This is a genomic window from Cupriavidus sp. 21MJTG02-4 (assembly GCF_057798975.1).
The window spans coordinates 282,661-329,298 of record NZ_JBYOJP010000007.1; the positions used below are offsets into that span (position 1 = coordinate 282,661).

Annotated in this window: 41 protein-coding genes and 1 pseudogene (1 of these 42 only partly in view); 19 read left to right on the forward strand and 23 right to left on the reverse strand. The window is 68.2% G+C overall.

The window, feature by feature from the left end:
• The 5 genes in view from AC3FKH_RS16885 to AC3FKH_RS16905 are tightly spaced (at most 23 nt apart) and all read left to right on the forward strand, a layout consistent with a single transcriptional unit that may run on beyond the window.
• A protein-coding gene (locus AC3FKH_RS16885; protein ID WP_488677005.1) for a cbb3-type cytochrome c oxidase subunit I crosses the window boundary here: on the forward strand, positions 1-1,496 show its 3' portion. Its footprint begins 97 nt before the window's first position; the window shows 1,496 of its 1,593 coding nt (coding positions 98-1,593); the start codon falls outside the window, past its left edge; its stop codon occupies positions 1,494-1,496.
• Between the two features lie 23 nt (positions 1,497-1,519).
• Positions 1,520-2,197, forward strand: a complete 678-nt coding sequence (locus AC3FKH_RS16890) for a cbb3-type cytochrome c oxidase subunit II (RefSeq protein WP_488677006.1) — start codon at positions 1,520-1,522, stop codon at positions 2,195-2,197.
• On the forward strand, positions 2,169-2,762 hold the full coding sequence (locus tag AC3FKH_RS16895; RefSeq protein WP_488677007.1) for a c-type cytochrome: 594 nt from the start codon (positions 2,169-2,171) through the stop codon (positions 2,760-2,762). Before AC3FKH_RS16890 ends, AC3FKH_RS16895 begins: the two co-directional genes overlap by 29 nt.
• Complete coding sequence (locus AC3FKH_RS16900) at positions 2,762-3,388, forward strand: SCO family protein (protein ID WP_488677008.1); 627 nt, start codon at positions 2,762-2,764, stop codon at positions 3,386-3,388. Before AC3FKH_RS16895 ends, AC3FKH_RS16900 begins: the two co-directional genes overlap by 1 nt.
• On the forward strand, positions 3,375-3,950 hold the full coding sequence (locus tag AC3FKH_RS16905; RefSeq protein ID WP_488677009.1) for a hypothetical protein: 576 nt from the start codon (positions 3,375-3,377) through the stop codon (positions 3,948-3,950). Before AC3FKH_RS16900 ends, AC3FKH_RS16905 begins: the two co-directional genes overlap by 14 nt.
• Positions 3,951-3,960: 10 nt before the next feature.
• Here AC3FKH_RS16905 and AC3FKH_RS16910 read toward each other — a convergent pair whose 3' ends face one another.
• The 6 genes from AC3FKH_RS16910 to AC3FKH_RS16935 form a co-directional block, all read right to left on the reverse strand.
• Positions 3,961-5,667 (reverse strand): nitrite/sulfite reductase, encoded by a 1,707-nt coding sequence (locus AC3FKH_RS16910; protein ID WP_488677010.1) that lies wholly within the window; start codon positions 5,665-5,667, stop codon positions 3,961-3,963.
• Between the two features lie 128 nt (positions 5,668-5,795).
• On the reverse strand, positions 5,796-6,359 hold the full coding sequence (locus AC3FKH_RS16915) for a YcbK family protein (protein ID WP_488677011.1): 564 nt from the start codon (positions 6,357-6,359) through the stop codon (positions 5,796-5,798).
• Entirely contained in the window at positions 6,356-8,008 is a 1,653-nt protein-coding gene (locus tag AC3FKH_RS16920) for a L,D-transpeptidase family protein (protein ID WP_488677012.1), read from the reverse strand. The genes AC3FKH_RS16915 and AC3FKH_RS16920 overlap by 4 nt, the downstream gene beginning before the upstream one ends.
• A 206-nt stretch (positions 8,009-8,214) precedes the next feature.
• Positions 8,215-8,391 (reverse strand): glycine zipper 2TM domain-containing protein, encoded by a 177-nt coding sequence (locus AC3FKH_RS16925; RefSeq protein ID WP_211946512.1) that lies wholly within the window; start codon positions 8,389-8,391, stop codon positions 8,215-8,217.
• A 145-nt stretch (positions 8,392-8,536) separates the two neighbouring features.
• Entirely contained in the window at positions 8,537-9,412 is an 876-nt protein-coding gene (locus tag AC3FKH_RS16930) for an NAD(P)-dependent oxidoreductase (RefSeq protein ID WP_488677013.1), read from the reverse strand.
• 209 nt (positions 9,413-9,621) lie between these two features.
• On the reverse strand, positions 9,622-10,641 hold the full coding sequence (locus AC3FKH_RS16935; RefSeq protein ID WP_488677014.1) for a tripartite tricarboxylate transporter substrate binding protein: 1,020 nt from the start codon (positions 10,639-10,641) through the stop codon (positions 9,622-9,624).
• 258 nt (positions 10,642-10,899) lie between these two features.
• On the opposite strand from AC3FKH_RS16935, the gene AC3FKH_RS16940 reads away from it, so the two are divergent.
• Both AC3FKH_RS16940 and AC3FKH_RS16945 read left to right on the forward strand, forming a co-directional pair.
• The gene (locus AC3FKH_RS16940) at positions 10,900-12,663 is read left to right on the forward strand and encodes an IlvD/Edd family dehydratase (RefSeq protein WP_488677015.1); all 1,764 of its coding nucleotides are present in this window, start codon (positions 10,900-10,902) and stop codon (positions 12,661-12,663) included.
• A 3-nt stretch (positions 12,664-12,666) separates the two neighbouring features.
• On the forward strand, positions 12,667-13,347 hold the full coding sequence (locus tag AC3FKH_RS16945) for a GntR family transcriptional regulator (RefSeq protein ID WP_488677016.1): 681 nt from the start codon (positions 12,667-12,669) through the stop codon (positions 13,345-13,347).
• A gap of 12 nt (positions 13,348-13,359) precedes the next feature.
• Here the strand turns inward: AC3FKH_RS16945 and AC3FKH_RS16950 are convergent, their stop codons facing one another.
• On the reverse strand, positions 13,360-14,325 hold the full coding sequence (locus AC3FKH_RS16950) for a GlxA family transcriptional regulator (RefSeq protein WP_488677017.1): 966 nt from the start codon (positions 14,323-14,325) through the stop codon (positions 13,360-13,362).
• 278 nt (positions 14,326-14,603) lie between these two features.
• On the opposite strand from AC3FKH_RS16950, the gene AC3FKH_RS16955 reads away from it, so the two are divergent.
• Positions 14,604-15,830: an MFS transporter gene (locus tag AC3FKH_RS16955; protein WP_488677018.1), complete on the forward strand. Its 1,227-nt coding sequence runs from the start codon at positions 14,604-14,606 to the stop codon at positions 15,828-15,830.
• 22 nt (positions 15,831-15,852) lie between these two features.
• Complete coding sequence (locus AC3FKH_RS16960; protein ID WP_488677019.1) at positions 15,853-16,056, forward strand: hypothetical protein; 204 nt, start codon at positions 15,853-15,855, stop codon at positions 16,054-16,056.
• Between the two features lie 60 nt (positions 16,057-16,116).
• Here AC3FKH_RS16960 and AC3FKH_RS16965 read toward each other — a convergent pair whose 3' ends face one another.
• The 4 genes from AC3FKH_RS16965 to AC3FKH_RS16980 form a co-directional block, all read right to left on the reverse strand.
• Complete coding sequence (locus AC3FKH_RS16965; RefSeq protein ID WP_488677020.1) at positions 16,117-17,292, reverse strand: L-rhamnonate dehydratase; 1,176 nt, start codon at positions 17,290-17,292, stop codon at positions 16,117-16,119.
• 192 nt (positions 17,293-17,484) lie between these two features.
• Complete coding sequence (locus AC3FKH_RS16970; protein WP_488677021.1) at positions 17,485-18,507, reverse strand: 4-hydroxythreonine-4-phosphate dehydrogenase PdxA; 1,023 nt, start codon at positions 18,505-18,507, stop codon at positions 17,485-17,487.
• A 29-nt stretch (positions 18,508-18,536) separates the two neighbouring features.
• A complete protein-coding gene (locus tag AC3FKH_RS16975) occupies positions 18,537-19,502 on the reverse strand; it encodes a Bug family tripartite tricarboxylate transporter substrate binding protein (protein ID WP_488677022.1) in 966 nt (321 codons plus the stop codon).
• Between the two features lie 93 nt (positions 19,503-19,595).
• Positions 19,596-20,546, reverse strand: a complete 951-nt coding sequence (locus AC3FKH_RS16980; RefSeq protein WP_488677023.1) for a LysR family transcriptional regulator — start codon at positions 20,544-20,546, stop codon at positions 19,596-19,598.
• Positions 20,547-20,706: 160 nt separating this feature from the next.
• Between AC3FKH_RS16980 and AC3FKH_RS16985 the strand changes: the two genes are divergently transcribed.
• Positions 20,707-21,639 (forward strand): dihydrodipicolinate synthase family protein, encoded by a 933-nt coding sequence (locus AC3FKH_RS16985; RefSeq protein ID WP_488677024.1) that lies wholly within the window; start codon positions 20,707-20,709, stop codon positions 21,637-21,639.
• A 14-nt stretch (positions 21,640-21,653) separates the two neighbouring features.
• On the opposite strand, the gene AC3FKH_RS16990 is transcribed toward AC3FKH_RS16985, so the two are convergent.
• From AC3FKH_RS16990 to AC3FKH_RS17000, 3 genes and pseudogenes are all read right to left on the reverse strand, one after another.
• Complete coding sequence (locus tag AC3FKH_RS16990) at positions 21,654-22,583, reverse strand: LysR family transcriptional regulator (RefSeq protein WP_488677025.1); 930 nt, start codon at positions 22,581-22,583, stop codon at positions 21,654-21,656.
• A 126-nt stretch (positions 22,584-22,709) separates the two neighbouring features.
• Positions 22,710-24,897, reverse strand: a pseudogene (locus AC3FKH_RS16995) (cation:proton antiporter).
• Positions 24,894-25,835 (reverse strand): LysR family transcriptional regulator, encoded by a 942-nt coding sequence (locus AC3FKH_RS17000; protein ID WP_488677026.1) that lies wholly within the window; start codon positions 25,833-25,835, stop codon positions 24,894-24,896. The pseudogene AC3FKH_RS16995 and the gene AC3FKH_RS17000 overlap by 4 nt, the downstream one beginning before the upstream one ends.
• Before the next feature lie 133 nt (positions 25,836-25,968).
• Here AC3FKH_RS17000 and AC3FKH_RS17005 point away from each other — a divergent pair, with 133 nt between their 5' ends.
• Together AC3FKH_RS17005 and AC3FKH_RS17010 are read left to right on the forward strand one after the other, a co-directional pair.
• Complete coding sequence (locus tag AC3FKH_RS17005; protein WP_488677027.1) at positions 25,969-26,952, forward strand: 3-hydroxyacyl-CoA dehydrogenase family protein; 984 nt, start codon at positions 25,969-25,971, stop codon at positions 26,950-26,952.
• Complete coding sequence (locus tag AC3FKH_RS17010) at positions 26,949-27,818, forward strand: beta-keto acid cleavage family enzyme (protein WP_488677028.1); 870 nt, start codon at positions 26,949-26,951, stop codon at positions 27,816-27,818. The genes AC3FKH_RS17005 and AC3FKH_RS17010 overlap by 4 nt, the downstream gene beginning before the upstream one ends.
• 11 nt (positions 27,819-27,829) lie before the next feature.
• Here the strand turns inward: AC3FKH_RS17010 and AC3FKH_RS17015 are convergent, their stop codons facing one another.
• Complete coding sequence (locus AC3FKH_RS17015; RefSeq protein WP_488677029.1) at positions 27,830-28,072, reverse strand: hypothetical protein; 243 nt, start codon at positions 28,070-28,072, stop codon at positions 27,830-27,832.
• A gap of 252 nt (positions 28,073-28,324) precedes the next feature.
• Here AC3FKH_RS17015 and AC3FKH_RS17020 point away from each other — a divergent pair, with 252 nt between their 5' ends.
• Complete coding sequence (locus AC3FKH_RS17020; protein ID WP_488677030.1) at positions 28,325-28,654, forward strand: H-NS family nucleoid-associated regulatory protein; 330 nt, start codon at positions 28,325-28,327, stop codon at positions 28,652-28,654.
• Positions 28,655-28,688: 34 nt separating this feature from the next.
• Here the strand turns inward: AC3FKH_RS17020 and AC3FKH_RS17025 are convergent, their stop codons facing one another.
• Complete coding sequence (locus AC3FKH_RS17025) at positions 28,689-29,189, reverse strand: hypothetical protein (RefSeq protein ID WP_488677031.1); 501 nt, start codon at positions 29,187-29,189, stop codon at positions 28,689-28,691.
• Positions 29,190-29,314: 125 nt separating this feature from the next.
• Between AC3FKH_RS17025 and AC3FKH_RS17030 the strand changes: the two genes are divergently transcribed.
• Together AC3FKH_RS17030 and AC3FKH_RS17035 are read left to right on the forward strand one after the other, a co-directional pair.
• Positions 29,315-30,004, forward strand: coding sequence for a heavy metal response regulator transcription factor (locus AC3FKH_RS17030; protein ID WP_488677032.1), 690 nt, complete (start codon positions 29,315-29,317; stop codon positions 30,002-30,004).
• The gene (locus AC3FKH_RS17035) at positions 30,001-31,437 is read left to right on the forward strand and encodes a heavy metal sensor histidine kinase (protein WP_488677033.1); all 1,437 of its coding nucleotides are present in this window, start codon (positions 30,001-30,003) and stop codon (positions 31,435-31,437) included. The genes AC3FKH_RS17030 and AC3FKH_RS17035 overlap by 4 nt, the downstream gene beginning before the upstream one ends.
• Positions 31,438-31,459: 22 nt before the next feature.
• Here the strand turns inward: AC3FKH_RS17035 and AC3FKH_RS17040 are convergent, their stop codons facing one another.
• Entirely contained in the window at positions 31,460-32,407 is a 948-nt protein-coding gene (locus AC3FKH_RS17040; RefSeq protein ID WP_488677034.1) for a LysR substrate-binding domain-containing protein, read from the reverse strand.
• 121 nt (positions 32,408-32,528) lie between these two features.
• Between AC3FKH_RS17040 and AC3FKH_RS17045 the strand changes: the two genes are divergently transcribed.
• The 3 genes from AC3FKH_RS17045 to AC3FKH_RS17055 all read left to right on the forward strand — a co-directional run bounded on the left by AC3FKH_RS17045 (position 32,529) and on the right by AC3FKH_RS17055 (position 35,913).
• On the forward strand, positions 32,529-34,358 hold the full coding sequence (locus AC3FKH_RS17045) for a gamma-glutamyltransferase family protein (RefSeq protein ID WP_488677035.1): 1,830 nt from the start codon (positions 32,529-32,531) through the stop codon (positions 34,356-34,358).
• A gap of 75 nt (positions 34,359-34,433) precedes the next feature.
• On the forward strand, positions 34,434-35,405 hold the full coding sequence (locus AC3FKH_RS17050) for a Bug family tripartite tricarboxylate transporter substrate binding protein (RefSeq protein ID WP_488677036.1): 972 nt from the start codon (positions 34,434-34,436) through the stop codon (positions 35,403-35,405).
• The gene (locus AC3FKH_RS17055; protein WP_488677037.1) at positions 35,395-35,913 is read left to right on the forward strand and encodes a GAF domain-containing protein; all 519 of its coding nucleotides are present in this window, start codon (positions 35,395-35,397) and stop codon (positions 35,911-35,913) included. Before AC3FKH_RS17050 ends, AC3FKH_RS17055 begins: the two co-directional genes overlap by 11 nt.
• Before the next feature lie 20 nt (positions 35,914-35,933).
• On the opposite strand, the gene AC3FKH_RS17060 is transcribed toward AC3FKH_RS17055, so the two are convergent.
• The 4 genes from AC3FKH_RS17060 to czcI all read right to left on the reverse strand — a co-directional run bounded on the left by AC3FKH_RS17060 (position 35,934) and on the right by czcI (position 42,233).
• On the reverse strand, positions 35,934-39,158 hold the full coding sequence (locus AC3FKH_RS17060) for a CusA/CzcA family heavy metal efflux RND transporter (protein ID WP_488677038.1): 3,225 nt from the start codon (positions 39,156-39,158) through the stop codon (positions 35,934-35,936).
• Positions 39,159-39,170: 12 nt separating this feature from the next.
• Positions 39,171-40,394 (reverse strand): efflux RND transporter periplasmic adaptor subunit, encoded by a 1,224-nt coding sequence (locus AC3FKH_RS17065; protein ID WP_488677039.1) that lies wholly within the window; start codon positions 40,392-40,394, stop codon positions 39,171-39,173.
• 20 nt (positions 40,395-40,414) lie between these two features.
• Entirely contained in the window at positions 40,415-41,692 is a 1,278-nt protein-coding gene (locus AC3FKH_RS17070; protein WP_488677040.1) for a TolC family protein, read from the reverse strand.
• Positions 41,693-41,864: 172 nt separating this feature from the next.
• A complete protein-coding gene (czcI, locus tag AC3FKH_RS17075; protein ID WP_488677041.1) occupies positions 41,865-42,233 on the reverse strand; it encodes a cation efflux protein, CzcI family in 369 nt (122 codons plus the stop codon).
• A 149-nt stretch (positions 42,234-42,382) separates the two neighbouring features.
• Between czcI and AC3FKH_RS17080 the strand changes: the two genes are divergently transcribed.
• Positions 42,383-44,755: a heavy metal translocating P-type ATPase gene (locus tag AC3FKH_RS17080; protein ID WP_488677042.1), complete on the forward strand. Its 2,373-nt coding sequence runs from the start codon at positions 42,383-42,385 to the stop codon at positions 44,753-44,755.
• Between the two features lie 490 nt (positions 44,756-45,245).
• On the opposite strand, the gene AC3FKH_RS17085 is transcribed toward AC3FKH_RS17080, so the two are convergent.
• The gene (locus tag AC3FKH_RS17085; RefSeq protein ID WP_488677043.1) at positions 45,246-46,145 is read right to left on the reverse strand and encodes a polysaccharide deacetylase family protein; all 900 of its coding nucleotides are present in this window, start codon (positions 46,143-46,145) and stop codon (positions 45,246-45,248) included.
• A gap of 10 nt (positions 46,146-46,155) precedes the next feature.
• Positions 46,156-46,638: NAD-dependent epimerase/dehydratase family protein (locus tag AC3FKH_RS17090; RefSeq protein ID WP_488677044.1), on the reverse strand; the 483-nt coding region annotated here is incomplete at its 5' end.

Consider the following 46,638-nt stretch of genomic DNA (forward strand, 5'->3'; position numbering starts at 1 on the left):
AGTCGAGCGGCGCCCGGACCATCTTTGCCAGCGGCGAGGTCGGCCGGCCCGAAGACCCATCAGGGTCTGGCGCAACCCTGGCGCCCGACGCCGACCTTGCCGAAGAACTCGCGGCGCGCGCACGCGCCGACCGTTCCAGCGCCTTGCCAGCCCTGATGCTCCTGAGTTGCGCCGTGGTCTGGCTGGTGGTCGCGTCCTTTGCGGGGCTGGTCAGCTCGCTCAAGCTGCACCTGCCGGACTTCCTGGTCACGCAGGCTTGGCAGTCGTTCGGCCGCATGCGCGTGCTGCACCTGAACGCGGTCGCCTATGGCTGGGCGCCGATGGGCCTGCTGGGGCTGGCGATCTGGATGATGCCGCGCCTGCTGCGCACGCCGCTGAGCGGCGGCCGCTTTGCGCTGGTCGGGACGTTGATCTGGAATGCGGGGCTGGTGGCCGGTCTGGGCGCGATTGCCAGCGGCATCAACGCAGGCATGGAATGGCTCGAGATCCCGTGGCAGATCGGCCTGCTGTTCGCGGTGGGCGGCATGCTGATCGGCGTACCGCTGGTGCTGATGCTGCAGCGCCGGCAGGTGCATCACCTGTACGTGTCGGTCTGGTACATGGGCGCGGCGCTGTTCTGGTTCCCGGTGCTTTACATCGTGGCCAAGGTGCCGGGCGTGCATTTCGGCGTGGAGCAGGCGACCATGAACTGGTGGTTCGGCCACAACGTGCTCGGGCTGTTCTACACGCCGCTGTCGATCGCCGCGGTGTACTACTTCCTGCCCAAGGTCATCGGCAAGCCGGTGCAGTCGTACAACCTGTCGCTGCTGGGCTTCTGGACGCTGGCGTTCTTCTACGGCCAGGTCGGCGCGCACCACCTGATCGGCGGACCCATCCCCGGCTGGCTGATCACGCTTTCGATCGTGCAGAGCGTGATGATGATCATCCCCGTGGTGGCGTTCTCGGTGAACCAGCACCTGACGCTCAAGGGCCATTTCGGCGCGCTGAAGCACTCGCCGACGCTGCGCTTCATCGTGCTCGGCGCGATCATGTACACGCTGGCCTCGGTGCAGGGCTCGTTCGAGGCGCTGCGCTCGCTCAACGCCATCACGCACTTCACGCATTTCACCGTGGCGCACGCGCACCTGGGCATGTATGGCTTCGTGTCGATGGTGATCTTCGGCGGCATCTACTTCGCCATGCCGCGCATCGTCGATGCACCGTGGCCAAAGCCGGCGCTGATTTCTGCGCATTTCTGGCTGGTGGCTGGCGGGTTTGCGATCTATCTCGTGACGCTGTCGATCGGCGGCGTGCTGCAAGGGCTGGCGCTGCTGAACCCGGCGCGGCCGTTCATGGAGTCGGTCGCGGTGACCCTGCCATGGTTGCAGGGCCGCTCGATCGGCGGTGCGCTGATGACACTGGGCCACCTGGTGTTTGCCTGCCACTTCGCGCTGATGGCGTTCCGTCCGGCCACGCTGCGGCAGGGCGATCGCGTGGTTTCCGAATCCCTGGCCTGAACGACCGACGACGATCGACGACGATGGAAAACGAACTGAAGCTCGTAGGCGGCGCCATGGTGACGCTGTCGCTGGCCACCTGCGCCATGATCGTGGTGCCCTTCCTGCAACTGAAGGACGTGCCCGCGCCGAAGGAACTCGCGCCCTACACCAGCGCGCAATTGCGCGGCCGGCAGGTCTACATGGCCAACGGCTGCATCGCCTGCCATACCCAGCAGCCCAGCTCCACGGGCGCGGGCATTGCCGACGCGCAGCGCGGCTGGGGCCGGCCCTCGGTCGCGGCGGACTATCACTATGACGACCCGCCGCTGCTCGGCACCATGCGCACCGGCCCCGACCTGTTCAATATCGGCGTGCGCCAGCCCAGTGCCGACTGGCACCTCGGGCACCTGTACCAGCCGCGCGCGTATGTGCCGGGCAGCATCATGCCGGCCTATCCGTTCCTGTTCGAGACCAAGGACAGCGATGCCGTCGGCAAGGACGATCGCGTCGTTTCGCTGCCGCCCGGCGCCGCCCCGGCCGGGAAGGCCGTGGTCGCCACGCCGCAGGCACTGGACCTGGTGGCCTACCTCACCGGGCTGCGCCACACCTATCCCGTCCTGACCCCGACCGAAGCGAGCCTGGCCAAGGGCCTCGTACTCGCCGCCAGCACCACGAAGAACCATGCCGCAGATGAAGCCCCCAAGCAGCCACAAGACTGAACACGCCGACCCGCACGAACAGCACAACCCGGTGCCGAAGATCGTGCTGGGCCTGGTCGCCGGACTGGTGGTCTGGGCCGCCAGCTATATCTGGACCGAGCGCGCCGACGGCCTCGCCCAGCTTGGCGATCGGCGCAATGCGCAGGCGCTGGCCCAGGGCGCTGCCGCTGGTGGTGCCCGCGTGGCCGACGGCAAGCAACTGTTCGCGGCCAACTGCCAGGCCTGCCACCAGGCCACCGGCCAGGGCCTGCCCGGCGTCTTCCCGCCACTGGCCGGATCGCCGCTGGTGACGGGCGATCCGGTGGTGCTGTCGCAGATCGTGCTGCACGGGCTGACCGGGCCCGTCGAGATCCTGGGCACGACCTATAACGGCACGATGCCGGCCTTTGGCGAGCAACTCGGCGATGCCGAACTGGCCGCGGTGCTCACGCATATCCGCAGCGAGTGGGGCAACAAGGCGCCCGCCATTGACGCGGTGACTGTTGCAGCGGCCCGCAAGTGGAGCGAGTCGCGCAAGGACCCATGGCATAGCGACGAACTGCACAAGCTCGCCGGAGCGCAGTGATGGCGGGCGGCTGGCGGGGCATGCTGGTTGCGACTGCCCTCGTCAGTGCGCTGGCGCTGTTCGCCTTTGCCCACGCGACACGCGGCTTCCGCGTGGTGACGTCCGACGGTGCAAGGCAATTCGACCTCTCGCGAGCCCCCGTTGCGCTGCCGGATATCGAACTGGCCGACGCCTCCGGACGCCGCTTCTCCTTGCGCGAAACCGGCGATGCGCAACGGCAGACGCTGGTCACCTTCGTCTACACACACTGCCTCACGGTCTGCCGCAGCAGCGCGTCAGGGCAAGCCTACCTGCAGGCGGAGCTGATTGCGCGCGGTCTTGCAGGGCGCTACCAGTTGCTGGCCATCAGCTTCGATCCGGACCGCGACACGCCCGGGATACTCAGTGCCTATGGCCGCAAGCAGGGGGCCGATCCCACCGTCTGGCGCATGGCCACGGTAGCGGATGCCGCTGACTTGCCGGCCTTGCTGAAGGCGTTCGGCGTGGTTGTGCTGCCGGATGGCCGCGGCGATTACGTCCACAATGCCGCGCATTTCCTCATCGACGCGCAGGGCCGGCTCGCCCGCGCCTACGACATCGACCGCCCGGATGCGGTGCTGGCCGACATCGTCCATGCGCAGCGCTGAGCGGCCCGCGGTGGTCTGGCTGCCCGGCGCGGCGCTGGCCGTGCTGGCGCTGCTGCGCGGGTGGCTGGAGGCCTCGATGTTCCGGCATATGGCGATCGAACTGCCATCGCTCCTGGCACTCGGCATGGTTGCGGCCGCGTTGTGCGGCCGGTTTGCGTGGGTCATTGCATGGAACCGGCGCGGCTTGCCGGGGCTGGTGGCCGCCACGGCCATCGCCAGCTACTGGATGCTTCCGGTCGCGCTGGATCTTGCCGTGCTCGATGCGCGCTGGTCCGTCGCGAAAGTGGCGAGCATGATCGCGGCTGGCGCCGCGCTCGGTATGTCCTGGACGCGTGCCGGGATCGTGCTGCAGGCATTCTTCGCGATCAACTGGAGCGCGATGACGCTGGTGGCGGGACTGCTCTACCAGGACGCGCCGCAACAGCTTTGCAGCGTGTACCTGGCGGATCAGCAAGGTGCGGCGGGACGCGCGCTGGTTGTCTTTGCTGCGGCCGGGCTGGCGGCCTGGATGGTCTGCGTGATCCGCAGGCTCGGCCGCGACGAGGGCGGCCTGCGGATCTGAGGGCCATCCATCAGCCGCGGGCGGCCTCCGCTTGCTGCCGGCGCAGGGCGATCGCCGGGTTCTGGTAGACCGCCGTCTTGAACGGTTCGAAGCCGACGCGCTCCACCACATCGATAAAGCGCTCCGCATCGCTGTCGCGCATGGCAAGGTAGCTCTGGATCAGTAGCTCGATGACCTCGGGGATCTCGTCGCGTGCAAACGACGGCCCGATGATGCGCCCGATTGCCGCGCCGGAGGCCCCGCCCTGGCGGCCGCCGATTGTGACCTGGTACCACTCCTCACCAGCCTTGTCGACGCCGAGGATGCCGATATGGCCAACGTGATGGTGCCCGCACGAGTTGATGCAGCCGGAGATGTTCAAGTCCAGTTCGCCGATCTCGTAGAGATAGTCGAGATCGTCGAAGCGCTGCTGAATCGCCTCGGCCAGCGGAATCGACACGGCATTGGCGAGCGAGCAGAAGTCTCCGCCCGGGCACGCGATGATGTTGGTGAGCAAGCCGATATTGGGTGTGGCGAGGTTCCATGTCTGCAGCTGCTGCCACAGTTCATGCAGTCGCGTGCGGCGCACGTCGGCGATGATCAGGTTCTGTTCGTGCGAGACGCGCAGTTCGCCGCTGCCGTAGCGGTCCGCGAGGTCGGCCGCGGCTTCCATCTGGTCGGCCGTGATGTCGCCGGGCGGCGTGCCGGTGGCCTTCAGCGACACCGTGACGGCGGCATAGCCAGGCACGCGGTGCGCATGCACGTTGCTGCGCAGCCAGCGCGCATAGCGAGGATCGGCTGCGGCAAGCGATGGGTTCGGGTCTTCGTCGTTGGCTGCGCAAGGCGCGTAGTCCGGGGTGGTGAAGCGCGTGGCGATCTCGCGCACGAAAGCGGCGTCGACCGTATCGGGGCCGCCGCGAATGCCCTGCCAGTGTTCGTCGACTTGCTGCGCGAAGACTTCGGGCGTGAGGTCCTTCACCAGGATCTTGATGCGCGCCTTGTACTTGTTGTCGCGGCGGCCATGCAGGTTGTAGACCCGCAGGATCGCTTGCAAGTACGTCAGCAGGTCGGACCAGTGCACGAACTTGCCGATCTCCTTGCCGACCATCGGCGTGCGGCCCATGCCACCACCGACCCAGACACGGAAGCCGGTTTCACCGTCGCGCTCGACGGCCTGCAGGCCGATATCGTGCACGCCCACCGCGGCGCGGTCCGTGCTCGCGCCGCTCACGGCAATCTTGAACTTGCGCGGCAGGTAGGCGAATTCAGGATGGAGCATGGACCACTGCCGGATGATCTCGCACCACACCAGCGGGTTCACCACTTCATCGGGCGCAATGCCGGCGAAATGGTCGGTAGTGGTGTTGCGGATGCAGTTGCCGCTGGTCTGGATCGCGTGCATCTGCACCGTGGCAAGGTCGGCAAGGATGGCCGGCGCGTCTTCCAGGCGCGGCCAGTTGAACTGCATGTTCTGGCGCGTGCTGAAGTGGCCATAGCCGCGATCCCAGCGCCGCGAGATCTCCGCCAGCTTGCGCAGCTGCCGCGAGACCAGCATGCCGTAAGGGATGGCAACGCGCAGCATCGGCGCATGGCGCTGGATGTAGAGGCCGTTCTGCAGGCGCAGCACGCGGAACTCTTCCTCCGAAAGCTCGCCGTTCAGGAAGCGCGCGGTCTGGTCGGTGAACTGCGCAACGCGCTCGTCGACCAGTTGCTGGTCGGTGGAATCATAGAGGTACATGGGGGCTGGTCTCGCATCGCTCTGGGCCTACCACGCCGGCAGGCGTGGACCAGACTCAAGGCTAGCGATGAGCCCCGCCTGCGCACAGCAGCAGTCGGGTGCGTTTTTTGCCGTAGCAGTGCGGGAGTTCAGCCCCAGTGCCGCACGCGCCCCGTATCCACGTGCACGAAATCGTCTTGCGCATAGAAGCCCACACCGCCAACGCCGAGCGACATGGCGGCATCGCGCAGGTCCGCCAGCGCCACGCCGGGCAGGCGGATGTCGATGGCCTTGCCGTCCATATGCAGGCTGTGCTTCGCCACGCCGCCACCGCCCGTGCGGCGTAGCCGCGCGTTGGTGACGGGACTGCGATAGCCCGATATCACCTGGAACGGTGACTCGCTGCCCAGTGTCCGGCGCAAATCGAACAGCAAGCCAAACAATTGCGGATCGATCACGCCGACCTGGCCGGAATAATGGTCGCGCAGGAAGCGGTTGAGCGTGGTCTGTGCCTGCGGGAGCACCTGTTCGCCCAGCGCATACACCAGCGACAAGTGCTCGCCGGTATGCGTATGGTCGAATGACAGGCTGCGAGCGCCGGGCGCGTTGGCCAAGGCCAATTGCGGCGACAGCGCGGCCAGGCCGGCGCCCATTGCCAGGCCGCCCGTGTGTTGCAGGAAGCGGCGGCGCGAAGGATTGCGTGAGTGTTTCATGTCGGGTTCTGCGTTGGCGCGGGGCGGGCAAGGGCGTCTGGCGTAGCCGGTGCCGCGGCAGGCACACTGGCCGGCCGGCGCGCCGCGTTCTGCCGCAGCGCCTGGTCCAGCAGCTTGTCCTGGCCGTAAATGTCAGGCAGGAAGTATACCCGGCCATCGGCGCGGGCAATCGCGGTGCCATAGGCCAGCACCACGGGCAGCGGCTGCTGCAGCGCCACCGTGTTGGACTGGCCCTTGGTCATGGCCTGGCGGATGCGTGCCTCGTCCCAGCCCGGCATGTCCTTGAGCACGAACTGCGCAAGCGCCACGGGCTCTTCCACGCGGATGCAGCCATGGCTGAAATCGCGCCGGTCGCGCTTGAACAATTGCGGCGTGGGCGTGTGGTGCAGGTAGATGTTCTGGTTGTTCGGGAACACGAACTTGATGTCGCCGAGCGCGTTCATCGGGCCGGGGCGCTGGCGGATGCGCATCTGGCCATTCAGTACGGCGTCCAGGTTGGCATCGGAAAGCGTGGTCACGGCCTTGCCGTTGGAGACGAACTCGAAGCCCTGGCGCGTGAAGTACCCCGGGTCGCGCCGCAGCCGCGGAATGGTCTCGGAGCGTGCGATCGACGGCGGCACATTCCAGTACGGGCTGAACTCGATGTAGCGCATGTCCTCCTTGAACAGCGGCGTACGCGTGTCCAGCGCCTTGCCGACGATGACCTTCATCTCCAGCTTGATGTCGAGCTTGCCGTCCGTGTACTCATAGGCGCGCAGCATGAACTCGGGGATGTTCACCACGATCACGCGCGGTCCCTCGGCGAGCGGGGTCCAGCGCAGCCGCTCCATGGTCAGCTCGATCTGTCGCACGCGCGCCGCCGGCGGGGTGTTGAGCTGGGTCAGGGTGGCGGCGCCGATCGTGCCCTCCGCCTCCAGGCCATGGCGCGACTGGAAGGCTTTGACGCCGTCCACGACGGCGCCGGAATAGCGTTGCGGCACGGGCGCGTCGGCAGCCATGTCGCCAAGCGTCTTGAGGCGGCCAGCCAGTTCGCCAATGCCGCTGTAGGCCTGTCCGCTCGTCAGCTTGCCGCCAGGCAGTGCCGGCAGCGGATGTTCCCAGCCAGGTTGCGCTGCGAGCTTGCGATAGCGCGCCAGCGCATCGCGCAGCGTGCCGTAGAGCGGGAAGGACGGCGCGGCTTCACGGATGGCGTCGGGCAGGCGATGGCTGGCCACGGCGGCGCGCAGGTAGCTGTCGGGCTGGAACACCGTCGACTCCGGCGGCGTGAAATTGGCATGCACCTTGCGCGGATCGACGCGCCCGCTGTGCAGGTCCGACAGGTAGCGCCGCATGGCGTCGCTGAGCGCGTTGTCGAGTTTCTCCACGGCGTCCGGCGCTGCTTGCGGGTTGGCGGCGGCCTGCGCCAGCGCGCGCTTCAGGCCGTCGGCGTCGTAGTCCTTCGGCGCCAGGCCGTCCGCCTCCGCGCCGACCAATGCCGTCACGGCCTGCTGGGCCTGTGGCGTCGGGCGTCCGCCGGCGAACCATAGCGGCTGTGCGCCGGCGCTCGCGGCACAGGCCAGCAGCCAGGCAGCAAGTGTGCCGCCGATCCAGTGGCGGGCACGGCGTGCGGGAATGGAGGACTGGCGCTTGCGAGGCGAGGCAGGTGTCATGGAGATCCGGGTAGATGTGGCTTGCCCGCCTATCGTAGCCGAATAAAGCGGGAATCCGGGCCGCCGGGACCGTGCAACAAAACGCTTCAGCGCGCGCGCGAAACCGCTAAAGCCCGCCTTGTCACCGTGGCCCGGCACCTATGCAAACGCCCGCTGCGCGAGCAGCGGGCGTTGGAGCGAGGACTTGGCTGGCGTCAGTTCCAGGGCTACTTGCCCAGTTCGTGGCCGACCACGCCGCCCACCACGGCACCACCCACGGTGCCGGCGGTGCTGCCGTGCGTGAGTTCATGCCCCGCCACGCCGCCGGCGACCGCACCCGTCGCGGTACAGCCGGCCAGGCCCATGCCAGCGCTGATCACCAGCGCGATTGCAAGTTTCCACATGGTCATCTCCTGTACCGTGCACAGGTGATCCCAGCCACCCGTGCTCCTGACTACAGCTTAGGCAGGACGATCCATCGGGCCTTTCAGGCGCTTGCCGATTGCGGTGTAGGAATTATCGGACGGCCGCAGGTGCCGTCCGCATCGCTCATTCCCCGGAGAAGCGGCGCAGGCGCTTGATCAGCGACGAGGTGTCCGAGCGGCCGCAACCCATCTGCTGCAGGTCGGCGTAGAACTGGTCGACCGTTGCGGTGACGGGCAGGCTGGCGCCGTTGCGGCGCGCCTCGTCGAGGCAAAGGCCCAGGTCCTTGCGCATCCAGTCCACGGCGAAGCCGAAGTCGAACTTGTTGTCGATCATCGTCGGGCCGCGGTTCTCGAGCTGCCAGGAACCGGCCGCGCCCTTGCTGATGACGTCGAGCACCAGCCGCATGTCGAGGCCGGCGCGCTCGCCGAAGGCGATCGCTTCGGACAGGCCCTGGATCAGCCCGGCGATGCTGATCTGGTTGACCATCTTGGCGAGCTGGCCGGCCCCTGCGTCACCGATGCGCGTCACGGCGCGCGCATACGCGCCGATGACCGGCTCGGCGCGCGCATAGGCCTCGGCGTCGCCGCCGCACATGATGGTCAGGATGCCTTTCTCAGCGCCGACTTCGCCGCCCGATACAGGCCCGTCGACAAAGTGCAGGCCGCGCTCGCGCGCCGCCGCGTAGAGCTCGCGCGCCACATTGGCGCTGGCGGTGGTGTGGTCCACGAAGATGCAGCCAGTGGGCGCGGTGAAGAAGGCGCCGTCGGGGCCGATCAGCACCGAGCGCAGGTCGTCGTCGTTGCCGACGCACGAGCACACCACGTCCGCCTGCCTGACGGCCAGCGCCGGTGTTTCCGCCGCGTTGCCGCCAAATTGTGCGACCCAGGCCTGCGCCTTGGCCGCGGTGCGGTTATACACGGTGACTTCATGGCCCTTGGCGGCAAGATGGCCGGCCATGTGGAAACCCATGACGCCAAGCCCGAGGAATGCGACGCGCATGCTGCGACTCCGTAACTGATTGGATATTGTTGGATATTCGGTGATGCGCGGGCGGCTCCCGGCAGCTCCTGTAGCAGGCACCACATGGAGACGCGCCGCGCGGGGAGGCATGGCCTCTGGCGCAGAGTATACGGCTGCCGCAGCGATTGTTGCCGGTCATTGCCGGTCGCTGCCGGTCGCTGCCCAGGCCGTTTCCGGCCGGCGGCTGCCTAGTCCGGCTTCACACCCGCATCACGAATCACCGTATTCCACTTCGCCATTTCCGCCTTGATCCGCACGCCGGTCTGCGCCGGGCTGGTCCACGTAGCGATGGCGCCTTGCTTGAGCAGCGCATCCTTGACCTCCGGCTCCGCCAGGATCTTCTTCAGGTCGGCGCTCAGGCGATCGATCACGGGCGCCGGCGTGCCGGCCGGCGCGACGATGCCGAACATGGAGCTCACCTCGAAGTCGTTCAGGCCCGCTTCGGCGGCGGTAGGCACGTCGGGCAGGGCGCTCACGCGCTGGGCCGAGGTCACCGCGAGCGCGCGGATCTTGCCACCCTTCACATAGGCCTGCGCGGCGGGCACCGTTTCCACCATGCTCAGTACCTGGCCGCCGATCAGGTCGGTCATCGCGGGGCCGCTGCCCTTGTATGGCACGTGCAGCATGTCCACGCCGGCCATGCGCTTGAACATCTCGCCGGCAAGGTGCTGCGGCGAGCCGTTGCCGGCCGAGCCATAGGTGATGGTGCCTGGTTTCGACTTGGCCAGCGACACCAGTTGCGGCAGCGTGGTCGCGTTGACGGAAGGGTTGACCACGAACACCAGCGGCACGGTGCCGACGATGGCCACCGGCGCAAAGCTCTTTTCGATGTCGTAGGGCACGCGGCTCTTGTACAGCGCGGCGTTGATCGCATGGCTGGTCAGCGCACCCATCAGCAGCGTGTAGCCATCGGGCGCCGACTTGGCGACCAGGTCCGCGCCGATATTGCCGGCGGCCCCGGCGCGGTTGTCCACCACGACTTGCTGGCCAAGCGTGGCCGACAGGCGCTGGGCCAGCGTGCGGCCGATCACGTCGGTGGCGCCTCCGGGCGGGTAAGGCACCACGAGGCGGACCGGCTTGTTGGGATAGTCGCCGGCAGCGGCCAGCGACGGGGCCAGCAGCAGGCTGGCGCACGCCAGCGACGACAGCAGCAGCGCGCGGCGCGGCGCGCGAACGCCCCTGCCGGGCATGGGGGAATTGCCGGACATGTGAGTCTCCTGTGCCGGGATCTTGTGGGAATCGGGGGGAAGCCGCGGCGACTCCTGGTGCCGCATCGCTGATGATGCCCGGCTCGTCATCGCAGCCAAGTGTAGGGTGGACCTCTTGATTGATGAATCAGAATTTTTCTATCGACTGATCTGAAAACTGGATTAGTCAATCCTGGGCGCGTAACCCACTTGCAGCGTAGGTGCCAGGCCAGCTAAGCTTCGCGTCTCGATTATCAATAATCTTATTGGAGACGCAGGATGCCTTCCTCCCGAGACCCGAAGCAGTCGCCGGACACGCCCGCAAGCAGCCAGGGCCTGGCCAAGGGCCTGACCAATTACGGCGACACGGGCTTCTCGCTGTTCCTGCGCAAGGCGTTCATCAAGGGCGCGGGCTTCACCGATGACGCGCTGTCGCGGCCGGTCATCGGCATCGTCAATACCGGCAGCAGCTACAACCCCTGCCACGGCAACGCGCCGCAACTGGTGGAGGCGGTCAAGCGCGGCGTGATGCTGGCGGGCGGGCTGCCGGTGGACTTCCCGACGATCTCGGTGCACGAGAGCTTCTCCGCGCCGACCAGCATGTATCTGCGCAACCTGATGTCGATGGACACCGAGGAGATGATCCGCGCCCAGCCCATGGACGCGGTGGTGCTGATCGGCGGCTGCGACAAGACCGTGCCGGCGCAGCTCATGGGTGCGGCGTCGGCCGGCGTGCCGGCCATCCAGCTGGTGACCGGGTCCATGCTGACGGGCGCGCACCGCGGCGAACGGGTCGGCGCCTGCACCGACTGCCGCCGCTACTGGGGCCGCTACCGCGCCGACGAGATCGACGGCACCGAGATCGCCGACGTCAACAACCAGCTCGTCGCCAGCGTGGGCACCTGTTCGGTGATGGGCACGGCCAGCACCATGGCCTGTGTGGCCGAAGCGCTCGGCATGATGGTGAGCGGCGGTGCGTCGGCGCCGGCGGTGACGGCGGACCGCGTGCGCGTGGCCGAACGCACGGGCACCACGGCGGTCGCCATGGCAGCCGCGCGCCTGACGCCGGACCGCATCCTGACCGGCAAGGCCTTCGAGAACGCGCTGCGCGTGCTGCTGGCCATTGGCGGGTCGACCAACGGCATCGTCCACCTGACGGCGATCGCCGGGCGCCTGGGCATCGATATCGACCTGGCGGGGCTGGACCGCATGAGCCGCGAGACCCCGGTGCTGGTGGACCTGAAGCCTTCGGGCCAGCACTACATGGAGGACTTCCACAAGGCCGGCGGCATGCTCGCGCTGCTGCGCGAGCTGCGTCCGCTGCTGCATCTGGACACGCTGACCGTCTCCGGCCGCACGCTCGGCGAAGAACTGGATGCAGCCCCGCCGCCGTTCACGCAGGATGTGATCCGCACCGCGGCCAGCCCGATCTATCCGGCCGGCGGCCTGGCGGTGCTGCGCGGCAACCTGGCGCCGGGCGGCGCCATCATCAAGCAGTCGGCCGCCAACCCGGCGCTGATGGAGCATGAAGGGCGCGCCGTGGTGTTCGAGAACGCCGAGGACATGGCGCAGCGCATCGACGACGACACGCTGGACGTCAAGGCCGACGATATCCTGGTGCTCAAGCGCATCGGGCCGACCGGCGCGCCGGGCATGCCGGAAGCCGGCTATATGCCGATTCCGAAGAAGCTGGCCCGGGCCGGCGTGAAGGACATGGTGCGCGTGTCGGACGGGCGCATGAGCGGCACGGCGGCCGGCACCATCGTGCTGCACGTCACGCCGGAAGCCGCCATCGGCGGGCCGCTGGCGCTGGTGCGCAGCGGTGACCGGATCCGGCTGTCGGTGGCGAACCGCGAGATTGCGCTGCTCGTCGACGACGCCGAGCTGGGCCGCCGCGCGGCGGCGCAGCCGGTGGAGCGCCCGCGCGCCGAGCGCGGCTATCGCAAGCTGTTCCTGGAGACCGTGACGCAGGCCGACCAGGGCGTGGACTTCGACTTCCTGCGTGCCACGCAGACCGTCGATATCGTGCCGAAGCAGGGCTGAGCCATGGGCGCCACCACCACGGCGGTCACCGATATTGACGGCGGCGACGCGATGCAGCAAGTCGTCGAGACGCTCGAGGAAGATATCGTCTTCGGCCGCCTGCACCCGCGCGAGCGCCTGACCGAAGACGCGCTGATGGCGCGCTTCGGCCTGAAGCGCCACGTGGTCCGGCAGGCGCTGGCCGAGCTGGAGCTGATGGGCGTGGTGGAGCGCCGGCGCAATGCCGGCGCGTTGGTGCGCGCCTTCGACGCGCACGAAGTCGTGGAACTCTACGCCCTGCGCGAGGTGCTGGAGTGCCATGCGGCGGCACTGATCGCCATGCCGGTGCCGCCGCAGCGCCTGCAGGCGCTGATCGACGTGCAGCAGCGCCACGATGCCGCCGTGGCGGCCGACGATGCGCGCGCCGTCTTCCGCATCAACCAGCAGTTCCACCGTGAACTGTTCGCGCTGTCCGACAACGGCGTGCTGCAGCAGGCCATCGGCGAATACGCGCGGCGTACCCACCCGATCCGCTTCGGCTCGCTGGCCGCTGCCGCTTACCGCGAACGCGCCCGGCAGGAGCACTGGGCCATGATCGAAGCGCTGCGCGAAGGGCGGCGCGACGACCTGGTGGCGCTATGCCGGCGGCACCTGCTGCCGTCGCGCGATGCCTATTTGGCGGCGGAGAGGGCGCGCGGGCAGTAAGTTGGCATCGAACTAACCCCGATGAGCGTGCCGGTATTCCCCCGGCGTCATCGGCTGGACCTTGTTCCAGCAGGAACGGAAGGCCTGCACGCTCGCAAAGCCGCATTGGCCGGCGATGTCCTCGACTGGGAGCGAAGATGCCTCCAGCAGCCTGCGGGCCTTGTCCATGCGCAACGCAAGCTGGTACTGCTTGGGCGTCAGCCCGGTTTCCCGTGCGAACACACGCGACAGGTGCCTGGCACTGGTGGCGAAGGTCCCGGCGAAAGACGGATCCGACACACTGACAGACAAGTCCGTGGAGATGGCGTCCTGCACCGCATGAACCAGCGCATTGCCGTGCGAGCGGGAGCGGAATTTCGAATCCAGCTCCGGATCGCTGCCGAAGCGCCGGAACGGCACCACATTCTCGCGCGCCACGCGGATCGCGGCCTCGTCGCCGTAAATGCCCGCCACGAGTTGCAAGGCCAGGTCGATGCCCGAGGCGACGCCCGCCGAAGTCCAGATATTGCCGTCGCTGACGAAGATGCGGTTGTCCACCACCGATGCGGCCGGATGCCGCGCGCGCAGCCTGCCGACATGGGCGTAGTGCGTGGTGCAGAGCCGCCCGTCGAGCAAGCCGGCATCGCCGAGCAGGTAGGCACCCGTGCAGACGGCGGCGATGGTAAGTCCGTCGTTCTCGCGTGCCGCCACGCCGCGCAACCAGTCCGCCGTATCGCGCCATGAGGGCGAGCGGGTCAGCGTGTCCGTCATCTTGCTGCCGATGGCCAGCACCAGGTCCCCTGCAAGCAGCCGTGATGGCAACGGCCCGACCCGGCCAAGTTCGATGCCCTGGAATGCCTGCACGCTGGAATGCGGCCCGACGCAGCGCACGGCCAGCTTGCCGATGCCGAGTTCGGCAACCGTCGCAAGGATCTGCAGCGGTCCGGCCAGGTCCAGCATGTGAATGCCGGGGAGCATGAGGAAGTAGGCGGTTGGCATGGGACGGGATCGACCAGGAGCTGCTAGCCGAAATATTGCCACAAGCGTTGTTATATCGCGCCGTTTTGCTTCTGGCCATGATTCAGAATGGCCGAAAATTTGCCATGGATGGCGGGCCTGTTGCTGGCCGGTGGCCGCCGCACGCCATAGCATGGCAATCATCACCCACCGCTCGCAGCCCGGCAATCCCCGCGCCGTGTGCAATCCGGAGACCGATTCCATGCTGCCTTGCCATTTCCCCACGCCGGCGCTGCCGGATTCCTTCCGGAGCCGTTGACATGGCGACCGCCAGGCTTTCCCGCGCAGTCACGCTGCTGCTCGTCGCCACCGGCTTTGCGGTGATGTTCGCGTCGACCGCCGTAAAAGGCGTCTACCAGGTTTACTTTGTGCAACTTGCCACGCACTTTGGCCAGGGCCGTGCGCAGTTCGCGTGGTCGGGCGGGCTTTTCATGCTGGCCACCGGCTTGATGTCGCCCGTGGTGGGCGCACTGAGCGACCGCGTCGGGCCGCTGCGCACCGCGGCGATCGGTGCGTTGGCGGCAGGCCTTGCGTACGCCGGCGCGGCCTGGTGGCACCAGTCGCTGGTCTGGTTCAGCCTTGCGTTCGGCATCGTCGGCGCTTTCGGGCTGGCGGCGATGACCTTCGTGCCGATGGGCGTGCTGGTAGACCGCCTGTTCGAGGCGCGCCGGAAAGGGTTGGCCTATGCCGTGGTGACGAACGGCACGGCGATCGGCTTTATCGTGCTGTCGCCGTTCTGGATCTGGCTGCAGCCACAGGCGGCGTGGACGACGGTGTTCGGCGCAGTAGGCATGGTCTTCGCAATCCCTGTAGCAGGCACGCTATGGCTGCTGTCGCGCTGGGAACCGCCCGCGCCGGCGGTTGCCGCGGCGCAGGCCTCGGCCTGGGCCATCGTGCGGCGTGATCCGGTGTTCTACGTGTTGGCCGCAGGGTTCTTCGGCTGCGGCGCGACCATGGCCTTCATCGACGTACACCTGCTGGCGCACTGGCAGGATCTTGGCGTACCGCGCCTGGAAATGGGCTACGCGCTGAGCGCGCTCGGGGTGCTGGAACTGGCCAGCGGCATCGCCTCCGGGGCGCTCGCGCTGCGCTTCGACAAGCACCGGCTGCTGGCAGGCTTCTACGCCATGCGCTGTGCGGCGATGCTGTTGCTGCTGGTGCCGCAGGCGGGCGTGCTGCCGTTTGCGCTGCTGTTCGGCAGCAGCTACCTGGGCACGGTCATCCTGACGTCGATGTTCTGCTTCGAGCGCTACGGCAGCCAGGTCAAGGGCAGGGTGTTCGGGCTGCTGTTCCTGGTCCACCAGGTCGGCGCGTTCCTGTCGGTGCAACTGGGCGCGCGCTCGTTCGAAGCGACCGGCAGCTACGTGCGGACGATCGTCGCGCTGGGCTTGGTGACCGGCTTTGCGGCCGTGTGCGCGTGGCTGGGATTGCGTGGCGTTGTCCGCGTGCCGCCGGCCCTGCACGTCGCGGCAAGCGCCCGGCGCTGAGCACGGGACGGAGATCCGGCCGATGTCCGCGATACGATACCTGTTGGTCGTTGCCTGCCTGCTTCCGCTCATGCTGGCGGCCCTGCAGGCGGGCAGTCGCACGGGCATGGTGGCGGCGTGGTCCGGCATCGCCTTGCTGGCCGCGCTGCTTGGCCTGGTGGACGTGTCGGCCTACGTGCAGGCGCGCGTCGACGGGGTACTGTTCGCGGCAGCCTGTGGCGGATGACGGTGACCGACGCGCGGCAATGCAGCGGGGCGGCGTGACCGCCCCGTCCAGGCACGGGGTTCAGCCGATGATGTCGAAGTCGCCGAAATGCTCGTCGTTCAGGGTCAGGCCCAGGCCGGGCAGGTTGTCGTCCAGCTGCAGGTGGCCGTTGTCCGGTGCCGGGTCGCCCTTGAAGATGTAGTAGAACAGTTCGTTGCCGACTTCCACGTCGTGCACCGGGAAGTACTCCGACATGGGCGAAGCGGTGGAGGCCATGGTCAGGTGGTAGTTGTGCATCTGGCCGGCATGCGGGATCACCGGTACCGACCAGGCCTCGGCCATGGCGTTGATCTTCTGTGCCGCGGTGATGCCGCCCACGCGGTTGGTGTCGTACTGGATCACGTCCACCGCGCGGCGCTCGAGCAGGTCCTTGAAGCCGTACGAGGTGAACTCGTGCTCGCCGCCGGAGATCGGGAAGGGGCTCAGCTTCTTCAGCTCGGCATAGCCCTCGATATCGTCGGCGATGACGGGTTCCTCCAGCCAGCGCGGGTTGAACTCGGCCAGGCGCGGCACCATGCGGCGCGCGTATTCCAGCGTCCAGCCCATGTAGCACTCCAGCATGATGTCGACGCCGTCGCCCACCAGTTCGCGCAGCAGGCGCACCTGCTCCAGGTTCTTCTGCATGCCGGCGGGGCCGTCCTTGGGGCCGTAGCCAAAGCGCATCTTCATCGCGGTGAAGCCCTGGTCCAGATAGCGCTGGGCTTCGCCCAGGAAGGCGTCGCGATCGTCGTTGTTGTAGAGCTTGGAGGCATAGCACCAGATCTTCTCCTTGGTGCGTCCCCCCAGCAGCTTGAACACGGGTTTGCCCACCGCCTTGCCCATCAGGTCCCACAGCGCGATGTCCACCGCCGAGATCGCGGCCATGCCGATGCCCTTGCGGCCCCAGGCATGGGTGCGGCGGTACATCTTCTGCCAGAGGTAGTCATTGTCGAACGGGTCCTGTCCGATCACGATCGGGGCCAGGTACTGGTCGATGACCTGCTTGGCCACGCGCGGTGCCAGCGCGCAGTTGCCGATGCCGACCAGGCCGCTGTCGGTCTCGATTTCGACCACGAGCCAGCCGTGGAAGCGGAACGAGCCCATGGCGTCGCCGCGGTCGAACAGGATGTCCGTGGCGTTGGTGCAGAAGTGGGCCTGCGGGGGCACGGTCTTGCCCTTCCATTCGAATACCCGGGCGCGGACGTTGGTGATCTTCATGATGTGGCTCCTTTTACGGCAGAAATACGGTGGTGTCGGGCTGGCTTGCCGGCGCCGCGACTGCGCGCGCGAGTGCGCCCCCGGCCGCGGTCTCGGCGGCCGTGTTCAGGTTTGCGTTGTGGCCGCGGGCCGGCGGGCATGCCGGCGCCGCGTTCGAAGGGTGGCTCTAGGCTGACCTGTCAGGATGCCTGCTCACCGCTGCGCGGCGGCACGCCGTTGCGCACCCATCTGGCAGGCAAGCCGGAACGCCTGCAGGATCGCGCCGGGATCGGCCCGGCCTTGCTGGGTGATGTCGAACGCGGTGCCGTGCGCCGGCGTGGTGATCGGCACCGGCAGGCCGCCCTGGACCGTGACGCCGCGCGAGAAGCCCATCAGCTTGATGCCGATCTGGCCCTGGTCGTGGTACATGGTGACAATGGCGTCGAACTGGCGCTGGGCCGGTCCGCCCTGTACCTTGAGGAAAATGGTGTCGGCCGGGAAGGGACCCTGCGCCGCCACGCCGCGTGCCTGGGCAGCGGCCACGGCAGGTGCGATCACGTCGATCTCCTCGCGGCCAAAGGCGCCATTGTCGCCGTTGTGCGGATTGAGGCCGCATACCGCGATGCGCGGTGCGCCCATGCCAGCATTGCGCAGCGCCTGGTCGATCAGGTCGATCGCAGCGCCCACGCTTTCGCGCGTGATCATGGCCGGCACGTCCTTGAGCGCCACGTGCGAGGTCACGCGCGAGGTCCACAGGCCATCGAGTACATTGAACTCGCAGAAGGCGCCGCGATGGCCAAGCTGCTCGGCAAACCAGTGCAGCTCGTCGTTGTGGCCCATGCCGGCGGCATGCAGCGAGCTTTTGTTGAGCGGGCCAAACAGGATGGCGTCGGCCTGGCCGGCCTGCGCGAGTTCGAGCGCCAGTGCGAGCGTGCCCAGGCTGTAGCGGCCGCCTTCGGCGCTGGCGGCGCCGCGCGGATAGGCAGGCTTGCCTTCCAGCTCCCAGTGGTACAGGCGCGGGCCGGCGTCAGTGCCGTCGAAACCCAGGCGGCCGGTCTCGGGCAGCGCGAGGTCGACGCTGGCCAGCCGCAGGGCGTGGCGCCATTCGTTGCGATCGGCAATCAGCAGGATCTGCGCGTGCGCTGCGCTCGGGTCGGCCAGCAGCCTGGCAATCAGTTCGGGGCCGATGCCGGCAGGATCGCCAAGCACCATGGCGATGCGGGGAGGTTGAGTCATAGCGGAAGCGGTGAATCCTGAATGCGGGTTCAGTCAAGTTTGACGCCGAGTTCGGCGATCAGCTTGCCGTAGCGGGCATATTCGCTGCGCGAAAACGCATCGAACTGGCTGGCATTGAGCGTGCCGGGCACTGCGCCGACATCATTCAGGCGGCGCACGGTGTCGGGGTCCTTCAGCACGGTGGCGAGCGCCGCGCTGATCTTTTGCAGCGTGGCGGGAGGCGTGCCAGCCGGCGCATAGACCCCATACCAGGCATTCATCTGGATGCCGGACACACCGGCTTCGGCCAGCGTCGGCACGTTTGGCAGCAGGGGCGAGCGCTGGTCCGCGGTCACTGCGAGCGCGCGCAACTTGCCGGACTTGATATGGCTGATCACCGAAGGCATGGTCTCGAAGCTCATATCGACCTGGCCGCCCATCAGGTCAACCAGCGCGCTGCTGCTGCTCTTGTACGGCACATGCAGCAGCTGGCCATGGATCTGGCGGGCAAACGCCGCGCCGGCAAGATGCTGGGTGCTGCCGACGCCGGAGGAGCTGTAGCGGAATTTGCCGGGGCTGGCCTGGATCTGGGCCACCAGCGCCTTGACGTCGCGAGCCGGCACCTGGTTGTTGACCACCAGCACGTTGGGCACGGAGGACACCAGCGCGACCGGCGCCAGATCCTTGAGCGGATCGAACTGGAGCTTGAGCAGGTGGGGCGCGATCGCCTGCGAGGTGACCACGCCCATCAGCAGCGTATTGCCGTCCGGCGCCGCCTTGGCGGTGATGTCGGCGGCAATGGTGTTGGAGGCGCCGGGCCGGTTGTCGACCACCACGGGCTGCTTAAGGATGGCGGCCAGCTTGTCGGAAACGATGCGTGCCATCACGTCGGTGCCGCCGCCCGGTGCCGCCCCGACCATCAGGCGCACGGGCCGGGAATCCTGGGCCTGGACCGCGCCCACGGCGGCGGTCAGGCCGATCAGTCCGGCGCAGGCGCCGGTGATCCATCGTTTCATGCTTGTCTCCATCCTGATTGTCAGTCTTTGCTGCCTGACCAAAATATACGGACAGCAGTGCTGATCAACTACTGAGCATTTTTGAATGGGTGATCACCTGTGGGAATACCTCTGCGCATTGCCGGCGGATTTCAGCAGGCCGATCAGTTCCCGCGCCGCCGCCGGCAGCGTGCCGCCGCGCCGGGTGACGATGCCGAAGGTCTGGTGGCGCGATTGCAGCCGCACCGGCAGGATGCGCAACATCTTCTGACGGGCAAACAGCTCCGCCACGCTGGTGGGCAGCAACGACACCAGCCGGTCGCCGCGCTGGAGCAGGGAGACCGTCACGAACGTGGACGAGGTCGAGATCACGTTGGCGGGCAGGCTCAGGCCAGCCAGATCAAATTCGCGCTGCAGCAGTTCGTGCATCGGCATCTGTCCCGGGTAAACGATCCAGCGGTAGCCGGCCAGGTCGGCCAGCGCCAGGGCCTTGGCGCGTGGTGCCGCGCGGCCATGGCCCACCACCACCGACACCGGTTCTTCGCCGATGGGCTGGTAGTGGTAGCGGTCGGGCTGCCCGCTCACCAGCGCCCGGCCCAGCACCAGGTCCAGGCGCCCGTCGTCCAGCAGGTCGAGCAGGCGCACGCTGGTGTCCTCCACGAGGTGGAGCGCAAGCCTGGGCTGGGCGGCCTGCATGGCTTCAAGCGCCGGCACCAGTACGTCCGGCACCGCGCCCATGATGGTGCCCACCGCAAGCTGGCCGCCCTGGCCGGAACGGATCTCGGCCATGTCCTGGCACAGGGCGCCCAGGTCGGTGGCCATCAGCCGCGCATAGCGGATCACGCAATGGCCGAACGGGTTGGGCCGCATGCCGCTGCGCGAACGTTCGAACAGCGGCGCATCCAGCATGCCTTCCAGCTCCTGCAGCGCCTTGCTGGCCGCGGACTGGGTCATGGCCATGGCCGCGGCGGCCTGGTGCAGGCTCTTGTGTTCGTCCAGCGCGATCAGCAGTTGCAGCTGCTTCATGCGCAGGCGGGACATCAGGACGTCGAGCGTGGTCTTCATGGGGGCAGGGCGGGCGTGAAGGAATGGGCGTGAAGGACAGGGAGAGCGAGTCGAAAAAGCGATCACATAATGGAAACGATTCAATATACATCGCGGCCGGCCGCACCGTATATTGGGCCCCTGCCGGCCGTTGCCGGCTCCCCCTCAAGAAGGAGACCACATGAGCACGTCCGCCGCACGGCCGATCCATCGCGGGGTATTCCCGGTGGTGCCCACCATCTTCGACGCGCACGGCGCGCTGGACCTTGACGGCCAGCGCCGCTGCATCGACTTCATGATCGATGCCGGTTCGCACGGCCTCTGCATCCTGGCCAATTTTTCCGAGCAGTTCGTGCTCGGCGACGACGAGCGCAGCCTGCTGATGAAGACAGTGCTGGAGCACGTGGACGGCCGCGTGCCGGTGATCGTCACGACCACGCATTTCAGCTCGCGCATCTGCGCCGAGCGCAGCCGGGCCGCGCAGGACGCCGGGGCCGCCATGGTGATGGTGATGCCGCCCTATCATGGCGCCACGATCCGCGTGCCCGAGCGCGGCATCTACGAGTTCTTCGGCGCGGTGTCGGACGCCATCGACATTCCCATCATGATCCAGGACGCGCCGGTCAGCGGCACCACGTTGTCGGCGCCGTTCCTGGCACGCATGGCCAGGGAGATCGCCAACGTCTCCTATTTCAAGGTCGAGGTGCCGCAGGCCGCGGCGAAGCTGCGCGAACTGATCGAGCTGGGTGGCGACGCCATCGTCGGCCCGTGGGACGGCGAAGAGGCCATCACGCTGATGGCCGACCTGGAGGCGGGCGCCACCGGCGCCATGACCGGCGCCGGCTTTCCGGACGGCATCCGCCGCATCATGGACGCCTGGCAGGCCGGCGATGCCGAACTGGCGGCGCAGCACTACCAGCAATGGCTGCCGCTGATCAACCATGAGAACCGCCAGGGCTGGCTGGCCACGGCAAAGACGCTGATGCAGGCGGGCGGCGTGATTGCCTCGGACGCGGTGCGGCACCCGTTGCAGCCGATGCATCCCGCCACCCGCGAAGGGCTCCTCAGGATCGCGCGCCGGCTGGATCCGCTGGTGCTGCGCTGGGCGCGCTGAAGGCGCGCGCGGGACTAGAGCGCGGAGGCAGCCCGCAAGGCATCGATGATGACGCTCATCGAGGCCGTGACGGGACGGCCGCGCCGCGTCACGATGCCGTATGGCCCGAGCTTGCGCGGCAGCGGCAGCGGCAGCACGGCAAGGGCCTCCAGGCTGCGGTAATACGCCGCGACCGATTCCGGCAGCACCGCGATCAGTTCGCTGTCCGCCAGCAGCGACGTGGTCATCAGCACGGCGGCGGTCTCGATGGTGGAGGGCGGCGGCGCTATGCCCGCGTCCTCGAAGGAGCGGTCGAGCAGGGCCCGCATCGGGCTGGGGCGCGGTTGCATGATCCATGGATACCGGGTCAGCTCGGCGAAGGAAGGGCGCCGCCGCCGGGCCAGCGGATGCTGCGGTCCGACCACGATCGCCAGTCCTTCCTCGCCCAACTGCTCGAAGTCGAGTCCGCTGCTGTCCCAGCCTTCGGGTACGCGGCCCAGCACGATATCCAGCTGGTCGCGTTCCAGCAGCTGCACCAGCAGGTCGCTGGTGTCGACCTGCACCACCACTTCGAGCTGCGGATGGTCACGGTTGAGGCCGCGGATCACGTCCGCCAGCAGACCCGGCGTCGGCGCCATGACCGCCCCCACGCGCACGCGGCCGATTTTGCCGGATTCCAGGGCCACCAGCTCATCGCGCAGGCCGGCCATGTCGGCGAACACCAGCTTGGCGTAGCGCGTCGCCGCGCCGCCGAAGCGCGTGGGCCGCAGTCCGCGCGCATGGCGCTCGAACAGCGACACGCCCAGCAGGTCTTCCATGTCCTGCAGCATCTTGCTCACCGCCGGTTGCGTCAGTGTCAATGCCTCGGCGGCCTGGCGCAGCGAGCCGCGTTCCTCGATGGCCAGCAGCAGGCGCAGGTGCTGCATTTTCAGGCGGCCGTGCAGGGTGGTGACGGAAGGGATCATTGGGAGGAGAGCGGGCGGGGCGACTGCGGGGACCGGGCGGGCGATCCGCGATTGTTTATCGCCGGCCGGAACAGCGTCAACTGTTCATCATGCGCCCGCTTTCTGCGCAGCGACCGGAACCGGGCATCAACCAGGATCGCCCGGTTCCCCGCTGCGGGGGCTGTCCACCGGACCGGGCGCCGGCCGCGCGGATGGCGCGGCAGGCTTCTGGCGCAGCGAGTTCCACCGGGTCCGCCGCGTTCCTCCCGCGCTCAAGGGCGGGCGCACCAGATTGGCCTGCCAGGCGTGCTGCATGATCTGTTCGATCTGGTTGAACGCCTGCTTGGAAATCACGGCTTCCTCGCGCATGGACGCCAGCGAGTGCTCGCCCTTGCGCAGTGCAAACAGCATCAGCAGGCGCCGCTCCAGCGCCACGGTGTAGTCGCCGAACTGCTCGCGCATCTGGGCGAGGCCTTCGCCGGCGGAGTGGAAGCGTTCTTCGAGCACGCCGTCCAGCACCGTAGCCATGCGCGCGCCGAACACCGGCGTGAGCAGCGAGCGGTTGTAGCGGCGCAGGCGGTCGAGTACGGTCTGCCGGCAGATCAGCAGCTCGAAGCGGTCGGCCAGCGCGCGTGCCAGCGGACGGTCCAGGCCCAGCCACTTGTGCAGGAAGAGCGCGATCCGGTAGCCCAGGTGGTACTGCAGGATGGCACGCGCCGCGCGGTTGTAGCCGATGCGGCCTTGCTCGCGCGCGGCGTCGATCATGTGCGAGGTGTTGCGCATCATGGCGTCGAGGTTTGCCACCGAGATCACGCCATCGCCGTATTCGGGAATCAGCTCGCGTTCGCGCGTGGCCAGCGTGACCAGGCCGATGGTCAGGCGGTCGCGCTCGGACAGCGCGCTGTCGAAGTCGAACTCGGCCGAGCCCAGTTCGATACCGCGCCGGTAGTGCTGCGCGACTTCGCGCGCGGCGGCCGGCGGCAGGTCGAAGGTGTCGGCCACGCGGCCCAGCATGGCCTCGACCTCCTCGGTCGACAGGCGGATGGCCTGCTGCTGGAGCGCGCGTTCCTGCGGCGACAGCTGGTTGAGACCGAGCCGGTGGATCAGCCAGCGCAGCGTGGTGCCGTTCAGCAGCAGGCTGACCAGCACGAAGCCCGTGGCCAGGATGGCGACGAAGTGGCGCACCGGATGCGGCAGCGCGGTGTTCTCGGCGATGCCCAGCGCCAGCACTAGCGTGACCGCGCCGCGCAGGCCGCCCCACGCGATCGCCAGCTTGAACGGGCCACTGATCGGCGCGCTCAGCCGCAGCCATGACAGCACCGGCAGCAGGCCGAACAGGGCCAGCAGCCGCGCCGCCAGCGCGGCAACCACCAGCACCGCCAGAAGCCAGCCGTGCTGGACCGTGACGCCAGCCAGCAGCGACGGCACGCGCACCGCGGCCAGCAGGAAGACCACGGCGCCCGCGATGCCCGCGAACTGTTCCCAGATCATGCGCAGGTGACGCCAGTTGGCGGGCGTCAGGCGCGTCGGGCCGAGCGCGCTCACCATCAGGCCGGCACAGACCACCGCCACCACGCCGGACACGCCGAGTAGCTGCTCTGCCAGCAGGTACAGCGGGTAGGGCAGCCCCAGCGTCAGCGCGCTTTCGGCCATGGCCAGCCCCGACAGGCGCGGCAGCAGCTCGGCCACCAGCCGGCCGGCCAGCGTGCCGCACAGCACGCCGCCGACGAAGGACCACGCCAGCTCGCGCACGCCGGCGCCCAGCGTGGCCTGCGCGCCGTGGCCCGTGAGCATGGCGACCAGCACGCCGACGATGGCGATGGCCGCGGCGTCGTTCAGCAGGCTCTCGCCCTCGACCAGCCGGAGCAGGCGCGCCGGCGCGCCCACGTCACGGAAGATCGCAATGACGGCCGCGGGGTCGGTGGTGGCGACCACGGCCCCGAGCAGCAGGCATGCCGCTGGCGGCAGCGGTGGCCAGGCCGATCACGCCGGTGGCGACGATCACGGCGACCACGGCCAGCAGCAGGATCGGCGCCGCGTCGGGCAGCATGCTGCGCACGTCGGCGGTCAGCGCGGCGTGGAACAGCAGCGGCGGCAGGAAGATCCACAGGTAGGCCTCGGGCGGCAGTTCGGGATCGATCAGCGGATGCAGGAAGTGCCGCGCGAACTCCGGGTGCGCGGCATCGATCGCCACATAGCCCGCGCCAATGGCGATGCCGATGGCCGACAGCAGCGTCGATTCCGGCAGCACGAGGCGCGCGGCGGCGACCTGCACCACGGCCACGATCGCCAGCAGGACGCCAGCCAGGACCAGGACGTCGACGAGCAGGCTCATGCATCCACCTCGGCACCGGCCGCTTGCGGCTGGCCGCGGAAGTGGGAGAGGTGCGCGCGCACGGCATCGGCCAGCTCCGCCGCGGCGGGTGACAGGCTGCGGTTGCGCGGTGTCACCAGCCCGATCGAGCGCTCCGTCACTGGCCCTGTCAGCAGCCGCTCGACAATGCCCGGCTGTCGCACCGTGCCGGCGGCGATTTCGGGCAGCGCTGCCACGCCGAACCCGCATTCGACCATGGCGGCGATCGTGGCCAGGTGCTCGGCCTCGAACACCGGCTGAAAGCGGATGCGGTTCTGCAGGAAGGCCCACTCGGTGTACTGGCGCACGCTGCTCGGGTGCGTCATCGACACATGCGGCGCGCTGGCGGTGTCGGCCCAGCGCAGCGGCCCCGTGCCGCGTGCCAGCGGATGCGCGGACGGGATCAGCAGCACGAAGCGATCGGACAGCAGGGGCTCGTAGTGCAGGTCGGCCTGCTGCGGATCGGCCGCGGTCAGCGCGAAGTCGACATCGCCCGAACGCACCATGTCGAAGGCGGGGCCGGACAGGGTATCGAATACTTTCAGCGCCACTTCGGGGCGCGCGCGGTGGTAGTCCATCAGCACGCGCGGCAGCATGCGCGCCGCCAGCGATGGCAGCGCCGCCACGGCCACCTGGCCGCGTTCGGCGCTGGCAATGCCCGTGACCGCGTCGATCGCGCCCCGGAAGGCCGCCTGCAGCAGTGCGGCCTGCTGCATGAAGACCTGGCCGGCGGCGGTCAGCCGTACCGTGCGCGTGGTGCGGTCGAACAGGCGCACGCCGAGCGATTCCTCGATCCGCAGGATCTGGGTCGAGAGCGCCGATTGCGACAGGTGCAGCTGGGTGGCCGCTTGCCGGAAATTGAGCGTGCGGCCAAGCACCAGCGTGGTCTCGATGTCACGCATCGACAGGTTGATCTTCATGGGCCGGGTCGGTGGATTGATCTCGAAATCAGATCATTTTATCCATAGAATCGACTTCATCAATCAAAGCGGCTTCTCTACACTGCTGCCATTCCCTATTCGGCGGTGGCCAAGCGTGCCTGCCGCCTTCGCCATGCCAAACGACACTTTGCAGAATTCTGCCCCCTCCATCCCGCTTGACCGCCCTGGCGCGGCCCATGCCGTCGTGATCGGTGGCGGCACCATGGGGGCCGATGTCGCCGTGGTCCTGACCCGGGCGATGTGCCGTACCACCGTGATCGAGCCCGATGCCGACCGCGCCGGCGCGCTGCCAGGCCGCGTCGCGGCCAACCTGGCGGCGATCGGCCGCGCCGGAGGCGCCGAGCGGCTTGCGGTGGTGCCGGACCTTGACGCGGTGGACTGGTCGTCGGTGGACCTGGTCATCGAATGCATCCCAGAGCGCCTCGAACTCAAGCAGGCGCTGTTCGCGGACCTGTCCGCCCGCGCGCGTCCCGATGCGGTGCTGGCCAGCAACAGTTCCAGTTTCCCGATCAGCGCCATCGGCGACGGCCTTGCCGGGCGCGAGCGGATGCTGGGCCTGCACTTCTTCATGCCGGCGCACCTGGTGCCGCTGGTGGAAGTGGTCATGGGCACGGGCAGCGACGAAGCCTGCGCCGACGCGCTGATCGCCTTCATGCGCCGCTGCGGCATGGTGCCGGTCAAGGTGCGCCAGGACCTGCCCGGCTTCCTCGCCAACCGGCTGCAGCACGCGCTGTCGCGCGAAGCCTTCAGCCTGATCGACCGCGGCATTGCGTCGGCCGAGGACGTGGATGCCGCGGTGCGCTTCGGCTTTGGCTTCCGCTTCCTGGCGGCAGGGCCGGTGCTGCAGCGCGACCATGCCGGCATCGACGTGCATGCCGCCGCCGGGGCTACCATGTACCCGACGTTCTGCAATGACGACCATCCCGCGCGCTGCCTGAGCGAGCGCGCCGCCGATGGCCGCCATGGCATGAAGCGCGGCGAAGGCTTCTACGCATGGACGCCCGAAACCATTGCCGCCGAACGCGCCCGCTATGACCGGCTGCTGCGCGCCGGCCTTGACCTGATTGCCCCCGAACTGCCCGAGATCCAGCCATGACGCAAGCCACCCAAGCCACCCAGGCCCCCATCCAGCAGCCGCTGGCCAGTTCGCCGCTGATCATCACCGTGGCGCCCAACGGCGCCTACAAGCGCGCCGCCGACCATGCCGCGGTGCCTTTGACCGCCGCCGCGCTGGCGGCCGACGCGAAGGCGTGCCTGGACGCCGGCGCCGCCATGATGCACATGCACGTGCGTGACGCAGAAGGGCGCCATTCGCTCGATGCGCAGACTTATCGCGAGGCGCTGGCCACGGTCAGGCAGGCCGTGGGCGATGACCTGCTGGTGCAGGTCACCAGCGAGGCCGCCGGCGTGTACAAGGCCGCGCAGCAGATGGCGATGGTGCGCGAGCTGCGTCCCGAAGCGGTATCCGTGGGCCTGCGCGAAATCGCCGTTCCGGACGTGAGCGAGACCGAGCTGGCCGACTTCATCGGCTGGCTCGCGCGCGAGCGCATCATGACTCAGGTGATCCTGTATGACGCAGCGGATGTGCAGCGCTGGCAAGCCATGCGCGAACGCGGCATGGTGCCCCCTGGCGCGTGGTCGGTGCTGTATGTGCTTGGGCGCTATTCCGCAGGACAGGTATCGTCGCCGCGCGACCTGCTGCCGTTCCTGCAGGTGGCCGACGGAACGCTGCCGTGGTCCATCTGCGCGTTCGGCCGCGAAGAGAATGCCTGCGTGACCGCCGCGGCAGCGTTTGGCGGCCATGTCCGCGTGGGCTTTGAAAACAACCTGTACCTGCGCGACGGTAGCCTGGCGCCGGGCAATGCCGCGCTGGTCGAACAGGCCGCCCAGGGCGGGCTGATGCTAGGCCGCCCGCTGGCCACGGCCGCGGACGCCCGCCGCATCTATGGCGAGGTGCGCTGAGCCATCATCCCTCAGGCGCCGTCCGAGAAGGCATCGGGCGTGCGCGGACCGCTGCGCCCGCCGTCGGTGAACGGATCGGGGGTGCGCGGGTTGCTGCGCGCGCCATCGGTGAAGACATCGCGCGGGCCGTGGATGCTGCGTGCGCCGTCGAGGAAAGGGTCAGGTGCGCGCGTATTGGCGCTCGCGGTCGTGGCCACGCTGGCAAGCGTGGCGGCCATTGCCGTGGCCATCAGGGTATGTTTGAGCAGTCGCATGGTTATCTCCGTAGTCGGCCGGTCAGGGCTTGACCAACCATGCGGCCAGTCTAGACAGGCGTGCCGCACAGCAGCATGACTGCGCCATGACAATGGTGTCATGGGCCCGCGCCGGCGGGTCGCAGGCCGCGTTTCGCGGGACGCTTCGCCAAACACGGTAAAATCCCCGGAATCACACCGGCGCCGCCTGGCGCCGGTCTTCCATTGCACCGCCGGAATCGGAGACATTGCGGCGGGCTTCTCACACTACTCATGCCTGAGTCTGAATCAGCCAAGCTTGCCGCGATCACGTGGATTCGCGAGCAAATGGACAACTACGCCCTCACGCTTGACGACCTGATGGCCGCCGGATGCTTTGACGGAGAACCGTCGGCCGGAGCGGTCGCGGCCGCGGAAATTCCCGAGGCAACGCATCAACAAGCGCCCATCGACGCTGCTGCAGTGCAGCCGCCGCCAAAGAAGGCCACGCTGCTTTACCGCAATGCAATGGGACAGAGCTGGGACGGTACCGGGGAGTATCCGGACTGGCTTCAACGCGCGGTGAACGCGGGCCAGTCGATCGATTTCTACCGCGTCGAGTGAGGCACCTGCCGTCCTGGCAGGCGCACAGGACGTGTCAGGGCAGCGCGGGGAATCCGCTGAAAGGGCCGGCGAACGCGGCCGTGGACGCCATCGCGGCAGCATGCCCATAGTGGGCAAGTACCGTGATCGGCAGTTCGGTCAGCGCGCCCAGGGTGCATCCGGCGCGCGCGGCGCAGTGGCTGTGCACGCGGCTGCTGTCGCGCTGGACGGGCTTCTCTTTCTCGGCGGTGCCGTTCCCGTCGTGCAGTTGCAAGGGCGTGCCGTCACTGTCGGGGTCGCTCATGACGCGAACGGCGCCATCCGCGCAATGCGGCGCCGGAACGAGTGCCGCTTCGGCGCTCGCCTTGGCTGCCGCATGACGTTCGGCCAGCGACAAGCCAGCGGCCTGCACCACGGCACAGGCTGGCGTCTCGGATGCGGCGTGGCCTGCACCGGGCAGGGCCGCTAGCGGAAGGCACAGCAGTAAAAAGCGGAGATTGGGGCGTTTCATCGGCGGAGCGTGGAACCAATAGTTGCGTTCGGTGTCGATGGCCATTTTACCGGGCCCGCTGGCGCGGATGCGTCACCCGCAGATGACATTTTTGACATCTTGCGCCGCGCAGGGGCGGACTCGGCTAGCGTTATGCCTGCGGCGCAATGTTGCCCGCCGAAAGGACCCGCATGCGTATCCTGATTGTCGAAGACGAGCCCAAGGCGGGCGATTACCTGCAAAAGGGGCTGACCGAATCCGGCTTTGTGGTTGACCTCGCGCGGGACGGCATCGACGGCCTGACGCACGCGCGCGAGCAGCCCTATGACCTGATCGTGCTCGATGTGATGCTGCCCGGCCTGGACGGCTGGAGCGTACTGCGCGAGCTGCGCCGCGAACGCGATACGCCGGTGCTGTTCCTGACCGCGCGCGACGAGCTGCGGGACCGCCTCAAGGGCCTGGAACTCGGTGCCGACGACTACATGGTCAAGCCGTTCGCGTTTGCCGAGCTGGTCATGCGCATCCGCACCATCCTGCGCCGCGGGCCCTTGCGCGAAAGCGAATTCATCGAACTGGCCGACCTGCAGATCGACGCGATCCGCCGCCGCGTCACGCGCGCGGGGCAGAAGATCGACCTCACGTCGAAGGAATTTGCGCTGCTCTACCTGCTGGCGCGGCGCCGCGGCGAGGTGCTGTCGCGCTCGCTGATCGCCTCGCAGGTGTGGGACGTGAACTTCGACAGCAATACCAATGTCGTGGATGTCTCGATCCGCCGGCTGCGCGCCAAGGTGGACGACCCGTTCGACCGCAAGCTGATCCACACGCGGCGCGGCATGGGCTATGTGCTCGACGAAGGCGAGCCGCGCCTGGGCGACGCGTGAAGCGCCTGACGTCCTCCCTCACGGCGCGGCTGACGCTGGCGTATGGCCTGGCCACGGCGGCGATCCTTGCAGGCGTCGCGGCCTACCTGTCGGGCGCGCTGTCGGCGCAGTTGCAGGGGCGTGACGAAAGCGAGCTGGTCGGCGAAGTGCTGCTGGTGCGCCACCTGCTGCGCGAGGTGCGCAATGAAGACGAGGTCCGCGCCGATACGCACCGGTTCGCCGATATCGCCATGGGGCATGAGGGTTTGATCCTGGTGGTGCGCACGCCGCAAGGCGAGCCGCTGGTCACGCTCAATCCGCGCAACGAGGCCATTCCGGCGCTTCCGGTGCTGCCCGTCACCACGCAGCCGCAGAAATCCATGCTGCACGCGTGGAAGCCGAAGAGCGGGGCGGAGTCGTCGGCCATCGCGGCGCTCGGCCAGCTGGGCGACACGGGCCGTTCGGTGGAGATCGTGGTGCTGCGCGATGCCGGTTATCGCGTGGCGCTGATGCGCGAATACCGCCACCGCTTGCTCGCGGCAACGCTGTGCGGCGCGGCCGTGGCGGCGGCGTTGGGCTTCGTGCTGGCGCGGCGCGGATTGCGCCCGCTGCGGCGCATGGCGGCCGATGCGGCGGCGGTGACGACAAGCCGCCTGGCCACGCGCCTGGACGTCGGCAGCGCGCCGGCCGAACTGCGCGAACTGGCCGGCGAACTCAACGGCATGCTGGCACGCCTGCAGGACAGCTTTTCGCGGCTGTCCGCGTTTTCCGCGGACCTGGCGCATGACTTCCGCACGCCGATCAGCAACCTGGTCGGACAGACCGAAGTCACACTGGCGCAGAGCCGCAGCGTGGCCGAGTACGAGGCCTTGCTCGAATCCAACCTGGAGGAATACGAACGCCTGTCTCGCATGATCGAGAACATGCTGTTCCTGGCGCGTGCCGACCACGCGCAGGTCGCCATGGGCGTGCGCGCACTGGATGCGCGCGCGGAAATCGACAAGGTCGCCGAATACTTCGAGGCGGTCGCGGCGGACCGCAACGTGAGGGTGTCGGTGAATGGCGCCGCCAGCATTCATGCGGACCAGACGCTGTTGCGCCGCGCGGTCACGAACCTGCTCGACAATGCCTTGCGTCATGCGCCGGCAGGCAGCACGGTACGCGTAGAGGTTTCGCGTCGCGCGGGCGAAGAGGGCGGCGCCACCTCCATCCGCGTGGTCAATGCGGGGCCGGCAATCGCTCCCGAGGTGTTGCCGCATATATTTGGCCGCTTCTTCCGCGCCGATCCGTCGCGCCGCAATTCGGCGGCTTCCACCGGGCTCGGTCTGGCCATCGTCGATTCGATCATGCGTTTGCATGGTGGCCGCGCGCTGGTCAGCAGCTCTGACGGCGAGACCGTGTTCGCGCTGCTGTTCCCGGCAGGGAACGAGCCGCGGCCACACGTGGCGGGTTGACACCATCGCGGCTTGTGTTGCCTCAGACCTGTCTCCCCACCTCCGCCACGCTAGCCACCAGCGCCGCGATCTTTTCATCCTCGCCGGACTCCCTTCGCCACATCACGCCCACGGGCGGCAGGTCCCAGCTCAGCGGGTGCGGCAGCGTCGTCGCGCCTTCAGCCTCAACCAGCTCGGCGGCGACGCCTCTTGGCACGATGGTGATGGCGCCCAGGTGGCTGCGCAGCACGGTGGCCATGGTCTTGATCGAGTAAGTTTCGACGATCGGCGTAGGCTGCGCCACGCCAGCCACCGCGAACATGGTGTTGATGGTGCGGCGGATCGGCGTATTGGGCGGCGGCAGCAGCCAGTCGCGTTCGGCCAGGCGGCCCCAGTCCAGCGCGCTGCGTGACAGGCGGGCCGCCGCCGGGCTGGGCACCACCAGCACCGGCTCTTCGCGGTAAAGCGGACGCTGCGCGATATCCTCGCCTGGCACATAGAACGTGCGCGCGATCACGCAGTCGAGTTCGTGGGCGCGCAACGCGGCCACCAGTTCATCCGTAGTGCCCTCGCGCACCAGGACCGAGATGCGGGGCGAGCGCGCCAGCCCGAAGGTGCAGGCGGCGTCCAGCACCGGCCGCGCGATGTACGGAATCACCCCCAGGCGCAGCCGCCCCGACAAGCCAGCCTCGATCACGGCAAGCTCGCGGCCGAGCGCATCGGCGTCGGCCAGCGCCAGGCGGGCATGCGCAAGCACGCTCAGGCCGGTCGGCGTCGGCGCCAGCCCCTGACGCGTGCGCGTAAACAGCGGTACCGCGAAGATGTCCTCGATCTCGCGCAGCATCTTGGTGACGGCCGGTTGCGACAGGTTCATCTCGGCGGCGACGCGCGAGACCGAGCGCTGCCTTTCCAGCGCCAGCAACAGCGGCATGTGCCGCAGGCGCAGCCGCGAAATGACGCGATGGACCAGGTTGTCGGAAGCGAGGGACATGGTGAGCGGCGGCGGAGTAGTCGTATAACCAATCGGTGATGCAATGATAACCAAAGACGTCATTGCGGTTATTTCATGACCCTATACTGGCCAGAATCCCTGGAGCCCTGGAACCCATTTCATGTTCACTACCCGTCCGGAAATCGTCGGCACCTTTGGCGTGGCGGCATCGACCCACTGGCTGGCCACGCAGACCGCCATGGGTGTGCTGGAGCGTGGCGGCAATGCCTTCGACGCGGCTGCGGCGGCCGGCTTCGTCCTGCAAGTAGTGGAGCCGCACCTGAACGGGCCTGGCGGCGAAGTGCCGATCCTGTACTGGAGCGAGCGCGAGCGCCGCGTGCGCTCGGTCTGCGGGCAGGGCGCCGCGCCAGCGCTGGCGGATCCGGCGCAACTGCGCGCCATGGGACTCGAACTGATGCCCGGCATCGGCCTGATGCCTGCGACGGTGCCGGGCGCGTTCGGCGCCTGGCTGACCATGCTGCGCGACCACGGCACGTGGTCGCTGGCCGACGTGCTGGCGCCGGCCATCGGCTACGCGCGCGATGGATTTCCGCTGGTGCCGCGCATCTCGCGCGCGATTCTTGCCGTGCAGGCGCTGTTTCGCGACGAATGGCACAGTTCGGCTGAAACCTGGCTGCCCGGCGGCAAGGTGCCGCGCCCCGGCAGCCTGCATACGCTGCCCGCGCTGGCAGCGACCTACACGCGCATCATCGACGAAGCGCAGCAGCGCAGCGACACGCGCGAAGGCCAGATCGACGCGGCCATGGATTGCTGGTACCGCGGCTTCGTGGCACGCGAGATCGACAGCTATTGCCGCAACACGCATGTACGCGACACCACCGGCGACAAGCACACGGGCCTGCTTCGGTACGAGGACATGGCCGCATGGCAGCCTGACGTGGAAGCGCCCGTCACACTGGATTTTGGTCGCTATACCGTTGCCAAGTGCGATATCTGGAGCCAGGGGCCGGTGTTGCTGCAGCAGCTTGGCATGCTGCGCCAAGCGGACCTCGCACAGCATGCCCCGGACTCGGCGGAGTTCGTCCACCGGATTGCCGAAGCCTGCAAACTGGCCATGGCGGACCGGCTCGCGTGGTATGGCGATCCGCGCTTCGCGGCCAGCCCGCTTGCCGCGCTGCTGGACGGCGGCTACCTGGCCGGCCGCGCGCAGCGCATCGGCGAGCGAGCCTCGCGCTCGATCGACCCCGGCATGCCGGGCGGCATGGCCCCGCGCCTGCCCGACCTGGAAGCCGCGGTGCGCACACTGCAGCGCGCGGACGTGCGCTTCGGCGTGGGCGAACCTACCTTTGCCGAACTGCCGCCGGTATCCGAGTGGGCCGAGCGCGAACTGTTCGTCGGCGACACCTGCCATGTGGACGTGATCGACCGGCACGGCAATATGGTGGCCGCCACGCCGTCCGGCGGCTGGCTGTCATCGAGCCCGACCATTCCCGCGCTGGGCTTCGCGCTCAACACGCGCCTGCAGATGACCTGGCTCGAACCGGGCCTGCCAAACTCGCTCGCGCCGGGCAAGCGGCCGTGCACGACGCTGTCGCCTTCGCTCGCGCTGCGCGACGGGGAACCGTACATGGTGTTCGGCACGCCCGGCGGCGACCAGCAGGACCAGTGGTCGCTCGCGTTCTTCCTGCGCCATGCGGTGCACGGCATGAACCTGCAAGAGGCCATCGATGCGCCCGGCTGGCATATCGATCATTTCCCGGGCTCGTTCTGGCCGCGCCAGACCGTGCTTAACCGGATCACCGTGGAATCCCGTTTCCCCGAAGCCACGCTGGCCGCACTGCGCGACCGCGGCCACGAGGTGCGCGTGGGTGACCCGTGGTCCGAAGGGCGCATGTCCGCCTGCACGCGCGAACGCGATGCGAGCGGGCGCCTGGTGCTGCGCGCCGGCGCCAACGCGCGCGGCATGCAGGGCTATGCCGTCGGACGCTGAATCCGGCCATCCATCAACAGAAGAGGGCGCGTGCAGCGGCATGCTGGATCGCGCGAGACCGAGGAGAGCAAGACCATGACATCCATCCTGAAACGACTGCTGGGCGGCGTTGCCGCGCTGGCGTTTTGCGTCGCCGCGCAGGCCGCGGATGCCTACCCGCAGAAGCCGATCACGCTGATCGTGCCGTGGGCGGCGGGCGGTTCCACGGACATCCTCGCGCGCGTGCTGTCGGAGCACCTGACGCGCTCGCTCGGGCAGCCGGTGATCGTCGACAACAAGCCCGGCGCGTCGGGCAATATCGGCTCGGCCATGGTCGCGCGTGCGAAGCCCGATGGCTACACGCTGCTGGTCGGCTCGATGAGCACGCACGCCATGAACCCGGCGCTGATGCCCAACATGCCGTTCCGCGGCGTCGAGGATTTCACGCCGCTGGGGCTGCTCGCGTACGTGACCAACACGATGGTGGTGCATCCGTCCGTGCCCGCGCAGAACCTGAAGGAACTGATTGCCTACGCCAAGGCCAACCCCGGCAAGCTGGCCTATGCGAGCGCGGGCCCTGGCTCCACCAACCACCTGAGCGCGGTGCTGTTCGAGCGCATGGCTGGCGTGCAGATGCTGCATGTGCCTTACAAGGGCGGTGCGCCGGCGGTGGTCGATACGGTCGCCGGCCAGACGCAGGTGCTGTTCTCCGCGGGCACGCAGACACTGCCGCACGTGAAGGCCGGCAAGCTGCGCCTGCTGGCCGTGACCGAAGCGAAGCGCTCGCCGCTGTTGCCGAATACACCGACCGTGGCGGAGACCGTGCCCGGCTATGAATTGGCCGTCTGGTATGGCGCCTTCGGTCCGAGGGGCATGCCTGCCGACCTGGTCGCGCGGCTGAACCGCGAAATCAATGCGGTGATGGCGCTGCCCGAGGTCAAGAAGCAGATGAACGCAATCGGCGTGGAGACCGCCACGTCGACGCCGCAGCAGTTCGGCACCATCCTGCGCAACGATGCGGACCGCTACGGCAAGCTCATCCGCGAACTCGGCATCCATGGGGAATGACGTGAGTGCTGCCCTGGACCACGCCGCGGACCTGCTGGTCTGCACTAATGGCCTGTGCGATGCGCTGCAGCGCGCGGCCAATCCGCTGGAAACGCTGGATGCGGCAGGCGCGGCAACGCTGCGGCTACTCGGCCCGGGATTGCTGACGATCAACGCGTGGCATGCGGGGACGGCGGAAATCGAGCGGATCTGGTCGTCGGACCCCGCAGCCTATCCGCCAGGCGGGAAGAAGTCGAAGCCGGACAGTCCATGGCGCCGGCAACTGCTCGAAGCCGGACAAGTCTTCGTCGGCGAGGGCGACGCGGCGCTGGCCGCCGTGTTCGACGATGTTGCGCTGATCCGCTCGCTGGGTTGCACGGCCGTTGTCAACGTGCCGCTGTGCAAGGCCGGGCAGGTATTCGGCACGTTCAACTACCTGGCCGACCGTGCCGCCTGGGATGCCCGCGAAATCGCTGCGCTGCGCGTGCTCGCGAATCTTGCGGCGCCTGCGGTGCACGCCACCCTCTGATTGGTCCGTCCCACGCGGATCTAGTTGACCGGATCCCGCACCAGCGCACTGCGCACGCCTTCACCGGCGCCCATCTGCTCATCGCGACGATGGGCGAGCCGGTACAGCACCGGCAGCACCAGCAGCGTCAGCGCCGTTGACGACACGATGCCGCCGATCACCACCGTAGCCAGCGGGCGCTGCACCTCGGCGCCGGTGCCCGTGGCAATGGCCATCGGGATGAAGCCGAGCGAGGCCACCAGCGCCGTCATCAGCACTGGTCGCAGCCGGCTCAGCGCGCCCGAATGCACGGCCTCGTCGAGCGCCAGTCCTTCCTCGCGCAGGCTGCGGATGAAGGAAAGCATGACCAGCCCGTTCAGCACCGCCACGCCGGACAGCGCGATGAAACCGACCGCCGCCGAGATCGACAGCGGAATGCCGCGCAGCCACAGGGCAAGGATGCCACCTGTCAGTGCGAACGGAATGCCGGTGAACACCAGCAGGCCGTCCTTCAGGTTGCCGAACATCGCGAACAGCAGCACGAACACCATCAGCAGCGCCAGCGGCACGACAATCTGCAGGCGGTGGGTGGCTGACTGCAACTGCTCGAACGTGCCGCCCCAGGCGATCCAATAGCCCGTGGGAATCGCCACGCGTTCGGCAAGCGCGGCCTGGGCGTCCGGCACGAAACTGCCGACATCGCGTCCGCGCACATTGGCGCTGATGACGATGCGGCGCTTGCCGTTCTCGCGCGAGACCTGGTTCGGGCCGGGCGCGATGTCGAACGTGGCGATCTCGCCCAGCGGGATATAGCTGGTGCGGGGCGCGGCGTCTGACGAGTTCATGCGCATGCCGTTGGCGGCCGCGGGCCGCGCGTCAGGCGGCAGTGGAATCGGCAGGCGGCGCAGGGCGTCGACATCGGCGCGCACATCTTCGGGCAGGCGCACGGCAATGCGGAAGCGCCGGTCGCCTTCGAACAGCGTGCCGGCATCGCGCCCGCCAATGGCGATGGCGACGGTGTCCTGCACATCGGTCATGTTCAGTCCGTAGCGCGCGGCGCGGGCGCGGTCGATGGCGACGGTCAGGACGGGCAGGCCGGTAGTCTGCTCGACCTTGACCTCGGCCGCGCCCGGGACCGATTGCAGCGCCGAGGCGATCTTCTGCGCCGTGGCTTCGAGCACCGCATTGTCATCGCCGAACAGCTTGACCGCGACATCGCTGCGCACGCCCGAGATCAGTTCGTTGAAGCGCAGCTGGATCGGCTGCGAGAATTCGTAGCGGTTGCCGGGGATGGTCTCCAGTTCCGCCTGCATCTGCGCGAGCAACTGGTCGCGCGTCTTGCGCGGATCCGGCCATTCGCTACGCGGGCGCAGCATGATGTACGCGTCCGATGCATTGGGCGGCATCGGGTCGGCGGCGATCTCGGCGGTGCCCGTGCGCGAGAACACGCGTTCGACCTCCGGGAACTTCTCCTTCAGGCGTGCCTCGACCTGCTGCTGCATCGCCACCGACTGGCTCAGGCTGGTGCCGGGGATGCGCAGCGCCTGCACGGCGATATCGCCCTCGTTCAGGTTCGGGATGAACTCGCTGCCAAGCCGCGTCGCGACCAGGCCGCTCAGCACCACGGCAACCGCGGCGAAGGTCAGCACCACCGGCGTATTGGCGACAGCGCGGCTCAGTGCGGGCGCATAGAGATTGCGCGCCCACTGCATCACGCGGTTTTCCTTCTCCGCGACGCGCTCGCCGATAAACAGCGCCACGGCGGCGGGCACGAACGTTACCGACAGCAGCATGGCGCCAATCAGCGCCAGCACCACCGTGATCGCCATCGGGTGGAACATCTTCCCTTCGACGCCGGACAGCGCAAAGATCGGCACGTAGACGATCATGATGATCAGCTGGCCGAACACCAGCGGGCGGCGCGCTTCCCGTGCCGCGGCAAACACCTCGTGCAGGCGTTCGCTGCGCGTAAGCGGGCGGCCGTGGTGCTGCTGCGCATGCGCCAGGCGCCGCACGCAGTTCTCGACGATGACCACCGCGCCATCGACGATGATGCCGAAGTCCAGCGCGCCCAGGCTCATCAGGTTCGCGCTGATGCGGTAGGTGGCCATGCCGGTGAAGGTGAACAGCATCGACAGCGGAATCACCAGCGCGGTAATGACCGCCGCGCGGATATTGCCCAGGAACAGGAACAGCACCGCCACCACCAGCGCCGCGCCTTCGAGCAGGTTCTTCTTCACGGTGGCAATGGCCTTGTCGACCAGCACCGTGCGGTCGTACACCGTCACCGCTCGCACGCCCTCGGGCAACGAGCGGTTGATCTCGGCCATGCGGGTGTCCACGGCACGCGAGACTGCGCGGCTGTTCTCGCCGATCAGCATGAACACCGTGCCGAGCACCACTTCGCGTCCGTTGTCGGTAGCGGCGCCGGTGCGCAGTTCGCGCCCGAGGCCGACCTCGGCCAGGTCTCGGATGCGGATGGGCTGGCCCTGCGCGGTGCCGACGATCACGTCGCGAATATCGTCCATCGAGCCGACCTGGCCCGGTGCGCGCACCAGGTACTGCTCGCCGCGCCGTTCGATGTAGCCCGCGCCCACGTTGCTGTTGTTCTTCTCCAGCGCCTGCACCACGTCCTGCAGGCTCAGCCCATATGACGCCATGCGTTCCGGGCTCGGTGCCACAAGGTATTCGCGCGCGAAGCCGCCGATCGTGTTGATTTCCGTCACGCCGGTGACCGTGCGCAGCTGCGGCTTGATGATCCAGTCCTGGATTTCGCGCAGGTCGGTCGGCGTGTAGCGCGTGCCGTCAGGCTTGCGTGCGTCGTCGTGAGCTTCGACCGTCCACAGGTAGATCTCGCCAAGGCCCGTGGAAATCGGCCCGAGCTGGGGCGTGGTGCCGCCGGGCAGCTTCTCGCGCGCCTCCTGCAGGCGCTGGTTCACCAGCTGGCGTGCGAAGTAGAGGTCGGTGCCGTCCTGGAAAATCACAGTGACCTGCGACAGTCCGTAGCGCGACAGCGAGCGCGTCTGCTCCAGCCCGGGCAGGCCCGCCATGGCGGTCTCGACCGGGTAGGTGACGCGCTGCTCGGTTTCCAGCGGCGAGTAGCCGGGCGCCTCGGTGTTGATCTGCACCTGCACGTTGGTAATGTCGGGCACGGCGTCGATCGGCAGGCGGCTGTAGCTGTACAGGCCCAGCAGCGCCATGCCGAGCACGCCCAGCAGGACCAGCCAGCGCTGTTCGATGGCAAAGCGGATGATGCGTTCAAACATGGTCGGCTCCGGTCAGTGGGCGTGCTCGGCGCCGGCCTTGCCCTGCTCGGCCTTCAGCACGAAGCTGTTGCGCGCCACGTAGCGGGCGCCGGGCTGCAGGCCCTGCACGATCTCGATGCGCTTGCCGTCGCTGCGCCCCGTGGTGACCTGTCGCGCTTCAAAGCCGCCGGGCACCTCGACATAGACCATTGGCTGGCGGCCTTCGGTCTGCACGGCTTCGCTCTCCACGACGACCGGGACTTCCGTTTCCTGTCCGGCCACGCTGACGGTAACGAACAGGCCGGGGCGCCACGCCATGTCGGGATTCGACAGCGTTACACGTGCGGTGGCAGTGCGCGTCTGCTGCCCGAGCAGCGAGCCCACGTAGGACACGGTGCCGGCGGCGGTGCCATCAAATGCGGTGGAGGCGATGCTGACCTTTTCGCCGAGCCGTACCTGGCTCAGGTCCTTGGGCGCGATCACGAACTCCGCCCACACCGTGGCCAGGTCGGAGATCGTAAAGACGGTGGTGTCAGCCGCGACCGCTTCGCCAAGCGCCAGGTGTTTCTCCACGACGATGCCGTCGAACGGCGCGCGCAACTCGAACTGGTTGAGCGCGGCCGACGCCGGCCGCGCACCGATGGCGGTGAGCTTCTGGGTGGCGTTGTGCACGGCGATCTCGGCTTCCTGCAGCGCGGTCCGCGCGGCCAGGAAGTCCTGTTCGGCCGAGATCTTCTCTTCCCACAAGCGCTTTTCGCGCGCGTATGTCGTGCGGGCGAGTTCCATTCGCTTCTGCGCGGCCAACAGTTCGCTGCGCTGGTCGGAAAGCTGCGTGCTGGCCAGCACGGCCAGCAGGTCTCCCTTCTTCACACGCTGGCCCAGCACGGCGGGCACGGCTTCAGCCACCCCCGCCACGCGTGGCACGACGTGGGCGGTGCGGTCTTCATTGAAGCGGATCTCGCCGGGAAACTGCGCGGCGGCCTGCACGCGGCCGGGGCCGGCGGTGCGCAGTTCCAGCCCGGCATTGCGGATTTGTTCGGGCGTCATCGCGATACGTTCGGCGTCGTGCGAGGCGGCGGCGGGTGCGGAGGCGCCGTCTTTACCCTGCGGCTTCGCTGCCTGCTCGCTATGGTCGTGGCCGGTTTCATCGTGGCCATCGCCAGTGCTGCGTCCGGTGAACAGCAGGGCGGCGCCGGCCAGCACGCCGGCCCCGATGATCGCGGCGATGGCGTTGCGTTGGGTCTTGGTGATTGCCATGGGAATCCTTGGTGGGCCGCTCAGCGGCCGAGCATGCGGTCGATAGCGGTGGCGGCCTGGTAGGTGGCGGCCACGGCGCCGAGATAGCGCACGCGTGCCTGCAGCAGCGTGCGCTGGGCGTCCAGCACTTCGAGATAGGCGAACTTGCCCGCTTCGAATCCTTGCGCCGCCGCCTGGTAGGCGCGCTGCGCGGCCGGCAGCACGGTCTGGCGCAAGGTCAGCGCGCTGTTGCGCGACAACGCCAGCTGGCTCGATGCCTGGCGCAGGTCGCTGGCCAGCCGCACGCGCGTGGCGCGGCTTTCGTCGGCGGCCTTGTCGGCCTGGCGGATGGCGGTGTACAGGTTGCCCTGGTTGCGGTCGAACAGCGGCAAAGGCAGCGAGACGCCAAGCACGGGGTAGTAGCCGCGGTCCGACGCATTCTCGCGCTTGGCGCCGACGCTCACGGTCACGTCCGGATACTGCCGGCTGCGCTCGACGTTGACGATCGCCTGGCGCCGCGCCATCTCGCTCTGGCTGGCGCGCATGGCGGGCGCGGCATCGAGTGTTTCCTCGAGGGCGTTCGGCAGTGGCCGCGATGGCAGGGCCTCCAGGTCGCCGCTTGCCGAAGCGAATGCCGGCGCCTGGCTGCCCCACTGCGCCGCCAGTTGCTGGCGCGAGGTTTCCAGCGTGGCGCGGGCCTCGGCCAGCTCCAGTTCGGCATTGGCCTGTTCGACTTCCGCACGCGTCTGCTCCACGGGCGAGACCTTGCCCGCGGCCACGCGCCGCGCCGCGGCCTGCGTCCCGCGCGTGGCAATGCCCAGCGAGCTCTCGGCCAGGCCGACGCGCTCCTGCGCCACCAGCACCTGGAAGAAGGCGCCGATCACCGCGGCGCGCAGGTCGGCCTCGGCGCTGCTCAGTTGCGCGGTGGCCAGTTCGCGGGCCTTCTGCGCGGCGTCGATGCGGGCCGAGCGCTTGCCGCCCAGCTCGATCGGCAGGCTCACCTGGGCGGTGGTGGTGCGCGACGCGCTGCGCGTGTCTTCCATTTCGTAGCCGATGACCGGGTTCGGGATGGTGCTTGCCTGCGTGATGCCGCCTTCGGTGGCGTCAAGCTCACGGTGGGCGGCGGAAAGGGCTGGGTTGCGGGCGGTGGCCAGCGCCAGCGCGGCGTTCAGCGTCAGGATGCCCTGCGGTTCCGTGTCGGGTGGCTCTGCGGAGCGCTGGAATTGAGTTGCGGGCGGCATTGCCGCATCGGTGGCGGCATGCGCAACGGGGCCAAGCAATGCGGCAGCCAGCCCCAGCGGTATCACTACATGTTTCATCGGGTATCACCAGATCGAAGCCAGGGAACACCGGCGCGATACCGTCACGCGCGCGCATGCGCACGCTGACGGCGGTCACGCCGCGAGATCCGTCGATCCGGGATGCCGGCCCTGCGCGGTCAGCGCAGATGTGGCAAAGGCAGAGGATGGGCCGTGGCCCCGAACCGGCGGATTACGCCAGTCGCAGCCACTGGGGCCGATCCGGTTCGCGCGCGGGTACCGACCCGTAGTTCACGGGCTGCACGCGGTAGCGAACGGTAATGAAGTGGTAGGACACAGGCTGTGTCGCAGCCGGCACCATGACGTGCGAGCCGGCGAAATGGCATATCGCACAATCGGCATCGGGCAGTTTGGTGCTGGTCTTGCCGTGGGCGCCGGCCTCATGCTCATGCGTGTGATGGCCGAAATGCCAGGCCGGCGCAGCGCCGGTCTCCAGCTGTCGCTGCTGCTCGCGCCCATGCTCGCAGAATGCGGCCGCGCTCGCCCAGGTGAACTGGAGCGGCAGCACGATGGTGAACAGGAGGATCAGCAGGCGGCGCATGGCCGCGATTATAGCGGCGCACCGCGACCCTCTGGCAAGCGCAGGCAGCGTCACCCTGACGCGGATGAGGTCTCCTCGACGCCATGCTTGACTCTGTAGCCGCTACAGGGTCTTCAATGACATCAGGTCAAACCAGCGGGAAAGAAGAAATGGCTCGCACGACACCTGAAGACGCCTTGCCACACGAACACACGCGCAGCAAAACGGACGCTGGCCATGATCACGGGCACATCCATGAGCATCATGGCCACGATCACGATCACGATCACGATCATGGCCATCAGCACGGGCATGATCACCACGACCACGACCACGCGCCGCAACCGGCAGCGTGTTGTGGTGGCGGCTGCGGCACGGCGATCAGCGTCGCGCCCGTGGTGCCCACGGCGATTCCGTCCGGCGCGCGCTCGGCCAGCTACCGGATCGACGCGATGGACTGTCCGACCGAGGAAACGCTGATCCGCAACAAGCTCGGCGGCATGGCGGGCGTGGCGGCGCTCGATTTCAACCTGATGCAGCGCGTGCTGACCGTGCATCACACGATGGCCTCGACCGATCCCGTGGTGAAGGCGATCGCGAGCCTCGGCATGAAGGCGGAGCCGCTGGTCTCGGAGCAGGCCGCGCCGTTGCCCGCCGCGGAGCACAAGCCGTGGTGGCCGCTGGCACTGGCCGGCGTGGCCGCAGTCGGGGCCGAGGCCACCGAATGGCTGGGACTCTGGGATCCGTGGTTGCCGGCGCTGCTGGCCATTGCTGCCGTGGCGCTGGGCGGGCTGACCACCTACCGCAAGGGCTGGATCGCGCTGCGCAATGCCAACCTGAATATCAACGCGCTGATGAGCATTGCCGTGACCGGCGCGCTGGTTCTGCGCGAATGGCCGGAAGCGGCGATGGTCATGGTGCTGTTCGCGCTGGCCGAACGCATCGAGGCCGCGTCGCTGGACCGCGCGCGCAATGCCATTCGCGGCCTGATGGCGATGGCGCCCGAGCAGGCCACCGTGCGCCAGGCGGATGGCAGCTGGGCTGCCGTGCCGGCGGCCGGCGTGGTCGTAGGGGCGCTGGTGAGGCTGCGCCCCGGCGAACGCGTCGCGCTGGACGGGCGCGTGGTGCGCGGCCAGTCCGCGCTGGACCAGGCGCCGATCACCGGTGAGAGCGTGCCGGTCGACAAGGCCGCCGGCGACGCGCTGTTCGCGGGCTCCATCAACCAGTCCGGCGAGATCGAGTACGAAGTCACCGCGCCCGCCGACGATTCCACGCTGGCCCGCATCATCCACGCCGTGGAAGCCGCGCAGGCCAGCCGCGCGCCGACGCAGCGCTTTGTCGACCGGTTCGCGCGCATCTACACGCCGACCGTGTTTGCCATCGCGCTGGCCGTGGCGGTGGTGCCGCCGCTGGCGATGGGCGCGCCGTGGGTGGAATGGATCTACAAGGCGCTGGTGCTGCTGGTGATCGCCTGCCCGTGCGCGCTCGTGATCTCCACGCCCGTGACCATCGTCAGCGGCCTGGCGGCCGCGGCGCGGCGCGGCATCCTGATCAAGGGAGGGGTCTATCTGGAGCAGGGCAAGGACCTGTCCTGGGTGGCGCTCGACAAGACCGGCACCATCACGCACGGCAAGCCCGCGCAGACCGATTACGCGATGCTCGTCGACGGGGCGCCGCAGGCGCGCGCGATTGCCGCGAGCCTGGCCGCGCGATCGGATCACCCCGTGTCGAAGGCCGTGGCCGCGGCGGCACAGGCGGATGGCATTGCCTTGCTGGAGGTGACGGATTTCGAGGCGCTGGCCGGACGTGGCACCCGCGGCCGTATCGATGGCAATGACTACTGCCTGGGCAACCACCGGCTGATCCACGACATGGGCGCGTGCTCGCCCGAACTGGAGGCGCGGCTCGAAGCGCTGGAGCGGCAGGGCAAGACCGTTGTGCTGCTGGCGCGCCTGGGCAAGGACGGCGCGGCGGTGGCGCAGGCCATGTTCGCGGTGGCCGACACCGTGCGCGAGACCAGCCGCCAGGCCATTGCCGAGCTGCACGCGCTGGGCGTGAAGACCATCATGCTGTCCGGCGACAACCCGCATACGGCGCAGGCCATCGGTACACAGGTCGGCATCGACGAGGCATGCGGGAATCAGTTGCCGCAGGACAAGGCGGATGCCATTGCCACGCTGGCTGCCGATACGCATGCGGCACGCGGCAAGGTCGGGATGGTTGGTGACGGCATCAACGACGCGCCGGCCCTGGCGCGGGCCGATATCGGCTTCGCCATGGGCGCGGCCGGCACCGATACCGCGATCGAAACTGCCGACGTGGCGCTGATGGATGACGACCTGCGCAAGATCCCTGCGTTCGTGCGGCTGTCGCGGCGCACGTCGCGCATCCTGTGGCAGAACATCACGCTGGCGCTGGGCATCAAGGTGGTGTTCCTTGCGCTGACCGTGGCGGGGATGGGAACGATGTGGATGGCGGTGTTTGCCGATATGGGGGCGAGTTTGCTGGTGGTGTTCAATGGGCTGCGGCTGGCGCGGCGGTAAGGGGGGCGTGGGCCGCCTACGGCTGCGCTGCGCGCACTCGGTAAAAACCGAGGGAAGAGATGAGAACAGAAGAGGAGAAGCGGAAGCACCAGCATCTGCGCCGTTGATGCCCCTGACCAACTGACTACTGAGCCGCGTAGCAGCCGAAGGCGATGATGCGATAACGCGGGCAGTGTCGGGCCACGGACAGGTTCGGGGCTGGTTCAATCATTGCCGGAGAGCCTGCACGCGGACGCGCTCCACGCGGCAGGCAGCGCGGCAGACTCTGAAGCGAATACCCGTACGAAATTCTTCGCACGCTACGATCAATATTCGCCCGTTAGGGCAAGTAAACGCGTTTTTTGGTTACTTTTTGTCGCTCGGACAAAAAGTAACTCGCCGGCTACGCCGGCGAAACAGCGGCGCCTGCCAAGGGCGACAACCGATCAATCGCTACAGAGCCCCGCCGGACCGTTAAGCACGACACCCTTTCCGGCGAAGAGCCAAATCCCTAGGGCTGGATGATCAGCTCGCCGCTACGCCCTTCGATAGCACCCCACGTCACCGGAAGTTCCGGCAAGGTTGCGTGATCGATGTACCGGTAGCAGGTAGCCATCGACACCAGCTCATGCCCCTGCGCCCGCCAGCCCTGCAGCAGCCGGCGAAACACCGGCGCGAGCTTGCCGCCTTCCAGTTCGGTATGCAGCGTGAAGACATGATCGCGCATGCCGCCCGCGCCTTCCGTCAAACGCAGCACGGCCTCATGGACATTGTCCTCGGTCAGGCCATCGACGCCGATCATTTCATCGAGCGTCGGCAGCGTGGTCGGCATCTGCACATGGCGGCAGGCGACCCCGCCGATAGTCGGGATGTACGGCGCCGTGCCACGCCCGTCCGATGCATAGGCCATGCCCCAGTCGTCGATCTGCCGGAACGCCTCGTCGTTCATCTGCCAGCCGGCCGCACCGTGCGTGGGCGGGGCTTCGCCGAAGATCTCGGCATAGCGGTCGAACGCGTTCTGCATCTGGCGGCGCGTCCAGGCCGGGTCGCGCTCGCGCACGTTGTCCTGCCAGTAGACGTGGTCCCAGGTATGGATGCCGCATTCGTGGCCGGCCGTGCGCGCCGCGCGCATTTCGGCGGCCGCCTTGCGGCCGATGTCCGGCCCCGGCAGCAGTACGCCATACATCAGCGTGCGCAGGCCGTAGTTGGACACCACCGAGGTGCGCGACACCTTCTTCAGGAACCCCGGCCGGAATACGCGGCGCAGCGCCCAGCCGGTGTGGTCCGGGCCCAGGCTGTACAGGAAGGTGGCCTGTGCCTGCACCGCATCGAGCATGGACAGCAGCGCCGGCACGCCTTCGCGCGTGCCGCGCAGCGTGTCGACGTCGACCTTGAGGGCGATTCTGGCCATGGGTCCCGGCTCAGTTGGCGCCGTCGACGAGGGTGCGCGCTTCCACCACCTTGTCGCGGTACGCTTCGAAGATCCGGCGCAGCGCCTGCTCCATCGTCACCTCGGGCTTCCAGCCCAGTTCCTGCATGGTGTTGTCGATCTTCGGCACGCGGTGCTGCACGTCCTGGTAGCCCTTGCCGTAGAAGTCGCCCGACGAGGTCTCGACGATCTGCGTCTTGCGGGCCTCTTCGGCGTACTCCGGGTAGTCGGCGGCCATCTTCAGCATCATCTCGGCCAGCTCGCGCACCGAGTGGATGTTGGACGGGTTGCCGATGTTGAAGATCTTGCCGCTGGCGACGCCGTCCTTGTTCTCGATGATGTGCATCAGCGCCGAGATACCGTCCGAGATATCGGCAAATGCGCGCTGCTGCGCACCGCCGTCAACGAGCTTGATCGGTTCGCCGCGCACGATATGGCCCAGGAACTGCGTGACCACGCGCGAGGAGCCTTCCTT

Coding starts and splice junctions, on each gene's coding strand:
- AC3FKH_RS17040 (WP_488677034.1), bottom strand. CDS start 32,407: ATGTCCCTCGCTTCCGACAACCTGGTCCATCGCGTCATTTCGCGGCTG.
- AC3FKH_RS16960 (WP_488677019.1), top strand. CDS start 15,853: ATGTCCGCGATACGATACCTGTTGGTCGTTGCCTGCCTGCTTCCGCTC.
- AC3FKH_RS16945 (WP_488677016.1), top strand. CDS start 12,667: ATGGGCGCCACCACCACGGCGGTCACCGATATTGACGGCGGCGACGCG.
- AC3FKH_RS17060 (WP_488677038.1), bottom strand. CDS start 39,158: ATGTTTGAACGCATCATCCGCTTTGCCATCGAACAGCGCTGGCTGGTC.
- AC3FKH_RS16980 (WP_488677023.1), bottom strand. CDS start 20,546: ATGAAGACCACGCTCGACGTCCTGATGTCCCGCCTGCGCATGAAGCAG.
- AC3FKH_RS17070 (WP_488677040.1), bottom strand. CDS start 41,692: ATGAAACATGTAGTGATACCGCTGGGGCTGGCTGCCGCATTGCTTGGC.
- czcI (WP_488677041.1), bottom strand. CDS start 42,233: ATGCGCCGCCTGCTGATCCTCCTGTTCACCATCGTGCTGCCGCTCCAG.
- AC3FKH_RS17020 (WP_488677030.1), top strand. CDS start 28,325: ATGCCTGAGTCTGAATCAGCCAAGCTTGCCGCGATCACGTGGATTCGC.
- AC3FKH_RS17015 (WP_488677029.1), bottom strand. CDS start 28,072: ATGCGACTGCTCAAACATACCCTGATGGCCACGGCAATGGCCGCCACG.
- AC3FKH_RS17025 (WP_488677031.1), bottom strand. CDS start 29,189: ATGGCCATCGACACCGAACGCAACTATTGGTTCCACGCTCCGCCGATG.
- AC3FKH_RS16915 (WP_488677011.1), bottom strand. CDS start 6,359: ATGAAACACTCACGCAATCCTTCGCGCCGCCGCTTCCTGCAACACACG.
- AC3FKH_RS16890 (WP_488677006.1), top strand. CDS start 1,520: ATGGAAAACGAACTGAAGCTCGTAGGCGGCGCCATGGTGACGCTGTCG.
- AC3FKH_RS16990 (WP_488677025.1), bottom strand. CDS start 22,583: ATGATCCCTTCCGTCACCACCCTGCACGGCCGCCTGAAAATGCAGCAC.
- AC3FKH_RS17005 (WP_488677027.1), top strand. CDS start 25,969: ATGCCAAACGACACTTTGCAGAATTCTGCCCCCTCCATCCCGCTTGAC.
- AC3FKH_RS17055 (WP_488677037.1), top strand. CDS start 35,395: ATGGGGAATGACGTGAGTGCTGCCCTGGACCACGCCGCGGACCTGCTG.
- AC3FKH_RS17000 (WP_488677026.1), bottom strand. CDS start 25,835: ATGAAGATCAACCTGTCGATGCGTGACATCGAGACCACGCTGGTGCTT.
- AC3FKH_RS17080 (WP_488677042.1), top strand. CDS start 42,383: ATGGCTCGCACGACACCTGAAGACGCCTTGCCACACGAACACACGCGC.
- AC3FKH_RS16955 (WP_488677018.1), top strand. CDS start 14,604: ATGGCGACCGCCAGGCTTTCCCGCGCAGTCACGCTGCTGCTCGTCGCC.
- AC3FKH_RS17010 (WP_488677028.1), top strand. CDS start 26,949: ATGACGCAAGCCACCCAAGCCACCCAGGCCCCCATCCAGCAGCCGCTG.
- AC3FKH_RS17030 (WP_488677032.1), top strand. CDS start 29,315: ATGCGTATCCTGATTGTCGAAGACGAGCCCAAGGCGGGCGATTACCTG.
- AC3FKH_RS16970 (WP_488677021.1), bottom strand. CDS start 18,507: ATGACTCAACCTCCCCGCATCGCCATGGTGCTTGGCGATCCTGCCGGC.
- AC3FKH_RS16930 (WP_488677013.1), bottom strand. CDS start 9,412: ATGCGCGTCGCATTCCTCGGGCTTGGCGTCATGGGTTTCCACATGGCC.
- AC3FKH_RS16940 (WP_488677015.1), top strand. CDS start 10,900: ATGCCTTCCTCCCGAGACCCGAAGCAGTCGCCGGACACGCCCGCAAGC.
- AC3FKH_RS17050 (WP_488677036.1), top strand. CDS start 34,434: ATGACATCCATCCTGAAACGACTGCTGGGCGGCGTTGCCGCGCTGGCG.
- AC3FKH_RS16900 (WP_488677008.1), top strand. CDS start 2,762: ATGGCGGGCGGCTGGCGGGGCATGCTGGTTGCGACTGCCCTCGTCAGT.
- AC3FKH_RS17085 (WP_488677043.1), bottom strand. CDS start 46,145: ATGGCCAGAATCGCCCTCAAGGTCGACGTCGACACGCTGCGCGGCACG.
- AC3FKH_RS16895 (WP_488677007.1), top strand. CDS start 2,169: ATGAAGCCCCCAAGCAGCCACAAGACTGAACACGCCGACCCGCACGAA.
- AC3FKH_RS16985 (WP_488677024.1), top strand. CDS start 20,707: ATGAGCACGTCCGCCGCACGGCCGATCCATCGCGGGGTATTCCCGGTG.
- AC3FKH_RS16925 (WP_211946512.1), bottom strand. CDS start 8,391: ATGTGGAAACTTGCAATCGCGCTGGTGATCAGCGCTGGCATGGGCCTG.
- AC3FKH_RS16905 (WP_488677009.1), top strand. CDS start 3,375: ATGCGCAGCGCTGAGCGGCCCGCGGTGGTCTGGCTGCCCGGCGCGGCG.
- AC3FKH_RS16975 (WP_488677022.1), bottom strand. CDS start 19,502: ATGAAACGATGGATCACCGGCGCCTGCGCCGGACTGATCGGCCTGACC.
- AC3FKH_RS16950 (WP_488677017.1), bottom strand. CDS start 14,325: ATGCCAACCGCCTACTTCCTCATGCTCCCCGGCATTCACATGCTGGAC.
- AC3FKH_RS17065 (WP_488677039.1), bottom strand. CDS start 40,394: ATGGCAATCACCAAGACCCAACGCAACGCCATCGCCGCGATCATCGGG.
- AC3FKH_RS16935 (WP_488677014.1), bottom strand. CDS start 10,641: ATGTCCGGCAATTCCCCCATGCCCGGCAGGGGCGTTCGCGCGCCGCGC.
- AC3FKH_RS17045 (WP_488677035.1), top strand. CDS start 32,529: ATGTTCACTACCCGTCCGGAAATCGTCGGCACCTTTGGCGTGGCGGCA.
- AC3FKH_RS16910 (WP_488677010.1), bottom strand. CDS start 5,667: ATGTACCTCTATGATTCCACCGACCAGCAACTGGTCGACGAGCGCGTT.
- AC3FKH_RS16965 (WP_488677020.1), bottom strand. CDS start 17,292: ATGAAGATCACCAACGTCCGCGCCCGGGTATTCGAATGGAAGGGCAAG.
- AC3FKH_RS16920 (WP_488677012.1), bottom strand. CDS start 8,008: ATGACACCTGCCTCGCCTCGCAAGCGCCAGTCCTCCATTCCCGCACGC.